Here is a 57,671-nt window from a genome sequence, read left to right on the forward strand (position 1 = left end):
ATCGTTTTCATCTCCTTGGTTAGGGTAGTAATATTGGAAGTTCTGTGATAGGTACTTCCATTTTACAATGAAAACGGTGGCCTTTTTCTATTTATTTGACCTATTTACTATACTAGGCGCAATCCGAATATAGGATAGTTCCTAGCATCATTCAAGTTGTGGAAATTAGAAAGAGCAGTACGAATTTATGTTAAATCGACTGCTTAAATTATTGCTTAACCTCTTCACAGAGTTCAAAAAGAGGAAAATTTATTTCACTTTATTTTACACATAGTCAATCATTGCCTTTAAATATTTCATCAAACGCAGCAGATACTTTATCGCACTGATCGTCGATTTCGAAAGCTGAAAAAGTCTGCCTCTCCATCTACTTTTAAAAAGGTTAGAGTTAACTCTAAAACTAAACGTGATTTAGGTTTTAGTATATTTTTTTCTATTCTATCAAATGAAAACTTCTTCGTTTAAGATGCAATTTCTTTTTTATGAAATAGCCCCATAACCTCTATCGTTTGAGTAATATTCACAAATGCAGTGGGGTCGACTTCATGAATAAGGTTTTTTATTTCTGTTAATTCATAACGAGTAACAACCGTCATGAGGATATGACTTTTTTCGTTAGAGTAACCTCCGACTGAATCAATCATAGTGACGCCTCTATATACATTGGACAACAATTGTTGCCTCATTTCTTCGCCTTTTTTTGTAATAATCATGAGGGTTATTTTTACATGATGGGTATGAATAGAATCAATGACCTTCCCCGTTACAAAAATAGATACTAATGTATTTAGTGATGCATCCCAGCTAATTAAGAAACCTGATATAAGAATAACAAAACCATTCATTCCAAATAACAAAGTCCCCATTGGAAAATCTTTATGGCGAGTTAGTAACATACCAATAATATCAAATCCACCAGATGAACCAGATGAGCGAAAAATAATGCCAATTCCTAATCCTACCAATGCTCCACCAAAGACGGATGATAAAATGGAATTGGTAGCAATCTCATGAATAGGTATGAAATATAAACTAACTGAAATGCTAATAACGGATAGAATAGTATTGATGATAAAGGTTCTTCCTAATTTCATATATCCTATGATTAATAAAGGAAAGTTTAATAGAAGGTTATAAATTCCTGCATTAAAAGGGGTAAACATACCTAGGATAATGGATAATCCACTAATACCACTACTCATAATCTCATGTGGAATGAGAAATAAGTTAAAAGCAATTGCAACAAGAATGGACCCAGTTAAAATTCCTAATATCTTCAAAGCCGATCCCTCCTAGTATTTCATATTGATTACACATTATTATAATAGTGAAAATGGATAATTGAATTTATAAGATAATTTAAACTTTAATAGACTAAAGCAGTAAAATAATTCTTATTAAATAATCTAAGAAATCAATATATTTCTCTTTAGTTATAATATAAAATTTCTATAATGTTTTTATTAGAAGGGAAGTATAATCGTGGATATAAGAGAAGCTACTATTCTTGATTTACCGGCAATGCTAGATATATATAATTATGCAATTCGTCATTTAACAGCGACATTCGATATAGAAGTTCAAACATTGGATAAACGTAAAATTTGGTTTGACTCTCATGATGAAAAGTATCCATTAATTGTAGCTGAGCGAAATGGAGAAGTTGTGGGATATTGTTGTTTAAGTTCCTTCAGGGCTAAACCGGCGTATTCCAAAACGACAGAAATATCGATTTACATATCTCAAACACAGCAAGGCTATGGTATTGGTAGCGCACTTATGAAAGAGATCATAAGACGAGCAATTGATCTTGGTTATCACACGATTATTGCAGGAATTACTGGTGGTAATGAGGGAAGCGTGAAGCTTCACAAGAAATTTGGTTTTGAATTTGTTGGCTGCTTTAAAGAGGTTGGGTTTAAATTCGGGGAGTGGCAGGATGTGGATTTTTACCAGTTAATGATTAATAATCGTACATAAAGACTGGAATAAAAAATGTACTACGGTCTTTGCAAACAAGCAATATTAAAGGAGAGTGTGAAGTCATTTATTTCGGAACTCTGAAAGGAATAAGTGAAGTGTTTAGAATAACTCTGACCGGTTACCTCTTCTTTTGGTTGGATTTTTGTCGTTTCTATGAACTTTATGCATATTGAAGTTATTACGCAATTTCAGCCAATAACCTGTTTGCATATAGCCAAATTAATATTATATAGATTCATAATCCTAATTGGTTGAACCATTATATGAGTCAGCAGATGTCATTAGGATTCTTTTTCTTAATTGATTTATAAACGAGAAAAATACTTAGTACTAATGTTGCGCTAATCAATCTATTAACAGGATTAGTGTGGTACATTCATAATTATTAGGTTTTGTTAAAATTTATTGTCGATTTTTAAACCGTTGATTGGAGTGGAAATGACTTGACCCTGCTTAGATTAGCGGGACAGGTGAGACCCCACAGACACAGGGTAGCCAGCGCCCGCCCCGCGGAAAGCAAGCGACTGCAGCGGAAATCAACACTCTAGTTAAAAGAGATAAAAAAAATCAGGTAAAGCTTACCTTTAAAAAGGAGATTAAATGAGTTCTCATTTTGTTCATCATATATGTATTCAGACAAACCATTATGAAGAATCCTTACATTTTTATAAGGAACTTCTTGGTTTTGAATTAGTTTCAGAATGTCCCAATTTTCATAATCGCCATTTTAACTCTTGGTTAAGATTAGGAGATTTTTATATTGAATTACAAACTGGAAAAGTAGGAGAAAACCTTAGTAATATAAATCCAAATACGCAGGGAATCGTTCATCTTTGTCTTTGGGTAGAGGATTTAGTTGAGGAGGTCAAAAAATTGAAGGAATGGGGCGTTGACTTTATATTAAAAGATGGTCAAGAAATTTATCATGTCGAGAATGGGAGTTTGTGTAAAATAATTGCTCCTGAAGCCACTATTATTGAATTACGAGATAATAAAGGAATATAACGATTGCGTTATTAAATGAATTTTATACAAAATAGTTTTTATGGACTGAATAGGATGATAAGTAAGGAGTGAAAAAAATGAATTTTACATACGAAATTATTCCAGTAGAAAAAGCTGAATACTGTCGAGAATTATGTAATGAACTGATGGTCTTTCAAAAGTCGAAAGCATACATGAAACCAGAGCTATTTGAAAATATGAATTTTGACACAAGGATGATCCCTTCGATAAAAAGTGCAATACACAATTATATTGTGGTAGTTAAAGATGATGAAAAAATAGTAGGTTATGTGTATTCCAATATTTCACCTAAAGAAACCTATTCAAATGAATTTGCCACTTTTTTTGACCTTTCTTCTGTTAATAGAAAAAATGTAGGTTGTTTATCCCAATTTTATATTAAAGAAGAATACAGACAATATGGGATTGGTTCTAAACTTTTCAATATGTCCATAGAGTGGCTGAAGCAATTTGAAGATATTGAAGATTATTTTATCTATGTCTCAAATGGCAATCATGATGCCTTGGAATTTTATAAACGTAAAGGATTTTCTGTTAGTCATGAAATTTTGGATGGATTTATAACTGTATTACGAACCCAATTTGGTCGGGACTAATTAGCTTTATATAGGACTTACTGTTAGACAATTCTGCTTGGTAGATTATTGATTTAGAAACTATATTTTGTAGTACTTCTACAATTTCAAAGGAGTACGTTTATGAAACGTCAATTTATTTTTCGGATAGTTCTTTTTCTTGCCCATATATTCGTTAATGGCCATTTACATTAGCTGGAATGGTTGGGTTTGGCTTCACACAGTTTTCGGTTTAGAGGGAAAATGGTTATATGGAATCCTTGTAGGTCTTTTGTTTAATTCTTATTTAATTGGTCGAGTAATCAAGAGTTTGACCTTCATCAGGATAATAGGTTCCTATTGGTTTGCTGTATTGCAGTATGCACTTCTATTGTTGCCCATTACGAATCTTATAGTTTGGATATTAAGTATTGTGGGATTCCCTAAGGAAACGATTATTACTTGGGTTGGTGTTTCTTTCCTAGTGATATTCTTATTTATTATTATATATGGGACATACAATGCTTATAGCCCAATCGTTCGATCTTATTCGGTTGTCATTTCGAAAAAAGAACATCCATGCACAAAGCTAACGATTGCTATGGCTTCAGATATGCATTTCGGCAGCTTGTCAGGATTAGCTCATCTCCGACGACTTGTAAAGGGAATAAATGAGTTGAATCCAGATATCATCTTGTTCCCTGGTGATATTATCGATGACGACCCGGAGCCATTTATTCAAAAAAATATGGGGAATGTGATGAAAGAACTGTCAGCTCCTTTAGGTGTTTTTGGAGTTTTAGGCAACCATGAATACTACGGGAGAGCCATTCCGGAGTTTGTAAAAGAAATGAATCGTATTGGGGTCTCTATTTTACAAGATGAAATCATAAAGGTAGGGTGAATCCTTTTATCTTGTTGGTCGTAAGGATAAAATAGACTCAAATCGTCAAGTAATCGAAAAGTTGCTTCATGATGTGGATCAAACCTTTCCAATTGTGATGATGGACCATCAACCTACAGAAATTATACATGCCGAAAAGAGTGGTGTGGATTTACTCTTGTCGAGCCATACCCATCGGGGGCAAATGGCACCTAACCATTTTATTACTCAAAGAATGTATGAATTAGATTGGGGATATCGTCAATTTAATCAGCTCCATGCTATTGTTTCATCTGGATTTGGCTTTTGGGGACCACCTATCCGAATTGGTAGTCGATCAGAGATTGTTAGGATTGAAGTAACTTTTCAGTAATAAAATGGAAAACTGATAAATAAAAAAATTAGTCACATCAACACTTTTTAACTCTTCATACAATCGGGACAGTCGCTACTGGGAGGGTTACGTAGTTGTAATACTATTTTATTAATATTTATTAGGTAAATAATATAGTGATAGAAACGAATGTTTGTAAATAGTGACAGTTACCATCGTTTATTACGGTTTATTTTAACTTATTTGGGCTATTCCTTTTTGCGTTCACTTTCAATGGATAGAAACGGTATAATAAATTGGCAGAATCAGACACTAATAAGAGCTGGCTTGGTTTAGAAAGTTGATACTAAAATGCCACTGATTTTTATAAAAAACTAATATCCAAAAGAAGAGAAGGAGATACGATGACTAAGAATAATGAAATTGGATGGAACTTAGACAATAGTTATGCTCGTCTGCCTAAATCATTTTTTTCTAGCCTCAGCCCAACTCCTGTACGTTCACCAAAGCTAATTATTTTTAATAATCCTTTGGCAACATCGCTTGGTTTAAACGTTCATACGTTGCAAAGCGAAGAAGGTGTAGCTGAGCTTGCTGGCAACCAAATACCTGAAGGTGCTTCTCCTCTTGCTCAAGCTTATGCGGGGCATCAGTTCGGGTATTTTAACATGTTAGGGGATGGCCGAGCTCTGCTGCTTGGTGAGCAAATCACACCACAAGGTGAGCGCGTTGATATTCAGCTTAAGGGTTCAGGTAGAACGCCCTACTCCAGAGGGGGCGATGGACGTGCCGCACTTGGACCGATGCTGCGCGAATACATCATCAGTGAAGCTATGCATGCACTAGGTATTCCAACGACGCGAAGTCTAGCGGTTGTAATAACTGGAGAGTCGATCATCCGTGAAACCAACCTTCCTGGTGCGATTTTGACTCGTGTGGCTTCCAGTCACATACGCGTTGCTACTTTTCAATACGTTGCAAAATGGGGCACAGTTGAGGAGCTTCGGGACCTGGCTGATTACACATTAAAGCGTCATTTTTCAAACATTGAAGTTGATGATAGTCGCTATCTTTCACTACTTCAGGAAGTAATTAAGCGCCAGGCAGAGCTAATTGCGAAATGGCAATTGGTGGGCTTTATTCACGGGGTGATGAACACGGACAACATGGCGATCAGTGGTGAAACCATTGATTATGGTCCTTGTGCATTCATGGATGTTTACGACCCAGCAACAGTATTCAGTTCGATTGATAGAGAAGGAAGATATGCCTATGGCAATCAGCCATATATTGGTGTTTGGAATCTCGCCAGATTTGCCGAAACACTATTGCCGCTATTGCATGACGATCAAGAGCAGGCAGTCAAGTTAGCTGAGGATGCCCTTTCAGATTTTAGTAAATTATATCAATCTAGATGGCTTTCAGGGATGAGAGCAAAACTAGGCATCTTTAATGAAGAGGAGCAGGATGAATCACTTATAAAGGAACTCCTCACTATGATGCAGAAGTATCGTGCAGACTATACAAATACTTTCCTTGCATTAACATTTGAAAAGCTAGATGAAACACTTCTATTTGAAACACCAGAATTTGCTGGGTGGCATGAAATGTGGCAGAAGAGATTAGGTAGACAGCAGGAATCAAAGGATTCCTCACAACAATTGATGAGAAACAATAATCCAGCAGTTATTCCTCGGAACCACCGAGTTGAAGAAGCCCTAGAGGCTGCAGTGAGTCAAGGGGATTATAGTGTAATGAGGCGACTGCTTGATGTTCTTTCAAATCCTTGCGCTCACACTGCTGAACAGGCTGAATACTCAACACTACCTATACCTACAAATCGTCCTTACCAAACTTTTTGTGGCACATAAATCTTATTTGGATCGTTTCTTCAAAACCGATGCCTGCCTCCCCATCCAATAGATTGGGAGGCAGGTACTTTTTTACAGTACATATAGTAAGCTTTTTGGGAACGGAGAGAGGTAATGAAATATTATAATTTTTTAGACAAACCATTTAAAGCAATACAATTAATGGAATTATACAATGATGCGGGCTGGTGGGCAGAACGAACAGAGCAAGAGATCGAGGAAATGCTAAAATCAGTAATTGCCATCGGTGTTTGGGATGATGATAGACTTGTTGGATTTGCAAGAGCGATCACTGACGGGAAATTTCGTGCGTACATTGAAGATGTTGTTGTTCATAGCGAATTTCAAAAGTCTGGTATTGGAAAACAGCTTATTTCGAAAATCATGAGTGAACTTACACATATAGATGTTGTCAGTTTGTTTTGCGAGGAGCACCTTGTTCCTTTTTACCAAAGTAACTCGTTTAAGCGGAGTAAATCGCAATTTGTGTTACATAGAAAAAAATAGGTTCCATATTGAAGGGAATTTGTTTGACCAAGAAAAATTAAATCTACGGGGGGAGTACAAATTGTCACAGGGACTGATTCATCACATCGAAATATACGTTTCTAATTTAAAGAACACAATTGATTTTTGGGGTTGGTTTTTAGAGGAATTAGGGTATCATGTTTTTCAAGAATGGGATGGTGGTCAGAGCTGGAAAATGGGTGAAACCTATATTGTTTTCGTCCAGGCTGAGGAGAGATTTCTTGATATCCCGTATCATAGATGTCGAGTAGGTCTTAATCATTTGGCCTTTCACGCAAGTTCCCGCAAGCAAGTTGATGATATGACAATTAAGTTAAAAGAAAATGGCGTACACATTCTTTATACAAATAAGCATCCTTTTGCCGGAGGAAATAACCACTATGCTGTATACTTTGAAGATCCAGATAGAATGAAAGTTGAATTAGTAGCGCCTAATTTATAATCTTCACTTTTTAAACTGACAATTTCTATATTAATCTATAAACTGTAATACTCACTTGATATACTAGAAAAAAGAGTAATAGGATAAGGGGGGTTCCAGTGACAAGAAACATTTTAATTGTAGATGACCAGCCAGAAATCACAGAATTATTAAAGCTATATCTTGAGAAAGATGGTTATCATATAATGGAAGCGCATGATGGAAGCAAGGCTATTGAGTTTATTAACCTTCATAAAATAGATTTAATTTTAGTCGATCTGATGATGCCAATCATAGATGGATACCAGCTTATTAAAAAAGTAAGAGAAACCATGGCTATACCGATCATTATTATTTCAGCGAAAAACGAGGATCATGACAAAATATTAGGACTCGGTTTGGGAGCAGACGATTTTATTCAAAAGCCTTTTAATCCGTTGGAGGTTGTGGCAAGAGTTCAAGCCCTTTTAAGACGAACCTATAGCTATTCAAATGAAGCTTCACAAAAAAATGAAACACACAAAAAAATGGTTGGAGATCTTACCTTAGATGAAGCTACATTTTCGATTATTCGAAATGGGATTAGTATTCCATTAACGAAAATAGAATATCGAATTCTAGAATTGTTAATGGACTCACCTGGAAGAGTGTATACAAAACAACAAATTTTCGAAAAAGCATGGGATGATTATTATATAGATGGAGATGGGGACAACACGATTAATGTCCACATTTCTAAAATAAGGGAAAAAATTGAAGAAAACCCGAAAAAACCAGTCTATATAAAAACGGTAAGAGGTTTAGGTTATAAATTAGAAAAAAAATAGATATTTCATACAATTGATCTATTTTCTTAAAGAGTAGGGATGAATTTGCATCATATCGGAAAAAAAATATTTCCACCAAATGAAGGATGGCATCCATATATTTATCTTGTAAATATGTTTATACCATTCTACTTTATGCTCCAGGAGCCATCTTATAAACAGTACCTCGGTCTTTTGTTATTGATTATTTTTGTAATGATTTACAGACAAGTCTTTTGGAGTGCGCGCTTTGCTAAGTTACTCATTGCTACTGAAGTCATCCTAACTTTAGGATTCGGGTTCTTATATAATCCGATGTATTTATATCTTATTTTTGTTTTTGCATTTCAAATCGTCCGTTTGCCTTTGAAGTGGATGTACTTGTTATGTGGGAGCTTTACTGTAACCAGTCTATATCTAATTTATCAAACCGTGTTTTTTAATGGACTTTATTTATTGATCAGCCTCATTCCTCCACTGTTTGGTGGAAGTATCCTACCCTTTATTATGAAAACTTCATTAAGGTATAAAGAATTGAACGAAAATCTTCAACGTGTGGCAGAAGAGCTTGAAAAAAAGAATCAAGAAAAGACTTTACTTGAAGAAAGTAAAAAAAGAATGCTTGCCGATATCTCTCATGACCTTAAAACACCAATGACAACGATTCAAGGATACTCGAAGGCTTTATACGAAGGAATGATTGAGGATGAGGATCAAAAGAAAAAGTTTCTGAAATACATACATGATAAGTCAATACGGGTGAATGCATTAATTGATGAGTTATTTATGTTTTCAAAATTAGATAGCCCAGATTTCCCGATAAATAAAGAAGAAAAAGATTTATGTGAGTTTTTTAGAGAAATCATTGTTGAATACTATGAATTGTTTGAAGCGAAGGAAATGGAACTCGATATCGATATCCCAAGTAACCCCAATTTGTATCGATTTGACCAAAAGCTTCTATATAGAGCCATATCTAATATTCTGGAAAATATTATTAAATATAACACAGAGAAAACGATGGTTTATATTCGGTTGAGTAAATGCAATGACTCCATGACAATGGAAATTGGAGATAATGGTGTAGGAATAGATGAAGAGCTCGCTCATTCACTTTTCGATCCTTTTGTAAGAGGCGATAAAAGCAGAATGAATGATGGCGGTTCAGGTTTAGGCCTAGCCATTACGAGAAAAATTATTGAAAAGCACAATGGCAAAGTAGATGTGGATGTAAATCCTAAAAGAGGTAAAACAAATTTTATCATTGAACTGCCGATATAAGACAGAAAAAGGTATAGTGCTTGCACTATACCTTTTTCTTATATTCCGAAAGTATGGTGCAATCTTAATAGTAAAATATGGTTGAATTAAGATTAAATTAAGATTCCGCTTGTATGATAAGCATAAATAAGGAAAGGCAGATAAGTAAGAATGAAAGGGGATCTTTTAATGCAAAAGAATGTCATTGAATTAGAAAATATATATAAAAGCTATGGAAATGTAAAAGCGGTTGACGGTATATCTTTAAAGATCAAAAAAGGAGAGGTGCTTGGCATAATTGGAGCAAATGGGGCTGGAAAATCTACGACATTAGAAATCATGATGGGGTTACGTAAATCAGATTCTGGATCGGTTAAGATTCTTGGGATGGACATTCAGGAAGCCTCGAACGAGATTAAGCAAAAAATTGGAATCCAACTTCAACAAACAGCTCTTTACGATCGGATAAAAGTAAAAGAGGCGTTGGAATTATTCAGTTCCTATTATGAAAAGAGAAGAGACTTGCAGGAAATTATCGAAACGCTTGGGCTGCGACATTATCTAAATAAATATGTGAAAAATCTCTCAGGTGGCTGGCAGCAGCGTACGTCATTAGCTTTAGCATTAGTGAATGATCCGGAGATTATATTTTTAGATGAACCGACAACAGGCTTAGATCCACAAGCTCGATTGGAATTATGGGGTTGTATTAATCGATACCGAGCGGAAGGGAAAACGATTATTCTTTCGACACATTATATGGATGAAGCGCAGAGACATTGTGATCGTATCGCGATCATCAAAAAAGGACGCCTTGTTGCTTGTGATCAACCTAAAAATTTAATTGACACCCTAATCGATGGAGAAGGAACAATGGAAGATGTTTATTTACGACATGCGGTCGTTTCTTAAGATAGGAGGAGAACTTATGCAGTCAGTATTAGCACACACGAAAATGGAACTGAAATTATTTTTTCGAGAAACATTGGCGTTATTATTTACGTTCATTGTACCAGCCATAAGCTTTATCGTTTTTGGAATGATGTTTAAAACGAATTCGTATGATGGTTTGGATTATTTCCAAGCGTATATACCAAGCATGATTGCGATTATTATTTTTACAACAGCCTTTTTTTCCATGGGGCTTCAAGTTGTCATCGACCGGGAAAAAGGGGTTTACAAACGATTAAAAGGAACTCCGCTAAACCAGAATGCGATTTTTACTGCCACGATTATTAAAGGATTTTTCGCCATTTATGTAGGTGCAATCGAAATTTTACTCATTGCAAAGTTTGGCTTTGAATCTCGATTAACGGAACACCCACTTCAATTCTTTATCGCCTTAACCTTTTGTTCGGTCACGTTTTTTTCGATTGGATTTATTGTTTCCAGTCTTGCCAAACGGATGCAAACGGCTTTAGGGATTGCTATGATAGCCATGTATCCAATGATGTTTTTGTCAGGAGCGACGATTCCGTTAGAAACCTTACCGGATATTTTGCAAAAAACTGCCGTGATCGTTCCGCTAACCTATGTAGTCAATGTCTTGAGGGATGGTTGGAATGGAACTCTATTCACATCAGGTGCTGTCATTGACGTCGTTGTAATAGCTGGAATACTAGTTATTTCAACTCTGATTGGAACGAAATTTTTTCGCTGGACGGACTAATTGGAAAATGAGGTGATTCTTTTGGAGAAGAATCATAAATTTAATCTTTTGTATTTGACTCCGTCAACAGTACCGATGTTCTTCTTAGGCTATCTCAATAAAAGTGTAGCGTTAATGATTGTTGGATTCTTATTGCTGGCATTCTATATCATTGTAGGATGCATGCAATTACTCAAACGTAAAAAAGGGATTGAATGATATTTATCGACATAGGACCAAAGCCTCCATTCCAACCACATTGGAGGTTTTTTCCTATGAATTTGTTCTGGAATGTTCAGAATCTATCGGGAAATAAAAATATTGTCAAATTTTCGCTAATCAGACTACTCAAATGGAAGTTCAATAGAATATAATCATGAAAAAGGAAATAAAACCAGGAGATAGACATCATGAAGAGAAAGTTAGTAATCGTGTTTATATTTTTATTAATAGTAATGTTCTATAGTAAAAATTGCTTTGCAACCACACCCTTCGTTTTAACGAATAAAACAACTGAAATTAAACCTAATCAAGTATTGTTCCTAGAAGATAAGAACGGCACATTTACACTTGATGAAGTTGTGTCGAAATATAAGGATAAGTTTCATGCTACAACTACTAATGTCCCTAGTTTTGGCTATACTTCCTCCGTTTATTGGCTCTCTTTTACTGTGAGAAATCAATCAACAAAAAAAGATTGGATGCTTGAAATTGATTCGCCTCCACTCGACTATTTATCTCTGTATCTACCAAATGATAATGGTGAATTCACAGAAATCAAATCTGGCGATCTTTATCCTTTTTCACAAAGAGAAGTTCAAGCCCGAAGCTTTGTTTTTGATTTACATGTGAATCAAGGTGAAGAAAAAACATACTTCATTAGAGCAGAAACAGAAGGAGCTATGAAAATACCAATTTCAGTATGGGATGAACATGCATTTTTTTCGCATAACGAAAAGCAAACAGCCATTCATTTTGTTTATTATGGCATTGTCCTAGTCATGGCCATCTATAACTTTTTTCTATTCATTTTTTTACGGAATAAAAGTTATGTCTATTATTCGTTGTTTTCATTTTCCTTTATGTTTATTCCAATGACCAATCTTGGAGATGCTTATCAGTGGTTATGGCCGAATCAGCCGTGGTGGAATAATAGGTCTATTGTTTTTTTCTTGGCTTTATCAGCACTACTGTCTTGTGTCTTCGTAATGAAGTTTTTAAGCACGAAAGAAATGTTGCCACGAATTCATAAGATTTTAAAAGTATTTATTGTGGTCCAATTAATTACGATAGCAATTTTGCTTCTTTGGAGTTATCCGATTGCATTGAATATTGTTTTTGTAACGAGCGTACTTCATGGACCATTATTTTTATTTATAGGAATTGCTTCGTGGAGAAGAAAATACTTTTTAGCAAAGTATTTTTTACTGGCTTGGGTTGTATTCCTTATTGCGAATTCAATATCAATGTTAAATGATGCTGGGGTTATCCCTGATTCATTTTTAACAGAGTATATTCTATTTCTAGGATCTTCCTCTGAGTTAATATTATTTTCACTAGGATTATCCTCTCAGGTTGATCGAATTAGAAGGGAAAAAGAACAGTTAAACTTAGAAATGGAAGATACACAGCGAGAAATTGTTTTTACAATGGGGGAGGTAATTGAAGCTCGCTCAAAGGAAACTTCTAACCATGTGAAGAGGGTGGCGGAATACTCGGCAATCATTGCTGAAGCCATTGGAATTTCTAGGGAAGAAGTTGAAAAACTAAAGGTTGCTTCGCCGATGCATGATATTGGAAAGGTAGGTATTCCAGATTCAATACTCCATAAGCCGGGAAAATTATCTTTGGAGGAGTTTGCTGTCATTAAATCGCATACAACAATTGGTTATGATATGCTTAAGCACTCCACAAGAGATATTCTTAAACTAGCGGCAATTATCGCTCACCAACATCATGAAAAATTTAATGGAACAGGTTACCCTCAAGGATTAAAAGGTGAAGAAATAAATATTTATGCTAGAATTACAGCCATTGCGGATGTATTTGATGCACTTGGTAGTAGTCGCTCATATAAGAATGCTTGGGATCTTAATGCCATTCTCTCTCTTTTTGACGAAGAGAAGGGAAAACATTTTGATCCAGTTCTAATTGATACTTTTTTAGAAAACTTGGATAAAATTTTAGCGGTGAAAGAACAATTTCCAGATTAAAAGTGTATTTGGGTATCAGCGGTATCACTCGTGGGCAGACAGTTTTATTTTTCCACGAGTGGTACCTAACACTATTTTAGGCTTCTACTCGTCTAAGTTTAGGAGTGAGAAAAAATTGAAAGATCGAAGGTATAAGAAGGCAATCCTAGCCGGTATTATTTCTGGATGTTTTCTTGGCTTTTTTTTGAAGGTTATTGAAACGATAACAAGTTTAAAAGTGTATACGCTATTACTAAATGTTGATTATATCCCATGGATTAATCGCTTTAGATTATCTGAAAGTATTGAATTTGGGTTCCATCTAATTGTTTCTATTTTATTGAGCCTATTCTTAGTGAAGTTTCTCACAACAAAGGAATGGGAAAGTAAGCGGAAAATTACTCTTGTTGTGGTCGTATGTATCACTATAGCTCTCTTACTTTTTCCAATTACAGCTCTTTCCACCAGAACTCCTGCTTTAAATAATTATTCCGCACTATTTTATTGGTTACTTGGACATGCATTGTATGGCTTATTACTAGGCTACCTATTAAATAATAGATTGGTTAAAACTTGGAATCATCATATTAAATGAGATATATAGTAATATGATCATGTAATTATGCTGATAAGGGAGGTTGTTGAAGTGAATTTTAAGTTTAATGAGGCTATAGAAATTCTTGAAAGAACACCTCGCGCATTAAGTAATCTACTTTCAGGTTTATCAAGTGAATGGATTTTTTCAAATGAAGGTGAAGGTACTTGGAGTCCCTTTGATGTAGTAGGGCATCTTATTGAGGCTGAAAAGTATTTATGGATTCCAAGAGTCGAGATGATTTTATCTAAGGGGGAGTCTGAATCCTTCCCACCCTTCGACCGTTGGAGTCAGCTTCTTTTAAACTCTGAGAAAACAATGGATCCATTGCTAAGTGAGTTTGAAGAGTTGCGACAAAAGAACCTCGAAAAAATAAAAATGACTTATCATCCACATATCAATCTAGAACAAACAGGGAAACATCCTGAGTTTGGAGTAGTAAAACTTCGTGAATTGTTAGCAACATGGTCTGCCCATGATCTCAGTCATACTGCACAAATTATAAGAGTGTTGGCAAATCGCTACAAAGAGGATGTTGGACCATGGAAGGCTAATCTTCGTATTATGAATGGTTAATTTTATTCAGTTTGTGAAGATTGCTTATCAAATAAAGATGCGTAACTCCATATTAAATGTGGGGTTACGCACCTATTAGAGTATTCTAAAGTTCGACTACCCTAAAAACTTCTCCAACGGTTTCCAATAGTTTTCTCCCCAACCTGTATCCAGATGTGCGATCTGATCTTCAGGAACACCCGTATGATCAAAGATGAGTAAGGTCCCTTCATGGTGCTCTTTAAGCTCAAACTTAACGATAGAAAATAATCCTTCTTCCCAATTTGCTGGTCGCCAGGCTTGTACAATTCGTTTACTTGGAACTAATTCAATATGTCGACCTTCGATATATCCCCCGAATAGTTTGAAGCTTCCACCTACTTCTTGACTAATCTCAGTCGGAGCACCTCCGGTAACGGCACTAAACTGCTGTGAATTTGTTAATGTTTCGTACAATTTTGAAGGGCTTGTTTTAAACAATACTTCATGATGAATAGTAGTAGTCATGATTTTTATTCCTCCTTATTTAATGTATTTATTAAAAATTAATGCATGCCCTTTTCGGACCAAGGATCGACACCAGGATCTCCGCCTTCGGCTACTATTTGTATTCGGTCCATGTAATGAGTCCAACCTTGCAAGTGGGAAGCGATTTCTTCAACTGGTAGATCGTAGTGTGTCAAGGTTAATAAGGTTCCATTGTCTTTAGGAGTGAGTTTGAATTCAACTTTACTTGAACCTGGAGGAACAATTTTTGATTTTTCCCAGCCCCATGTCATGACAAGTTTCTCATTAGGAACGAGTTCGATATATTCACCCATAGCAATATCTGATCCGTTTACATCAATCCGATATTTTCCACCTATTTTTGGCTCAAGCAGTATATGTCTTCCCATCCAACGAACCATTTTTTCTGGATCAGTAAAGAATGAGAATAAAGTATCAGGTTGGCATTCAATAAAGATTTCTTTCATAATGATTTCACTTTGATTTTGAGTCATTTTTCATCCGTTCCTCCTTTTCAGCTGCTTCTTTTAAACGTAATAAGCTATCATCCCAAAAACGGTCGATGTACAGTTTCAATTCGGCAAAACCTTCCCTCCTAATGCGATAGTACCGTTTTGTTCCTTCTTTTCGAACAACGACTAGTCCGGATTCTTCTAAAACCTTGAGATGCTGTGATACGGCTGGAGCAGAAATTTCAAAATGTGAGGCAATTGCGCTGGAAGTCATTTCTCCATCGCGCACGAGAGACAATATTTCTCTACGTCGTGGTTCAGTTATGGCTTGTATCACTTTTTCAATCATGTTTTTATTTTAGTTTATACTTAATTAAGTGTCAACTTAAGTTTATGGTTTCAAGAGTGGAACTTACTTCCATTGGAGAAGCTATAATGTTAGCGCAAATTTGAAGCTAGGCAGAGTTGAGAATGGAAAAACACCGATTTATCGCTTTACGGAAAATCGGTGTTTTTTAAGTGAAGATTTGGTGAAAAATAAGATTGCAAGTCAATTAGTAAATCCAGTACATAAAAAAAACGGAGGAAAAACTTATGTATACTTCAATTCAAGAATTTATCGAAGAGTGGAATCAAGAAGCATCCTCCACTCAAAAAGTTTTGGATGCTCTTACCGACCAATCGTTAGGACAAAAGGTTTCGCCTGAGGATCGTACTTTAGGTGCCATTGCCTGGCATATCGTATCAAGTACACCAGGAATGCTTATTGAATTTGGCATCACTGTTGAAGAGGTGAAAGACTCAAACACTATCCCAACTTCAGCCCTTGAAATTTCTGAAACCTTTAGAAGAGTAACTGCAGACACTAGTGATGCCGTGAAAAAACAGTGGACAGACCAGTCCTTAAGTGAAATGAAAAATGTGTTTGGAATGGATATGCCAAAAGCAGTAACACTTTCTCTTCTCATCAAGCATATTATTCACCATCGTGGTCAAATGACCGTGCTAATGCGCCAAGCTGGCTTAAATGTTCCAGGTGTGTATGGTCCTTCAAGGGAAGAGTGGAGTCATATGGGGATGGAAGCCCCGATAATCTAGATAGCCAAAGTTCATACTGATTCATAAAGTTCCAGGCATCACTGAAGGATTTTTTTAGATGTGCCTGGAACTTGCTTTTACAATGAATATTACTAGCCTTCTAATAAATCCAGAACGTCCATCGTTTCAATTACTGTTGCGAATTCCTCATGCAAACTGACGAGAGCCAAGTTATGTATTTCTTCAGCACTGTACAACTTCCCATCAAAACTCATTCGTTCAAAGGTAGCGGTAGCATCAGATACAATGAATGGAGTGAAGCCAAGATTCTTTGCCATTCTTGTTGTCGTAGAAACACAATGATCCGTTGTTAATCCAACTATAACTAGGGTTTCAATGCTAGCTTCCTTTAAATAACTTTCAAGGTTAGTACCAATAAAGGCGCTATTTACATTTTTTATCATCACAGGCTCTCCATGAAGCGGGGCGACCATGTCTTTTATATCTCGCCCAGGATGATGTGGTAGGGAAGGATTACTAATATGTTGAATATGGATAACTGGGCGATTTGTTTCTCTCCACCTGTTTAATAATATTGCCATATTTTCTTCGGCATTTGGATTATTTCTCTTCCCATTTTCCGGATTATCGAAGTAATTTTGAACATCAATCAATAGTAAAGCTGTGTTTGTGGATATTTTCATGAAAAAATTCCTCCTATGTGTTATGTGCTTTTTAGTTTGTTTGTATTTAATACAATTTCAGGTTCTTACTAGAATTGTATGTTACAATTAATTATTAGTAAAATTGAAATAACTAAATAATATATTTAGAATTTCTAATGATAAAGCCAGAGAAAGGAGGAAATAAAATGGAGATTCGTCAACTTCAATCTTTTAAAGCAGTAGTTGAATTAAATAGCTTTACAAAGGCTGCTCACACATTACAGTACTCACAGGCATCGATCACTTCTCATATTCAGCAACTTGAGGATGAGCTTGGATTTTCCTTATTTGATCGATTGGGCAAACAAATTCAATTAACAAAAATGGGAAAGGATTTGTATCAGTACTCAGTAGAATTACTAACGGTGTATTCAAAGATCAAACATATTTCATCAGACGATCATACAATGAAGGGTGAAATCCGTGTTGGTGCAGCCGAAACGTTGACTGTTTACAAGCTAGGATCAGTGATATCAAAGTATAAAAAGGCTTATCCGGAAGTTACTTTTTCTCTCATTAATGATCATTGTAGTCTTCTGCGTGAGAGACTACATTCAGGAGAATTAGATATGGCGATCACATTAGAACCAAAGGTCAATGACCCTCATTTGATTACAGAAATCTGGTCAGAGGAGCCATTAGTATTTGTTGGGGATAGCAACCATTCTGTAAAGTCTATAGAGGAAGCAGATGGGGAATGTTTTATTTTTAGTGCAAATAATTGTGAGTTAAGACAATTTTTCGAAGGATATTTGATTGCGAATGGAATCAATACTTATAGTCATTTGGAGTTTACTAGTATGGAAGCCATAAAACAATGTGTTGTAAGTGGATTAGGGATTAGCTTGATGCCATACATAAGTATAGAAGCTCTGTTACGAGATGAAAAAATGAAAGTCATTGTGTCGTCTGATGAAAATCCTATGTTTTATGCACAAATCTCCTATCACAAAAACAAATGGTTGTCGAAAGCTCACGAGAAGTTTATTGAGATGGTTTTGGGAGGCTAGACGGGAAAATATGTATTAGGAATTCCCAAATATCATCAAGTATCCATTACTCGGGTGGACTCAACAATAGTCAATTCTTACTCAAATTTACCATTCTGTTGAAGAAGTTCATCATGATAATGGTAAAATGATAAAGTTAATAATAGAAAACTGTCTAGAAAGGAAATGAGCCAGTGAACGAAAAAAACGCACAGTATTGGATTAATAATCTAGATTTAATTCCCCATCCTGAAGGTGGATTTTATAAAAGTACATACAGTTCCGAGTCCATCATTTCAGACAAAAGTGTAGTAAGCAACGGAAACAAACGTAAACTATACACGAGCATTTATTTCCTGCTAAGATCAGGTGACATCTCGCATTTACATAGGCTCAAATCAGATGAGCTTTGGTATTTTCATGGGGGAAGTCCACTAACCGTTCATGTGATTGATGAGAGTGGTGAATATCATGAAATGAAATTAGGCTTGGATCTTGAAAATGGGGAAGTACCTCAAGTATTAGTACCGAAAAATTCAATCTTTGGATCATCCGTAATGGAGGAGGGGACTTTCTCATTAGTTGGCTGTATGGTTTCCCCAGGGTTTGATTTTGAAGATTTCGAACTGTTTAATCAGGATGATTTATTGAAGATATATCCTGAACATGAGGAAATCATAAGAAAAATGGCATATAAGACTAAATAAGAAAAGGAAAGGGCACATCCATTAATAATGGATAGTGCCTTTACTGTTTGATGATTAAATATAAACCTGTTCTTCTTTTTCCATTTCTAATGCCGTTACAATATAGGCAAACCCATTCAGTAACAAATAAACAACATTGGATTGAACACGTTCAACTTCTCCTAAATACGTATTTAATATAATAAAAATTGAAAATAAAACAACAAAGAATAAAGCGATTTTATTAAAAATGTTCATTCCAATCAGCCCCTTCTTTAAGAATCTTATTTTAATCATATTTATGTAAAGCTAGTCCTATGCAGTCAATAAAACAAACTCCCTTTAGTAATTTAAAGCAGTGGGGGACTGTCCCCCGCTGCTTTAAATTACTAAAGTCAAAAAACGCTCAGAGTTATTCTGAGCGGGATGAAAACTTATTATTTAAGAAAAGAAAATATTTCCGGGACTCTTTCTCTGAAAAACATGTAGCTATGTTCGCCGCCGTTAATGAAATTGGATTTAATATGAGGTATCTTTTCTTTTAAAATATTAAATATTGATTGGTTGGAAAATAAAAATTCTCTATTTATCATCTCTCCTTTTCCCTCTTTATCTCCCCAATCCATATAAAAACTTTCAATAGGCGACATATCTGAATTTTTTAGTAGTTTTTCCATTTCTTCTTGGTTACGCCAGAATGCAGAAGATAGAGCCACTATATTTTTGAAGATATGAGGATAACGACACGCAGCAAAAACGGAAATAAGTCCGCCTAAAGAAATTCCCCCCATTGCCGTATAATCAATTAACGTACGATATTTTTGATCAATCAGAGGCTTTAACTCGTGGGTTATGAAGTCAACATACGCCATTCCTTTACCACCTTGATCACAATAATAACCTAAGATTTTCTCGCTATATTTACCGTGTATCCAGGGACAATACTCATTTATTCGCTCTTCGCTATTTTGGTCAATACCAACGACGATAACTTCCAATGAATTTTCATTTAAATAGTTTTCAAGTGATAAAGAGATACCACCAATCGCATCACAATCACGAAATACGTTTTGACCATCATGCATATATAATACGGGATAGCGCTTATTTTCTTTCTGGTAATCTTTTGGTGTGTATACTCTGATCTTTCTGTCTTGATTAAATGTGCTTATATGTACGGAGAATATTTCTAACATGTTATACACCTTCTATTAATGTAAAGATTATCAATCTTTAAGTTCTTAATACCTTTATTCTCTTCGAAATCGGTGACCCATGACAATATAAATTTCAAAGCAATTTATTCCTCTAATTCTCCAATAGTAGTCCATTTTTTTACGACTGTCACGTCTTATGAATACCGCAAATAGAAGCTAGGGTTATGATAAAATAAAATAATCATGTTCATGAACGAATCAGTCAAGCCTATTAATTGTAAGGAGAACATTAAAAGGAGTAACCAATGAAAGAAACGATCCAAAACCTTTTACAAAAAGTAAAAAAAGAGTGTAAGTCTTTCTGCCATTTAATCAGCATTGCACCATTTGCTTCAGGAGTTGAAAATTGTGTATTTAAAGCCTATACAGAAGAATGGAAAGAGGTAGTCATCAGGGTACCGTGGCAAAGGAGATACATAGACGAGCAAAATGAATATGTGGACACGAGAATCAGTCTTGAAAAAGAGAGGAAACTAAATCAACATTGTTATGATTATGGAATTCCTGTCCCTAAGATTCATTACACGCATTTATCAGATTCAATTGATTTTATCATTGAGGAATTTGTTGCAGGAAATGATAAAGATATACCCTTTCTTGAAATGGGGAAGCTTACACATCAGCTGCATCATATCGAATTTCTCCCTACTATATTAGATCCTAATCATTTTACTTATTATCTTTCGAACCGAATTGTAGAGCGTATGAAAATGGTTGAACCGGTTCTTAAGCAACAGTTCTACCTTCCGGAACCTAAAGAAATACAATCAATTCTTGAATCTTATCCTTTTCAACTACGGCTTTTACATATGGACATACGTCCAGAAAATTTGATATTTCATAATTCGAAAATTAAAGCCGTGTTCGACTGGACCAATGCCTTAATCGGTGACCCAGTACTAGAATTGATGAGAATAAAAGATTATGGCTATCTCAATGAGGATTTTATGGAGGGATATGAGAATGGTGAGGCTGAGTTAGCACGTGTCCCGGATCTAGTTAAATGGTTTTATCAAATAGACACCTCTGCTATGCTGACGAATCTATTTATTACCGGACTAAATGATTTCAAACAGGGTGAAAAAGCGAAGTTCCGTTTACTTTCTCTTTATGAAAGGATTCAAAAAGCTTTGTAGGTTTTTACATAAATAATGTTTTGAATTTCTTTTTATTAGATACGAAATACCTTAAATTAGGTGCCATCGTCCTTTTTAGTAGTGGATGTAGAAAACTTGGAATTTGGCACCTATTTAGTAACACATCATATTTCAATAATAATTGGCAGAATCATTGGTTTTCTTCTTGTATGTGTAAATAGATATTGGCCAACTGACTTTTTTATACCTTGTTTCATCACATTCCATTGGCGTATATTTTCATCTTGAAATTCATTAATTGTTTTTTTAACAAGGCGATTTATATCTCTTAGAAGATTTTCAGAATCCTTAACATATACGAATCCTCGAGTAATAGTGTCAGGTCCTGAAATAATCTTTCGTTCCGTTTTACTTATCGTTAAAACGATAACAAGCATCCCATCTTCAGAAAGTTGTTTTCGATCCCGTAACACAATCTCACCGACATCACCAACACTCACCCCATCTACATAAGTATCCCCTGCTGAAATGTTTCGAGTCTGACGTGCAAGTGAGTTTTCAATATCAACAACTTCACCATTTTTAATGATAAAAGTGTTTCCTTTTTCAACTCCTACGGATTCAGCTAACAAACGGTGATGATATAGCATTCTATATTCACCGTGAATCGGAATAAAATAGGTTGGCTTCATTAATGTTAACATAAGCTTTAAGTCTTCCTGATAACCATGTCCAGAAACATGCATTCCGGTTGTGCTTCCAGATCCATAAATGACTTTTGCACCTAGTTGAAATAAATTATCGATAATTCTAGAAACATCCCGTTCATTCCCAGGTATTGGGGATGCTGCTAAAATAACGGTGTCTCCAGGATAAATGGCTACATCTCGGAAGTTTGCACTTGCCAAGCGGGCTAGAGCCGCCAACGGTTCGCCTTGACTTCCTGTACATAGAATAGCTACCTTTTCAGGTGACATACCTTCAATTTCATGTGCTTCAATCAGCATTCCTTCAGGAACCTGCAAATAGCCACGTTCGATAGCGACATCCACAACATTTACCATGCTTCGACCAAGTAAGGCGAGCTTTCGATTTGTTTTAATGGCAGCATTCACTACTTGCTGAACACGATTTACATTCGATGCAAAGGTAGAGACAATGACTTTTCCTTGTGCTTTCAGGAACGCCTCATCCATATGACTAGCTACCATACGCTCCGATGGTGTTAGTCCAGTTCGTTCAGCATTCGTACTTTCAGATAATAAGACTAAGACACCTTGTTTACCAATTTCGGCCATTTTATGAATATCCGAATATTGATTATTTGCAGGTGTAAGATCGAATTTAAAGTCGCCAGTATGAACGACATTTCCTCCCGGTGTATGAAATACGATACCTAAACAATCAGGAATGCTATGGCTTACTTTAAAAAAAGTTACATTTATCTCCTCGAACTCGAGTTTAGCATCCGAGTCAACTGGAATAAGTTGTGTATCTCCTAATAGTCGATGCTCATTTAATTTTAATTCAATTAATCCAAGCGTAAAACGTGTAGCATAAATAGGGACGTTTATTTTTTTCAGAAAGTAAGGAATACCACCGATATGATCCTCGTGTCCATGAGTTACAATTAAAGCTCGGATTTTATCTTTATTTTCTTCCAAATAAGTAATATCAGGAATAATTAAATCAATTCCTAATAAACTTTCATCTGGAAACTTACCGCCACAATCAATGATAATCATTTCATTTGCATATTGGACCACATACATGTTTTTTCCTATTTCATTGATGCCACCTAAAGCGAAAATGGATAATGTATTATTTGTATCCAAAATGATTTCCTCCCACTTTTAATCAGATACATTTATTATTTCCAGATTCACTCCTATTATTTGGAATCATAATTTTCACACTGGATTCATGTACCTCTAAAAGAAGATTACTTTGGAATATACATCTATAAAATTTGATCACTGAGCTACTACATCAACTGGAAAACCGGTGCATTCCTATTAAATCATTAAAATCTCCCGAATATCCTCTTCTGTCAGCGTGTATGAGTTTTTTTCCTTAGGATCAATGATTTCTTCCACAAGGTGTCTTTTTTTCTCCTGCAATTCATTCATCTTTTCTTCTATTGTGCCTCGAGAAACAAGTTTGATGACTTGAACGACCTTCGTTTGTCCAATACGATGGGCTCGGTCAGCGGCTTGATCTTCAACGGCAGGGTTCCACCATAAATCATAGAGAATAACAGTATCGGCACCTGTTAAGTTTAGTCCTGTCCCCCCAGCTTTTAAGGAAATGAGAAATAGATCTCGTTCGCCTTCATTAAACCGATGACAAATCTGAACCCGTTCCTCTGATGCTGTTTGACCATCTAGGTAGAAAAAGGGCATGCTTTGATTCGTTAATTCTCTCCCAATTAGGGCCAACATTTTCGTGAATTGTGAGAAGATCAGTACTCTTCTACCGGAAATCCTTGATTCCTCAATTATCTGCATAAGCTGTTTAAATTTTGCTGAGCTGCCTTTATAACCGTCTACGAACAATGCTGGGTGGCAACAAATTTGTCGTAAACGGGTTAGACCGGCAAGAATTTTGATTTTGTTCTTCCGAAAGGTATTCTTGTCTAAATGTTTTAAAGTGTCTTCTCGAAGCTTTGCTAAATAAGCGGCATATAGTTTCTTCTGGTCTGGAAGCAATTCCACTGTGTCTATTGTCTCCATTTTTTGAGGAAGCTCTGAAAGTACATCCTCCTTCAGCCTGCGGAGCAGAAAAGGACGAACTCTTCGGGAAACCTTTTCCTTTGTAAGCTGACTAAATTCCTTTAATCCAAGGAACAGTTCAGGAAAGACTACGTGAAAAATAGACCATAGCTCCTCTACGGAATTCTCTACAGGAGTTCCTGTTAGGGCGAAGCGATATTCAGCCTTTATCCTTTTCACAGCCCGTGCTGTTTGGGTCAATGGATTTTTAAAAGCCTGGGCCTCATCATAAAACACGGTATGAAAATCATTTTCTTCAAACCATTTGATATCTCTTCTTAACAACGGATATGAGGTGATGATCACATCAAGATCCATTACTTCCTTTTGAAGTTTCTGTCTTACCTCTTTAGCACCGTCGACGACAATGGCTTGGATTTCAGGAGCAAATTTCATTAGTTCATTCAACCAGTTATAGGTTAACGAAGAAGGGCATACAATTAAGACGGGCTGCTTCTTTTTTCGAATGACAGAAAGTTCAGAGACGATGAATGTAATGCTTTGGAGTGTTTTGCCGAGACCCATATCATCAGCGAGTATACCTCCGAAGCCATAACTTGCCAATGTTTTTAACCATTTGAACCCACGTTTTTGATAATCCCTTAAAATAGGGGTTAGACTCTTTGGTACCTCAAACATTAACCGTTCTGGATGGTAAAAATTATCTAGAAACGCGCGAAACGATTGTTCAAATTGAAAAGTTTCTGGGTGATCGACCGTATCAAGAAGCTGAAGCCCCCTAACAATTGGAACATTTAAGCCACTTTCCAGATCCTCATGCTGGATCGGAACTGCATGAAGGAAGCGCTGAATCTCTTCAAATTCTCTTGATTCTAATGAAAGTAATGACCCATTCATTAATCGATAATATTTCCGTTTTTCCTCAAGTGCCTCAAGGATTTCACGGATGTGTTTTTCGAAAATACCATCCATCTCAAATTTAAATTCAAGCCAATTGGTCCGTTCCTTTTGGACTTTTACTCGAATTTTGGGCCGAGCATTTTCTCTAAATATCCGATTTCTCACAGCTGTTGTCGCATAAATTTGGACTAGCTTTTGAAGCTTCGGAACGGTATGATACAAGAACTCATACTCAAGTTCTTCATTATGTAAAAAATAACCGCCATCCGTCTTTGCGAATTGACTGTCTTCCATTAACTGCAGAATCTCGCTCTCTTTTTCTAAATCTCTTATGATGACGGAGCGTGAAGACTGTTCTCGTTCCTCTAAAGGATGGATCACCGAGTTTTCATAATGAAACTCTAGACCGGCAAGCAATCGATTTTTTACTCTGTCTAAATAAAGCTTAGCAATAAGAGGGGTCTTATCAAATTTACTTGCTACAGCTTTTGCTATTTGAACGTGACCAATTTTTTTTAATCCTGGAAGCACTTTTTCTAAAAATAGTTCGATTTGCACTTCTGGTATTGGAATATCGCATGTTTCAGATGCCTTTAGCATTTGTTTAAGCTCCAAAAGACGTTCACAGTCATTCTGATTCATATGGATTAACCTATCATTATATAAAACGAGACTATAGGCATGGAAAACTATAAGTGGATCCAGACCTGTTATTCTTAGTTGATAGCTAGAGTCCTCAGCCTCTCTAAGTTCAAAGTGTAAAGGAACCTTTTCGTCCGAAAAGTGAATTTTTTTAAACACTTCTTCGGCATACTCTAGCTTTATTAATGGTAGCTTAGTAAGGAGAGGCTCCAGCTGATCCCAGGAAGAAGGGGGAATAAGTAACAAATGGTCAGCACTAGGATTGATAGATGTTTCTATAAATATTTTCTCATCGTCGATGACACGAATTAACTGCTTTATAACAGCGTCAACATCTTTAGAAAAGCAATACATGCTTGGATTATATGTAAATGAACGTGAAAGGATTCTTGGCATTCCTTCCTTCACATGTTCAAGAAAGTCTCGAATAGTTTCTACCTTAAATGAGCCAATTCTCAACTCTACTCCAAAGAGATACTGATCATTTTCAATTAATACAGGTTGAAAAATAAACTCGACATCAAGAACTTCTCTATTTTCAAAATGAAGTTGATGGCTACTGGATCGTTTTTGTTTATCACTAAAGAGATTTAGCAATCCATCTGCAAGTGTTTGATTATTTATTTTCAAACCATTTGGAACCGTTCCTTGACGTTGATGTTCATAAATGGCAATTAAAACAGCGGCAATATGTTGACATTCCTTTTGAAAGGACGCAAGCCTTGGGCAACTGCATGTCGTTAGAAGATTTCTGTTCTCATCTTTTTCAATTGTGACTTGGAAATCTTCTGCAGCAATAACCGTTGCCTCACAACGATCAGGACTATAATGGTTGAAAAGAACCTTATTCGTTCGATAAAAAGAGTCTCCTCTTTTGAAGGAGACTGTACCACACAAATCTTGAATGATCTTATGATTTAATTTGATATTCAGTTTGATTGCTCCTTCCAAAGAACTTTCCTTAAATTATAAAGGTTCTAACAAGAATAGCAAAGTTCTAAGATTGAAAAAAGGTCCCTTCAACCAAATGGATGCAGGAACCTTGAAATGATTTAGTTATAATTTTTCGGGTTTGGACCGTATTCATTAGCTCCTGGATCGCTATCCAAGAACATAAAAATAATGATAATGATCCATCCGACAAAAGGAATTAAAGAAATAAGGAGCCACCAACCACTTCGCCCTGTATCATGCAGCCTTCGAACACCAACGGCAAGAGAAGGAAGCAATACAGCTAAAGAATACAGGCCGCTTAGTAAAGGAGGCCAATCGAGCATTCCTTCTAGAAATCCAAGAATAAAGGAAATGATCAGGTTAAATAATACAAACATCCAGTATTCCATACGTCTTGCTCTTCCACTAAAGCCAACATAGTTCTTCAGTACTTTTAAATACCAGTGCATAGATATCACCCCTTGTAATTGATTAATTACACTTGTAGCGAGTATTATCTCCTAATATTTACACCTCATGCATATAATTTATGCGAGATAAATTTACTTTCCTTATAAAGTCCTAGGATATATAGTTATAGTAATCATTAATTTAACTGAAAGGATTTTCATCATGAACAAAGTTATCAAAGTCCCGCTTTTAACGTATGTAAGAATTTTTTGTATAGTGGCTGCATATGGAATCGCATTCGGGTTACTGACCCATAATTTTTTACCTGAGGTTCAACTAAGTGTCATCCTCATATTAGTTGTTGGATTTTTTGCCTTTAAAATAATTAACTATTTAGTAGTTTCGCTTGAAGTGAATGAAAATTCGCTAGTTTTTAATGGTTTTTTCAAAAGGGGAATCCAAATTCCATTTAATCAATTGAAGGAAGTTGATTTGGAAGGTCCATCTCAATTTAATAGTAATTACAGATTAGCCTTTTTTGGGAACGGGAGCCAAAATCGACAAGTATTTGCAAAAATTCCTCTATATTGGTTCCGAAGAAGTGAAATGACAGAACTATTGATTGAAATTCAACAAATGAACCCTACAGTTCAATATGAGAAGCAAGTTAGTCTTTATATGATCGGTGATGATAAGAAAAAACTTCTTGTTAATTATTTACTCCAGAACATTATATTGTTTGGGTTGCTTATTTTTCTGATTATAAAATACCGCTAGAGTAATAGAACCACGTGAATGGTGTTAAAGATCTTTCTGGTAGAAACTAAATTTATGAACAAGTCCAATAGAATTGTGAACTTGTCCGATAGAACACTTAAACTGTTCGATATCCGGCTGTAATCGTCCGATAGATGGCGCAATTTGTCCAATAGGAACTAAAACTTCCCTGTTAGAACTAAAAAACTATGCAATAAATCCAAAATTGTCCACTAAATCCATGTAAGGCTCAAAAAATAAAAAAAGCTTGCGCAAATTAGTGCAAGCTTTTCCCAATCTTTAAATTCCTAGAATTTCAGCGATCTTTTCTTGATCAAATCCTAGAATAACCTCTTCACTTTGATCGTCTTTAATTATTGTTGCTGGTGTTGCAGAGGCACCTAATGCAATGAGCTCGTGCATATATTGATCATTTTTGCGAATATCTCGATCCTCAAATTCGATGCCATTTTCTTTTAACCACAATTTTTCCGCATGGCACGGGGGACATGTTTCTTGAGTGTAAATAATGACTTTTTTCATCTTCATTCCTCCTGTTACTTTTTTTAGATAATTGTACCACTAACACAACTGTTTTTTCCAAGAATCCGTTTTAAGATCGTATTATTTTCAAAAGTGCTTTTCAAAATTAAGTATGATATCCGTTTTAAAGCAAGCAATAAAATTTGATGGGAAGATATTAGTTTGATGATATAGAATAGCTGAAAAGGATATGAAAATTTATCGAATTGGCTTTAGTGAATCGCTAAAGAGCCTTCACATTCTTTTAAAAAAGCAAGTGCCAGCTGCACTTGTTTTTTCCGCCTCATCATTAAATATTAGCAAGCTGATAAATCGCCCTTGCGTAAATGGCGGTTGCTCTATACAAATCTTCTAATTCCACATATTCATTGATTTGATGTGCTGTATTTTCTTTCCCAGGGAAGACAGCTCCATAAGCGACACCATTTTCAATGAATTGAGCATAGGTAGCTCCACCTGTCGTTAATAGATGCGCTTGTTCACCAGTTTCTTGCTCGTACGCCTCTTGAAGTACACGAATGATAGGCTGATCTGATTCAACATAATGTGGTTTCTTTTCTCTTACTTCATCGATTTCAAAACCATATTCCTTCACTACTTCACCTAATTTTTCAATCGTTCTTAAATATGGTGTTTCAACTGGACAGCGAATATTTAACGTTAAGTAGGCGTCTTCGTTCGAAACATAGCGAAATACTCCTGCGTTTACGGTAAGTGGACCTGTAATATCATCAGAAAATGCGATGTTCAACTTTTCCCCAAATGGATCTTCTGCAATTCGATCTGAAATGAATTGTACATACGAATTCCCTGATACTTCTCCTACTAAAAATGTGGCAAGCTTTGCTCCTGCATTGATTCCTTTATAAGGCTCCATTCCATGGGCAGACCTACCTTTTAAGGTTAAACGTAAGCCATTTTCTGTTTGTTTCGTGGAATAAGCAAAGTTTTCCTCTTTACAATAGGAAGAAAATTTCTCTTCTAATTGGTTAAGGCCATTTCCACGGAGTAAGCATTCTGCATGGTCAGGTACCATATTTCCTTTTTCCCCAGAATAGAAAGATACTAGTTCATAATTTCCGCTTGAATGGTATTCCTTTTTTAATCGAACGACCGCATTGATTTGTCCTTTTTCAGCATGAATAATAGGAAACTCAGCATCTGGAGCAAATCCTGTAAAAGGTTTGGGCTCGACTTGAACGTATTTCTTCATGCAGGTCATGCCGCTCTCTTCATCGGTGCCAAAGATAATTCTTACACGATGCTTTAGCGATAATTCGTTTTCTTTAATAATTTTAAGAGCGTAGTAAGCGGCAATCGTTGGACCTTTATCATCAATGGCTCCACGTGCGAATAATTTGCCGTCTCTGACTGTTGGTGTAAAAGGTTCGGATTCCCATTCACCAGTTACAGGAACGACATCTAAATGACAAAGCACGGAAATATAATGTGGTGCATCAAGCGGACCAATTTCCGCAAATCCTACATAGCCTTCAATATTCCTTGTTCGAAACCCATCCTTTTCTGCGGTGTGAAGCATAAAATCTAAAGCTTCTTTAATATTTACTCCCATAGGAGCCGATTCCGACATTGATGATAAATCTTTCACACTTTTAATCGAAAGTAAATGTGACAGATCCTCTAGTAACTTTTGCTTTCTTATTTGAACTTCTTCCTTCCAATTCAAAATAATTCCTCCTTAAGTTTTTAGATTTCATTTCTTGCAAGATGTATATCAACATATTTACTATAATTTACTAGATTTGAAAAGTTAATTGGTTAACTAATTAACTAGTGATTAACCTAATTAAAACAAGTTAAATTATTCCTTAAAATGGTATGTATTCAACTGAAAAAGCCAATACCGTTCGTAACCTACTTTATTCAATTCAACTTGAGGAAGGACCTTATGAGTGAAGCAAATATTCGAAAAGTTCTTCAATTAGGTGATGATCCGGAAGTGTTAGCGAATGTGATTATAAATAATGGCTCTGAACCGACTAATGATCGTAATTGCAATGAAGGTGGCATGTGTGGATGGGATATCCTTTAGAGATCTTCAAAATGAAATGATTAAGCCAGAAATTTAAAGAAGCGAACAGTTTAGCCTGTTCGCTTCTTTAAATCGGATATGATCTAACTTTCCTACTACAATCAATTCGTCACGGCGATGATGCCTTCTTCATCATCCAATACGAGGTTAATCCCCACATAAGGGTCTCTGTTCAAATATTCATCCAACCATAAACGTAGTGCTTCAATAATATTTGCTGTAATGAGTACCTGTTTTCGGTCGTCTACATAAACCTCCGCAGAAAATCCATAATCATCGTCATACATAAGTTCTACTTCGACTTCTTCAGGCTTTATTTGCTTTTTGCGAGCAATATACACGCAAATGGCGTTAATAATATCCTGTTCAGGTAGAATTATCTTCTCCATTGGTTATTTTCCTCTGTTCTCTTTTTAAACATATATAAGTTAAATATTTTACGAATAACAGCGATTAAAATAATAATCCCGATCACATTAATCATGAAGCCAAGTATGGACCCTAGGAATCCCATGTTTGCAAACATACTACCAAACAATAATCCAGCTAGTCCACCGACCATCATACCTTTCATAAAGCCGCCTGAACGTTTTTTATAAGTAGTAGCTGACTTGTTGGTAGTCGTGTTGTTTTGCTTCTTTTGGAAAAACGAATTTGTATTAGTGTTAGAACGATTAGTGTTAAAACTTTTTTTACCTGACTTATATCCTTTAGCCTCTACGCTGTATGTGTGGTCTTGAAACACAATATTTCCAACTGGTGAGAAGAGTAAAGAAGTCGTAAGTAAGGCTGCGATTATTTTTTTCATTTTATTTCCTCCATATTTTAGTGTTATTTTTAAAGATTAATGTTTCATTTTCTCTAACTTTGATGGAATCTGCAAATGATTAGATTGCTGTGCCCCTCCCTTATAAATCAAAAAAACCTTTACCATAAATGGTAAAGGTTAAATAAATACTATCATCCCTTCACCATATTGGCAAAGGTCTCGCAAACAACATCAAGTTGCCAGTTAAGCCGGTGATGTACTCATCACGTATTGACGACATAACTGTTAGCTACTCCCCTTTGGAGTATTAAGTTTATAAATCATCGTTTATCATTTTATCAACGATAGGTATATTCTAATATAATTTACGTCTAATTTCAACTTTTAAAAAACGATCAAGTAACTCTTTTACCTAAATTTGCTAGGTTGACAGATTCCAATGGATGATGTAGTCTGAACATATAATTTAATAGACCTCACTTTTGCGGTGAGGTAGAGGCGCGATATTTAATAGTCTTTAGTGGAGTTCCGAGAAACGATGATGCTATAGAGAAGGAAATGTCGCCGAAGTTAGTAATATTCTCGAGTATTACTTGCTGGGTCTGCAGTTAAGAACTGCAGGACTGTCTCAGGTAAACCCCCAGTTTACTTGAGTTGTGCTATCTCATTATGGGAAAGAAGAGGACTTTAGGGCAACTATAAATGTAGCGACCTGAGTTTATCTCAGGTCGTTTTTTGTTTATTTAAAAAATTACTAGAGGAGAGACAAAAATGAGAAAGATATCATCATTAATAACTATTTTAGTACTATCAGTTATCGTTTTATTAGCTGGATGTGGGACAAGTGGGAGTTCCAAGTCGTCATCAGGATCATCATCGGAAAAAGAAACTTTTAAAGTAGGTCTTGAAGCGGGCTATGCTCCATTTAACTGGACGCAAATGGATGATTCCAATGGTGGAGTGAAAATTGATGGCAATGCGGAATATGCTGGCGGTTACGATGTAGAAATCGCTAAAAAGATTGCTGATGGTTTAGGAAAAGAATTAGTGATCGTGAAAACAGAATGGGATGGTCTTGTACCAGCATTAACTTCTGGTAAAATCGATGCCATTATAGCAGGGATGTCACCGACAGCAGAACGTAAAAAGACAATTGATTTTTCTGACAACTATTATAAATCTAATCTAGTTATGGTAGTGAAAAAGGGTGGCGCGTATGAAGGAGCTACTTCGATTCAAGATTTCAAAGGGGCTAAAATAACAGCTCAATTAAATACATTCCACTACTCAGTAATTGAACAAATTGAAGGTGTAAAACAACAGCCGGCAATGGATAATTTCCCAGCAATGCGAGTAGCACTTGAATCAGGAATTATTGATGGCTACGTAACAGAACGTCCGGAAGCGGTGAGTGCTTCAGCAGCAAATGGCAACTTCGCTATGGTTGAATTTACAGATGGATTTAGCACATCAGAAGATGATACAGCCATTGCTGTAGGTCTTAAAAAGGATAGTGAACTAACTGAAAAAATTAATGAAATTTTAGCAAACATCACAGAGGAAGACCGTACAAGTATTATGGATACGGCTATCAAAAATCAGCCAGCAGCAGAATAATAAAATGATACCGGCTGCTTCTTTTGCAGTCGGTTATTAATTTTAAAGGGAGGATTAGTATGAGCATCGATTATATTGTATCAATGATTTCAAGCAACTGGCCGATGTTCCTTCGTGGAGCAGGGATGACACTTTTTATCTCTATCATTGCTACGATTATTGGCGCACTGATAGGATTAGTTGCAGGGGTGATTCGTACCATTCCCGTGCCCGAGCGAAAGGCTAAGAGAATATTTCTAAAAGTGATCAATATCATTCTTACGATGTATATCGAATTTTTCCGAGGAACACCAATGATTGTTCAGGCTATGGTTATTTTTTATGGTTCTGCATTAGCTTTTGGTTTAGATATGGACCGAACCTTGGCAGCGATCATCATCGTTTCGATCAATACTGGTGCTTATATGGCTGAAATTGTGCGAGGTGGAGTCATCTCCATTGATAAAGGACAATTTGAAGCGGCTCAGGCGATCGGTATGAATCATATTCAAACGATGCTTCATGTTGTATTGCCACAAGTAGTCCGCAATATATTACCGGCGACAGGAAATCAATTTATCATCAATATTAAAGACACGTCCGTACTTAATGTCATTGGGGTGACGGAACTTTATTTTCAAACAAAAACAGTGGCAGGAATCAGTTTCAAGTATTTTGAGCCATTCTTTGTTGCGTGTGTATTGTATTTCATTATGACGTTTACAGTAACAATAATTCTACGTTATTTTGAAAGAAAACTGGATGGACCAGAAAGTTATAGCATGATTGGAAGTCATGGGCAAGTAACGCCAACTAAAGAATAAATTGCGAAGGAGGAACACATTTGGAAAAAGTCATTGATATTCAACATTTGAACAAATCCTATGGAACGCATGAAGTATTAAAAGACATTGATTTTTCAGTCAATAAGGGAGAAGTTGTCTGTATCATTGGTTCCTCTGGATCTGGTAAATCGACTCTCCTTCGTTGTATTAATCTTTTAGAAAAACCAAGTGGCGGTCAAATTATTTATCATGGTGAAAATATTTTGGATGATAAGCACGATATTCACGCTTATCGTACGAACTTAGGGATGGTTTTCCAACAATTTAACTTATTTAACAATCACAATGTCTTAAACAATTGTGTCGTTGGGCAAGTAAAAGTGTTAAAGCGATCCAAAGAAGAAGCAGAAAAAGTAGCGATGAAATATTTGAAAGTCGTTGGGATGGATCAATATATAAACGCCAAGCCAAAACAATTATCGGGCGGTCAAAAACAACGAGTAGCCATTGCCCGAGCCCTTTCAATGGAACCAGATGTCATGTTATTTGATGAACCAACATCGGCTCTTGATCCTGAAATGGTTGGAGAAGTTTTGAAAGTGATGAAGGAACTAGCTGAAACGGGTTTAACGATGTTAATTGTTACGCATGAAATGGAATTTGCAAGAGAAGTATCGGATCGTGTGGTCTTTATGGATAAGGGAGTCATCGCAGAAGAAGGAAGTGCCGAGCAAATTTTTAACCATCCAACACAAGAGCGAACGAAGGAATTTTTAAAGCGTACGTTAAAATAACATCTTTGTAACAAGGGTTGTCAATCTAAGAATACTATGACAGTATATAAGCATAAAAGAAAAGAAAGCATAATATTTTCGAACTTCGAAAAATGTCCAGCTCCAGCGCCTAGCCCCTCGAGGTCAAATGTTCGCCAGCCAAAAAGTCAAAGAACGACTTTCCGGCTGGCGAAGCATTTGCTTGTCGGGGCTAATCAAGGCGCTTCCGCTTTTCTTATAGAATGGAGGAAAAATGAAAATGTCTCAACTACCTAATTGCCCAAAATGTCAGTCAGAATATACATATGAAGATGGAAGTCTTTTTGTCTGTCCAGAATGTGCCCACGAATGGAATCTAGAATCTGTGACAGAAAATCAAGAAGATCAAAAGATCATTAAAGATGCCAATGGAAATGTCTTAAATGATGGTGATACAGTAACCGTAATCAAAGACCTTAAAGTTAAAGGCAGTTCTGATGTTTTAAAAATAGGTACAAAAGTAAAAAATATCCGCTTGGTTGATGGAGACCATGACATAGATTGCAAAATTGATGGTTTTGGAGCCATGAAATTGAAGTCTGAATTTGTAAAAAAAGTATAAAAAATGGAAGACATTCGTTATGGGAATTTCTGTGATAAATGTCTTTCTTTTTATTTTTAAACGTTTACAAGGTTCACTTTTGGTAAAAAATCAGTTTTAAGGAAGTTGACAGTTGATAAACTTCGTGGTAAATTTATCTCGAATTAAAGATATTCAATTTAGAGATAAAAAATTTATATGCGTTGTTTACTCGTATTTTTGGAAAAATAGAAGTAACTCTAATAGAATTTTTAAAAAGCGGAGGAATATTAATGAATGGATTAAAAGGAATACATCATGTGACGGCCATAACAAGTAGCGCAGAAAAAAATTATGAATTTTTCACTTATGTTTTAGGTATGAGATTAGTGAAGAAAACCGTGAACCAGGATGATATTAAAACATATCACTTATTTTTCGCAGATGATACAGGGAGTGCAGGCACGGATATGACGTTCTTTGATTTCCCTGGGATTCCAAAAGGTGTACACGGAACAAATGAAATTTCCAAAACATCATTTCGTGTCCCGAATGATACAGCCATCGATTATTGGGCAAAACGATTTGATCGCTTAGAAGTGAAACATACAGGAATAATCGAGCAATTTGGTAAAAAGACAATTTCGTTTGTAGATTTTGATGATCAACAGTATCAATTAATTTCAGATGAAAATAATAAAGGGGTTGCTTCAGGTACACCATGGCAAAAGGGGCCAATTCCTTTAGAATATGCGATTACCGGTTTAGGACCAATTTTTGTTCGTGTAGCCAATTTTGATTATTTTAAAGAAATGATGGAAAAAGTCTTATTATTTAAAGAAATTGCTCAAGAAGGAGATTTCCATCTATTTGAGGTTGGTGAAGGAGGAAATGGGGCGCAAGTCGTTGTCGAATATAATGCAAGCCTACCACAATCAAGACAAGGCTTTGGAACTGTTCACCATGCTGCATTCCGCGTAGAAGATCGTACTGTTATTGATGAATGGGATAAACATTTGCGAAACTTCGGTTTCCAAACATCAGGTTTTGTGGACCGCTTCTTTTTCGGATCATTATATTCAAGAGTAGCTCCACATATTTTATTTGAGTTTGCAACAGATGGCCCTGGATTTATGGGCGATGAACCATATGAAACACTTGGAGAAAAATTATCTTTACCGCCATTTTTGGAACCAAAGCGGGAGCAAATTGAAAAATTAGTTCGCCCGATTGAAACTGTAAGAAGTACGAAAGAACTTATCAAAGAATAAGCTCCGAGTGAAAACACTTGAAATTTGTTTCAAGTGTTTTTTAGCTTTTTTAAAAACAGAAGCTATAAAAAACATGGAAACAAAGGAGTTATTAATAAATTTAGAAACTTACAAAAAATATCGGAATAGGGTATTAGTGGACTAAAATCTTTTACAAGGAAGGAGAATATCGATGGAAAGGGATGAAAAATATTTAAGGGCAAAAAAAAGGGTTCAAAACTTAAAAGCCTTCTACATTCATTTAACCGTTTATGTTTTAGTAAATATTATGCTTTTTGTTATAAACTTGAGCTCAGATGCTGGGAATTGGTGGTTCATTTATCCACTTGGAGGTTGGGGAATTGGACTTTTAGTGCATGCTGTAACCACGTTTGCCTTTGGTAATTTCGGTTCCGATTGGGAAGAAAGAAAAATAAAAGAATACACGGATAAAGATAGATAATGGTTATGATAATCGATAGAACAACTCGGGAGGTATCCTTTGAACGTTCTATCGATTTGTAATTTATGCTTCTTTCACTGAAGTTTTCCCTAGCACAAAGTAATATAACAAAATGGAAAGGAAAACAGAAAATGCAGCTGTATAATAAATGCTTGGATAACCAAATAAATAGGCAACTTGCCCGAAAATAATCGCGCCAACACCAATTCCTAAATCAAAGAAAGAGAAAAAGGTTGCTGTAGCCATTCCTCTTCGGTTGGGTGGGGAAGCTTGCACAGACCATGCTTGTAATCCGGGCTGGATCATTCCGAATCCTAGTCCATAGAGAATACCTGCTAAATAAAGACTCAAACTATTGGGCAGCCATCCTAGTAATAGCATTGCAATTACAATGAGAAGTGCACCAGGTGGGAAAACCGCCTTATGCCCCTTTACGTCATAAATCTTTCCAGCAAATGTTCTTGTTACCATCAGTGCTAATGCATACAATAGAAAATACCACTGTATTCCATATATTCCTTTCTGACTCGTATATATTGGAAGGAAGGCAGCAATACCACCAAAGGTGAATGTAATAAAGAAGAGCAAGAGGGATGGACGTATCGCTGTTTTCTCAAAAACATCCCACTTTTTAGAACTACTTTTAACTTTAACTGTTTCGGCTTTTTTAAATTGAATTCTAGATGACAAGATTAAAGCAATCAATCCAAGGGTAGCGCAGATTAGAAATATTTGTGTAAATGAAATTTTCCCCACTAAAGCTAGACCTAAAGTAGGACCAAAGGCAAGCGCCAAATTCCCGAATAACCCATAGTACCCCATACCTTCACCACGTCGATTAGCAGGAATAATATCTGTAGCAATGGTGCCAGATGCCGTTGTAGAAAAGCCCCAACCAATCCCTTGAACAGTCCGCATAAAAAATAGGAAGAAAAGACTTCCGGCGATTCCATAAGAACCTACTGAAATAACAAAAATAGCAAGTCCAAGCAAGTAAACCTTGCGCCTTCCCCATGACTCTAATGCATGGCCTGCAAAGGGTCTGATCAATAGTGCTGAAAAAGTAAATATTCCAACAACAATTCCAATTAGCTGATCATTGCCGCCTAATTTTTCGACAAATAGAGGAATGGTTGGCAATGTAATTTGGAATCCAATGAAAATAAAAAAGTTTGAGAAACAAATTAAGGTAAAATCCCGAGTCCAAATTTTTTCTTTCGCTATTGGTGCTGATGATTCTTTTATCAAAGGCGTACCCATATGTATCTTCCCTCCTCCTTAGTTCAATATATTAATTCGATTATCTAAATAATATCTTTATTGTATAGAAATTGGATTAGAAATAAAATCCTTTTTAAGAAAGAATATTTTTTCGTTATAATTGAAAAATACGAATCCATGGAGGTTTACTAAACAATGAACTTTTTAGTAAAAATAGAGCCCTTTTTACTTAGTGATGATCTATTTGCACAGAAATTTATCTTACATATTTTAGATGACTTTACATTTGTCCCAGCTGAATGGACAGAAATGCTATTAAATGAAGCGTTACATTCTTCAAAGAAAGAATCGCTCATTTTAGGACATTTAAACAAACTTCCTTTAAGCGAACGAGCGGTACAAATGATTATCGAAGGATTACAAAAACGAGATCAAACGAATAAATATTTATATGCGGACCTTTTACAAAATTTAGAACCAGAGATGGCATTGAAGTATCGTAACGAAATTGAGCCATATATCAAGAAGGAAGGGATCGACTTTTATCATTTTTTGCAAAATGGAACGGAAGAAGAAATTTGGGACAAATATGGGGAAATACTAGCGCAACTTGAAAATGAAGTTAAATTTAACCACACATTATACAGTCGTGCGAAACTTTTAGCGAGAACACTTTTGAAGAACGGTAGTATCGCTGAAAATGAAATCGATCTAAATCTTCAGGAACAGCTGGAAAGTGAATACTTTGGTTTTGATGGTATATTAATTATCTATTTAATAGGATTAATGAAGTTGCCAAAATACATTCCATTATTGGCAAGCCTTCTTGACCGTGATGAAGATATTTTATTAGAAGAAATAGCGGATACGTTAATTTCATTCCAAAGTGACGAAGTGGTGGAGTATGTTTTACCTTACGCAAAGAAAGAAGAATCATCTGTTTTTGCTCTATCTATATTAAGTGGTACGAAAACTCCATTAGCAACGAAAGTATTGAAGGAATTAATGAACGAGGTGGAAAATGAAGATGATCTAAGCCTTGTGTTTGAAGGTTTATGTCAGCAGCTTTCAACAGAAGCTCTACCCGAAATTGAACAATATCTAAAAAATGACCCAGAGTCCTATATGATTGAAATTGAAGAGACTGCGTATGGATTCTATAAAGTCATGGGATTGAAGCATCGAAATCTAAAATTATGGAAACAAATTGCCGAAGAAAATGAATATCAGTTCCGCAAACATATTGAAAAGGATAAAAAATTATCTACTGGCAAACCAGTATTAAACAATGACAAAGTTGGCCGAAATGAACCATGTCCTTGTGGAAGTGGAAAGAAATTCAAGAAATGCTGTGGAGCATAAAAACTCCGAAAGCCTTACTGCGTCAGTGGTCTGGCTTTTTTTCAATTTCTTACATGACATTTATCATACTATGTGCATGACATCTGCTACTACAATGAATTTTTCCTTTCTATATAATTAAAATATAAAGTGGAAGAAAGGGGAGTTTTACAGAAATGACCTTAGAAAATACAAAAAACTTAAGAAAACAGGTAGCCCCTTATGAAAAGTCGACGATAAGAGAAAGCATTTGGCAGATCATCAACACGATCGTACCATTTTTTATCTTTTGGTATGTGGCCTTTATTAGCCTATCTGTTTCCTATTGGTTAGCGCTCGTTCCTATTATAATAGCTGCTGGCTTCTTAATTAGAACGTTTATCATTTTTCATGATTGCACCCATCACTCCTTTTTTAAAAGCCGTCGAGCAAATAGAATTATTGGAACGTTTACTGGTGTGTTAACAATGTTTCCATTTGATCAATGGGGACATGATCATTCAGTACATCATGCTACAAGTGGTAACTTAGATAAGCGAGGTACTGGTGATATTTGGACTCTTACGGTCGATGAGTATTTAGCAGCACCTTTGAAGCTCCGTATTGCGTATCGTTTATATCGAAATCCAATTGTGATGTTTGGTTTAGGTCCTATTTATCAATTTTTGATTATTAATCGTTTTAATCGAAAAGGAGCTAAAAGGAAGGAACGTCTAAATACGTATTTGACAAATATACTAATCGTTGCAGCTGTTACTTTACTTTGCTGGACGATCGGGTGGCAGACTTTTCTGATCATCCAAGGCTCTATTTTCATGATCTCGGGAGCTGCGGGTATTTGGTTGTTTTATGTTCAGCATACTTTTGAAGATTCTTATTTTGAAGAAGATAAAGATTGGGAATACGTGAAAGCAGCTGTAGAGGGAAGTTCCTTTTACAAACTTCCAAAGCTTATGCAGTGGCTGACAGGTAATATCGGCTTTCATCATGTTCATCATTTAAGTCCTAGAGTACCAAACTATAAGCTGGAAGAAGTTCACAATAACACACTTCCTTTGCAGAATGTCCCAACAATCACACTAGCAACGAGCTTACGTTCATTACGTTTCCGTTTATGGGATGAAGATAGAAAGAATTTTATCAGCTTTAAAGAAGTAAAGTCTGTTGCTGAAAAGAACGTTTCAGTTCGGGTAAAACCAGAAGTATAGCATAGTTTAAAAACTCCCCTTATTACTCCATTCTAAGGGGAGTCTTTCATCAAATTGTCCAGTTACAGCGCCTAGCCCTGACGTACAGGATGTACTAGTGTCGACAATGCGACAGGACGCCCGAGCTTTTGTCGACCTCGAGGTCAAATGTTCGACATCCAAAAAGTCAAAGAACGACTTTCCGGATGGGCAAGCTTTGCTTGGCAAACCAAAGAACGGTTTGCATAAGTGCGACTAGGTCTCTGGCTTCGCTACTCTCGCCAGTCGACCAGTCTTCTTTATCGGGGCTGATCAAGGCGCTTCCGCTTTCACATAAGGAGGAACTTACATGATTCGTATTGTTATTGCAGAGAAACAGCAAATGTTGCTAGGTACGATTGGTTCCTTGCTTAATTTGGAAGAAGATATGGAAGTGGTCGGGCAGGTTAGTAATAGAATGGAGGTTATTCATCTTGTTCACCAATTACAACCCAATATTTGTATCCTTGATATAGACTTGGATGGGGAAAGTGGACTCGAATTGGCTGAAGAATTGAAGGAATTAGGTTGTAAAATAATTGTTATGACAACCTTTGCACGGAATGGATATGATAAGCGAGCATTACAAGTAGGTGTAAATGGTTATTTATTAAAGGACAGCCCGAGTGAGGTACTTGCTTGTTCTATTCGTTCCGTAATGGCAGGAAAACAAGTCTATGAACCAGAGTTGATGGAAAAAGCTAATGAGGATGAAATAGTAATTGATGAGAAAGTTCATGAGCATAATCATGCAATTGGAACCGTCAAAGCTTATTTTTCAACGATCATGGATAAAATGAAGCTGCCGACGGGGTAGTAACATATAAAATCAAGATACTTTTGATTAATTTCAAAATGTGTCTTGGTTTTTTTGTTTTTAACTTTCTTATAAAGCCTTTATGAAGTCCGTTTTCTAAAATTGTTAAAGAACAGTCACCATGAAGCCCATTAATTCTAAAATAGTCAAGAAACGGTCACCATGAATCCTGCTTTTACCATTATCTATCCTATCACTTCATTAACAGCACCTACATAAAACCTCTAATCTTAAGAAATTCTTAAGAATTATTCTAAATGAATGTTAAGATTTTCCGTTTAAGATTATGATATTGATAGATTGCAAGAAAGTAGGGTGAAAATGGATCAATATTTTGTGTTAGTCGTAGATGATGAAAAAGAAATTAGGGACGCCATAGAAATTTACTTAAAAAATGAAGGGGTTACTGTGCTAAAGGCAAAAGACGGTATCGAAGCACTGGAATTAGTAAATGAACACCCCATTCATCTGATTATATTAGATATTATGATGCCAAAGCTTGACGGGATATCTGCTACTTATAAAATTCGTGAGAAGAAAAACATTCCGATTATTATATTAAGTGCAAAAAGTGAAGATACCGATAAGATTTTAGGACTTCAAGTAGGTGCGGATGACTATGTAACAAAGCCATTTAATCCGATGGAGCTAGTGGCTAGAGTGAAGTCTCAACTCAGAAGGTATGTGCAGTTCGGTACATATGAAGGGATCAAAAAGGTAATAGATCTAAATGGTCTAACCCTTGATCAATCAGCAAAAGAAGTGACAGTCCAGGGCGAGCCTGTGAAACTAACACCGATTGAATATAAAATTGTTGAGCTACTTATGACGAACGCTGGTCGTGTATTTTCTATCAATGAGATTTACGAACGAGTATGGAAAGAGCCTTGCTATAATGCGGAAAATACTGTAGCGGTTCACATCCGAAAAATTCGCGAAAAAATTGAAATAGACGCTAAAAATCCAAGATACTTAAAGGTGGTGTGGGGAATTGGTTACAAAATCGAAAAATAAAATCATCACTTCTATCTGGGCTTTTCTATTTACAATCGGTTTAAGCGGTCTTTTGGCGCTGTACACTTATGGCAGCGAGTACATACATCGGGATTATTCTAAGTCATATGTGTTTCAAGATTCTATTTATCAATTCGTTGGATATTTAAGTATGTTTGAGCTGGACAGCCCTACTCTTGATGAAGTGAAAAAAACGTTAACCGTATCAGAAAGTGAAATTAATGAGCATCGTTATCGATATGGAACTCTGCCGGAGCAAATAGCCAATATACAGAGCCAATATGAAGAACGAATTCAGGGGGCATTGGATACAGAAAACAAAGAAGCCGCGAAAGCCTTCACTACAGAACGAGATACTAAAATTGAGGATATTACAAAAAACTTCCAAAGTGATGACCATGTTAGACCAAAAGTAATGAAAGAAAAAGAACAGAGACTAGAAGAATACTATCAAGCTAGAGAAAATTACAATTACGATTTTAAAAGATACAAAGATGCATTTAGTTACTATTTAAAAGATAGTGCAACGGGAAAAGTATTTACCAACTTAAAACTACCAGAAGCTGAATCAGCAGAAGCCATTGAGAACCAAAATAACATGTTATTTATTACAAATTACTCTATAACAAAAGATAATTTCCTCCATTTCGGCCCCACTGGGTATGAAGATTTATTCGAACCTTTTATGCAAAAAAAAGATGGGGCATTTGAAGGGAAAATAGCACTTGCAAAAGAGGTATCATCATCAAACTGGATCATGACGGAGTACAAAAACTATAAGCAAAAGCAGATCATTTTAATCGTATATTCAATTTCGAGTATTATTGCTTTATTATTATGTTTCTTTTTAGCTCGAAAGTCGAAAGCGATTTCCGCTGTAGTGGAGGAATGGCGGCCACATTATAACAAACTTCCTGTTGATTCTAGAGTTGTATTCTTCATCATAACAGGTATCGCAGCTATTCTTATTCTTTTTTTTGTAAATACCCAAATACTTGATGTACTTTATATACCTTTTGATGCTGTGGAAAGCCTATTCTTTTTAGTTATTGGATCGTTTTTCTTGGCTCTTACCGTTGCACAGTGGAAGTATCTCGTTCCAGAATTAAAGAATTGGCAATATGTCAAAGAAGAATGGGAAAAGGGTATCTTGTATAAAGCAGGTAAGAGTACGAAGGTGCTCTTTACAAAAGTACTTCTGGCATTAAAAGAAGCATTCTTAAATCAGAGCACAGGTACTCAGGTGTTTATGATATTAACCATCGTATTCAGTTTAGGATTCGCAGCAATCATGGTTACGGTAGACCCTTTTTTTCTACTCTTTTATTTAATTCTACTTGGTGTAATTGGGATTCCAATCATGATGGTTCTAATTAAGAAGGTAGGATATTTTAACCGAATAGTCCAGAAAACGAATGAGCTGGTGGTTGGTAATTTAGGGGAAGACTTACAGGTATCAGGCGACTCTGTACTCGCAACGCTTGCAAGCAATATTAATTTGTTAAAGCAAGGGGTAAAAACATCACAGAATGAACAGGCAAAGAGTGAGCGTTTGAAAACAGAATTAATTACAAATGTAAGCCATGACCTTAGGACACCACTTACTTCGATTATTACTTATACGGAGTTGTTAAAGTCAGAAGACCTTTCAAGGGAAGACCGATCTGCCTACCTTGAAATCATTGACCGGAAATCACAACGGTTAAAAGTGTTAATTGAAGATTTATTTGAGGTATCAAAAATGGCTAGTGGAAATATGGAATTGACAAAGGAGAAAGTTGACCTTGTTCAGCTTTTACAACAGGCACTTGCTGAGCATGATAACACAATAACCTCATCTACTCTACAATTCCGAGTAACAACTGATGAGAAGCCGATATATGTTATGGTTGATGGTCAAAAGCTATGGCGTGTCTTTGATAACTTAATAGGAAACATCCTTAATTATTCATTGGAGAACTCACGGGTTTATATTTCAGTTTCAGTATCAAATGACAAAGCATTAATCTATTTTAAAAATGTTTCGAAATATGAACTAAACGATCAAAGTGAAGAATTATTTGAAAGATTTAAACGCGGAGATACGTCACGTCATACGGAAGGCTCTGGCCTTGGACTCGCCATTGCGAAATCAATTGTCGATCTTCATGAGGGAAGTCTAGATATTGAAACAGATGGCGATTTATTTAAAGTATGTATTTCTTTGAGAATAGAAGGCTAATTAAAGATATTTTAGGAGAGGATTTAGTTGAGCAAAATAGACATTACAGAAGTCTATAGCTTATATTATAGGCTGATTTATAAAATAAGTTTTAATATTACTAGAGATATACATTTGGCAGAAGATGTCGTTCATGAAACTTTTATTAAGGCAATGAACAAGGCTGAAACGCTCGAGGACGATGGCAAAGTGGCTAGTTGGTTATCCGTCATTGCCGCAAGAACAGCAATCGACCTTGTCCGCAAAGAAAAAAAGAAAAAGTGGATTCCGATAGAGCAAGAGATGCTCGAGAACTTAGGAGAAGAAATTTCGCAAGACATCGAGTCGGGAATGGAGACGGATCATTTGTGCAATCATCTTAATTGTGCCTTGAGGAAACTGACTTACGAATATCAGGCTGTGCTGCGGCTTAAGCTTGGTAAAGGTTTAAAGGAACAAGAAATCGCAGATGTGCTGCACTTGAATCCAAGTACAGTAAAGACAAGACTTTATCGTGCAAGGAAACAACTAAAACGACTATTTATTGAACAGATGAGTGCATAATCATAGTTTAAGTAAATAAATTTTAAAAAGTGGGAAAGGAGTAAATGGCTCCTTTCCTATTTTTTTATTGTTTAGGAAATTATAAAATACTCGGATTTGGATAACTTCATAACTTGTATAATCCACGTCCAGCGCAAGCGTCCTAGCCCCGACGTACAGGATGTACTAGTGTCGACAATCCGGCAGGATGTCGCGCCTTTGTCGACCTCGAGTTCAAATGGCGCCCAAAAGATGAGGTTAAAGAGCAAACCTCCTCTTTGGGACGGCATTTGCTTGTCAGGGCTGATCAAGGCGCTTGGCTTTTTTTATTTAGGCTTTGTTAAAGAACAGTGTTGTTTATTTGCACTGTTGATTGGAGCGGAAATCAACAATCTACTTTAACAGAGCTTTTATTTAAGTAACTTGGAAAATAATTCTTGCAAGCTTTGATGACGTCCGTTATAATAACTAACGAACGTTAGTAAATATAAATAATTATTACATAAAATGAATTTTAGATAAACGGATGTGGAATAAATGTTGAAATGGTTATTTGGTGGGTATATAAAACCAGTTACAGATCAAAATGGTAAAGTTATACCCAATAGTGTTGCCGAGTTGGAAAAAATAAAGATCGGCGGAGTTGACCAATGGATCACGATCAAAGGTAAAAGTAAAGATATGCCTATACTTCTATTTTTGCACGGTGGACCTGGAAGCCCTCAAACAGGTGCTCAACGAAAATACAATGCCGAACTAGAGGAACATTACATTGTCGTTAATTGGGACCAGCGAGGTTCTGGAAAGTCATTTTCTAAAGAAATTTCACCCGAAAGTATGAATGTGAATCAAATATTATCGGATGCAAACGAACTAGTTCATTACTTACTTCGAAGATTTGGCCAAAAGAAACTATTCATAATGGGGCAGTCAGTCGGCGCCGCATACGGTTTATTATTTACATCAAGACATCCTGAACTCATTCATGCGTTCATTGGAATTAATCAGCCTGTCCTACGTAAAGAGGAAGAAATAAGATCATATCAATTCACATTGGAAACGGCTAGAAAGAATCAAAATCAGAAGGCAATTCGTCAATTAGAGGCTATTCACCTCCCTGAAAATGGAATTTATCGAGACGTTAACCACCTCGTTACACAGAGAACCTGGTTAACAAAGTTCAATGGTGTTACGTATGAAAAGAATGCAGCGTCCATTAATGTTAACTATCTCTTAAGCTCTCATCTTACGTTAAAAGAAAAGATTAAATTTATGAAGGGGTTCCAATTCTCTTCAACGCATCTATGGAATGAAATTACTTCACTGAACTTTTTTGAACTAGTTCCTGAAGTGAAAGTACCTGTTTATTTCATTGCTGGAAAACATGATCGAATTGTATTTATGGACTTAGTTCAAGAATACTATCGGTTTTTAAAAGCACCAAAGAAGGAATTAATTGTTTTTGATAAATCTGGTCATTTAGCTTGTTTTGAAGAAAATGTAGCATTTAATCTTTTAATGGTAAAAGTAAAGATTGAAAATTACCCATTAGATAGGAGGGAATCCATTGCAGCAAATGAATGAACTATCCAAATTAAATACGAAAGACAGAATTCTAAATGCCTCCATCGATCTAATTTCACAAAAAGGCTTTAGTGGGGTTTCCATTCGTGAGATCACAAGAGCGGTAGGGATTAAGGAAAGTTCTCTATACAATCATTTCAAAACGAAAGATGAAATTTTAGATGTAATCTTTATTCAATTTATTGAAGAGTTTTCCAAGACGGTTCCCCCTGTTGAAATGTTAGATGCGATACTAGAAAATTTAGGCTTGGAGCAGTTTTTCGAAAAAGGATTTGAGAATTTTAAAAAACATATCGACCAGCCGTTAAATGAAAAATACTGGCGAATTCTCTATATTGAGCATTATCGCTGTAAAAAAATTAGAGATATTTTCTTACAAGATATTATAAAGTTTACTTTGGATTTTCTAGAGATTGTCTTTGAAAAACTTATAGCAAAAAAGATGATTAAACCACTTGAGGCACGTTTTCTTGCTTCTGAATATCAGTACCCAATGTTTTCGATGCTTGCTGAATATAACATGCTCCGTTTTGATCAATTGGACACGAGTGAAATCGAAAACTTAATGAAGAAACATATGCGGTTTTTTATTGATAATGTGAGGTTATAACAGGGAAGCTGATTTTTCAACTTTCCTTTCTAAATATTTTATTAAAGGAGTCTAAATTATTATGTTTCTTATAGAGATGTCTATTATTTGGCCCCTTAGTAATATTTTTTCTGGAAATAGATTAGTAGAAAATGAGGTTTTTCTACCAATTATTTTTATTGTTTTTTTCATTATCTTTGCCTTGCTGTTAAGAGGGGGGAAGGAAGATAAAAAGAATATTTTTTGGAAATCGTTGATTCTTTGGACTTCTTGTCTAATTCTTTTTAGTTTTATTATTCTATTTATGTCTGATTTTCCAGTGGGATCAGCCTTACCGATAAACGAACATTCATTATGATTTTTTGGAGGAAGTTGTATGGCTACTATATTAATAAACGGAATTCATCTTAATTATGAAGAAGAGGGAACTGGAGTACCACTAATTTTACTACATGGATTAGCTGGAAACATAATGATGTTTCAACATGAAATCGAAGTATTGAAAAAGAATTTTCGAGTCATTGCATTAGATTCGCGTGGCCATGGTAAATCGGAAAAGCCATCGACATATACACTTGAAGATCATGTAAATGATGTCATTTCATTTATGGATTACTTTGGAATTGAAAAAGCAAGTATCCTTGGTATTTCGATGGGAAGTTATATTGCCCAAGGTGTTGCAATTAAGGTGCCTGAGCGTATCAATCAATTAGTACTTGTTTCTTCAAAATCGAATGGAGAAACTTCATCTATGATGAGATTACTATCCGAGTATGCCGAGGAAATGGTAAATCTTAATCAACAAGAAAAATTAATGTATGTATCTAAATATATTTTCCATAATCTTCCTGCATTAGCAAAATCAATGAAGGAGACTACGGAATATTCTTCGCTGACTCCAGAACAAAATGTGGCAGCAAATAAAGCACTTGAAGGATTTGATTTTCGATCATCCTTGCATAAAATTAAAGCTACTACTCTAGTAATTAATGGGAAATATGATGGGTTGAATCCCCCTGTGCAAGGAAAAGAAATAGCTGCACTTATTCCGCATGCAGTCTATATTGAGTTTGAGAATTCAGGGCATGCCCCGAATAAAGAGGAACAAGAAAAATTTATGGCAGTGATTCAAGACTTTTTAATAGAATCATAGAATTTACAAGAGGAGTTGGGTGAATTTGACAGTGAAAATGGCAATTATTGGCCTAGGTAATTTTGGTAAGAAGATTATTCATCCGATCGGACACTTTTATCAAAATAATGAAATTAAAATAACAGCTGTATGCGATATATGCGAAGATGAGGTAAAAAGTGTTGCCGATCAATTGAGTACCGCCGGATATACTAATTACAAAGATTGTATCGATAAGGCTCCTATTGATTTTGTTTATATTGCTGCACCACCCGCTTTACATAAGGAAATAGCAACCTATGCTTTACAGGCAGGAAAACATGTATTATGCGAAAAACCGTTAGCCCATAATTTAGAAGATGCTAGTAAACTCGTAGAAGTGGCTAGTTCGTTAAGTCTCATAAATGCTATGCATTTTGGGCAAGATTATTCTCCAGTTTTCAGTTCCTTTCGAAAGCATGTTCAAGAAGGTTACTTAGGAAATTTAGAAGGCATAGAATTGAAAATGCATTATCCTTCCTGGCCACCTACTTGGCAGCAAACTGAGTGGATTATGACAAGAGAGCAAGGCGGTTTTCTATTAGAGCAAGGAATCCACCTTATTCATTTTGTACGAAAATTATTTGGAGAAATCAGTGTTGTCTCTTCAGAAATAACATATGGAAATGAAGGAATGGGATGCGAAACAGATGTGAATGCAGAAATGGATATTGCTGGAGGTATTCCATTTACCCTTCTTGGAAAATGGCCATCAGATGGAGAGGAAATAGTTTCCTTAACTGCTAGAGGGTCAGAAGGGACACTTATGATTGAAAATTGGCGAACGCTAAAAAGCGCAAAAAAAGGAAACGAATTATTAGAACAGGAAGTTGACATGCCAGAAACTTGGATTATCGACGAAGTTCTAAAAGCGATCCACGGAGAAGAGGCTAACTTGACCAATTTTCAGGATGGGTTTGAAGCACTTAAAGTGATTGATTCGATTCGTATTGGGATAGTAGATAAGAAATCTATAACAAAAGGATAGAATGTGTAGCCCCATTGTTTTGATGGGGTTATTTTTTTGTTAAAGTTAATAAAATTTTAAGAAAATAAATAAGAAATAGGGAAAACAAATTAATAGAAGAATGGGAAGAAAAGGTATAAAATTAAAAACAACTTACAATTAAGCTAGAAATGAGGTTGAACACAAATGACAATTAAAGCAATATTTTTAGATTTTTACGGAACGGTAGTGCAGGAGGATGAGGAATCTTTAATTAAAATCTGCCATAAAATTAAAGAACACTCAATTACTGAAAGCTCGGCAATTGAAATTGGCCATTATTGGATGGGTAAATTTACCCATTTAATCAATAGTTGCCAAGGTGAAAAATTTTCTCCCCAAAGAGAGATCAGTGCCAACTCATTAAAAGACACCCTTCTTCATTTTAATTCGACTGCCAATGAAGATGAATTACTTGAAATCATGTTTACACCATGGAAGAATCCGGCTATCTTTACGGATGCTATCGAATTTTTTGAAAAAAATACTCTTCCCATTTATATCCTGTCAAATGTGGATCAATCAGATATTTCGGAAGCCATTAATTTATTACACTTGAAAGTGGATGGGGTTATCACTAGTGAGGATGTTAGAGCGTATAAACCACATAGTGAAATGTTCGAATATGCGTTAAAGCTGAGTGGATTATCCCCAGAGGAAGTATTACATGTGGGAGATTCTTTAACAGGTGATGTGCTTGGCGCAAACCAAGTTGGGATCCAAAGTTGTTGGTTAAACAGAAGTCAAAAATCGATCCAAGAAGAATCAAAACCGACGTTTGTAATCGAAAATCTAAATGAGATCTTTGCTTTACTAAATTAATGATATTAAAGGAGTATTCTCATGACAACTTATACTTCCAGGTCTGAAGTGCCTGTAATGGAAAAATGGAACTTAGAAGATATTTATACAGATGTGAGCAAATGGGAAGCAGATTTTCAGCAAATTGAAGAAATGGCTGGAAAGCTGAAGAAATTTGATGGAATAATACGTGATGGTCAAAGCTTGTATCAATTCTTGAAACTTCAAGAAGAGCTATCTTATAAGTTTAATCATGTTTATGCTTACTGCATGTTGAAAGTTGATGAGGATACGAGAGAAACGGGTGCCCAATCTTTGTTGGATCGTGCGAAGGGGCTTAGTGTAAAGGTAAGCTCTGCGACTTCTTTTTTCATGCCCTTCTTATTAAGCTTGGATGAAGAAAAATTAAAAGAATACATAGCAGAAGAAAAGGGTTTAAACTATTTTGAAGAAGATTTAATGGAATCTTTCCGATATAAAGCCCATGTATTAAGTAAAGAGCAAGAAGAAATCCTATCTCAGCTAGGCGAAGCCCTTGCGGCACCAAGCCACACATTTGGAATGATTAATAATGCCGATATCAAGTTTGGTGAAGTGACCTCCGACAATGGTAAAAAGGTTGAACTAACTAGGGGCATGTATTCTAAATTAATCGAAGATGAAGACCGTGAAAAACGTCGGGAAGCCTATAAGGCGTATTATAAACCATATGTCGAATCTAAGAACACTATTGCTTCTACGCTCTCAGCGGCGATAAAAAATAATGTCACTATGGCCAAAATCCGTAAGTATCCATCAGCACTAGAAAAAGCGTTATTCGGCGATAATGTACCAAAAGAAGTATATGAAAATCTAATATCTGCAACTAAAGAAAATATTGCACCGCTTCACCGTTACTCACAGATTCGAAAAGATAAATTAAAGCTGGATGAACTCCGCCAATATGATATGAATGTTCCACTTGTTAAAGGGGTTAAGCAAGTGATTCCCTATGAGGAAGCCTATGAAACGATGCTTAAGGGGCTAGCGCCACTTGGAGAAGAATATCTTCATATGTTAAAAGAATTTAAAGAGGCACGATATATTGACGTAAGAGAAACCCCTGGAAAGCGTTCGGGTGCTTACAATCTAGGAATATACGGTGTACATCCATATATTCTATTAAACCACCGCGATAATTTAGATAGTCTATTTACGTTGGTTCATGAGTGTGGTCATGGTGTTCACAGTAAACTTAGCTCCCAGCACCAACCGCAAATAACGGCACGTTATAGTATTTTCGTTGCCGAAGTGGCATCCACAGTCAATGAAGTATTACTTATAAATTATTTATTAAACAATGAAAAAGATCCAAATGTACGTAAGCATCTGATTAATCATTTCATCGACCAATTTAAGGGTACATTCTTTACCCAAATAATGTTTGCAGAATTTGAAAAGAAAACACATGAAATGGCTGAACAAGGATTGCCTTTGAATGTAGAGGTATTTAATCAAACCTATGAAACCTTGTTTAGAGAATATAATGGGAATGAAATCGTATTTGATGACGAAGTAAAATTTGGCTGGTCCAGAATTCCTCATTTCTATCGACCTTTTTATGTTTATAAGTACGCAACTGGTTTTGCTTCAGCCATCCATATCGCTACGAAAATTTTAGATGGAGATAAAAAAATACTGGAATCATATTTAGAATTCTTAAAAAGTGGTAGTTCAGACTATCCGCTAGAATTGCTTAAAAAAACAGGCGTAGATTTGACAACGCCATTACCAATAGAGAATACGCTTAAGCGATTTAATGAGTTGGTAGAGGAGTTTTCAAAGTTATAAATTATCTTTTTTAATAATGACATAGTTATGACATATTTATCCGCTATTATGAGGATGTAAATAAAATCTCATTGATAAAGGAGGATAGTCAAAATGAAAAAGGCATTCGCCGCATCAATATTAGTGGGAAGCTTACTATTTGGCGGCATTTCTGTTGGAGCACAAGAAAACATCAGTGAAAAGAAACAAACCATAAGAAAGTCTATTTCTTATGAAGAACTAAAGATAGTAAATGAACAATTGAAAACTCAAACTGAGTTAAACAAACAACTCCTTCAGACATATAAGTTAACTATACCTAAAGATGTTAAAGACCGTGTAAAACAAGTGCTAGAAGAAGTGAAGCCTCTGCGAATAAAAAATAAAGAATTAGGCGCACAATTAAAAGCAGCAAAGACAAATAAAGATAAAGATAAAGTGCAACAACTTAAAATACAACTTACAGAAAATCAAAAAGAGATAGAAAAGAAAATGACCTTAATCCAACCTGATATATATAAAATAAAACAGTATCAATCTGAATTGAAAAAACTAAAAGAACAAATGAAATCAATTACTAAAGCATTAAAAGCCAAACAGGAGACTGTCCACCAATTGAAGCAAAAACTAGATACGATTATTCAACATGCAAAACAAAGCAAAAAGCAAGGAAATAAAGAACAAGTTCATGCCTATTTAGTAGAAGCCGATGGACTTGCTGAGCAGATTACGATTCTAAAAAAAGAAATACTTGCTCAAAAAACCGTAATCGGAGATATTTTACAGCAAAAGTAATTTCCAGCTTTGATAGAAATATGAAAAGCCTTAAACCATTTCTTTATGGATAAGGCTTTTTTAGTTTATTTTTAATGTAAATGATAAACAAGGATGAACAAAATACAAGTATAATTTAAAGATAGCTATACACTGAGGTGAACTGATAAATGACTCAGAAAATATTAATGATAGATGATGATCGAAATATTTGTAAGGTAACTGGCGCTTATTTACAAAGGGCGGGATTTGATGTCGAGTTTGCCTATGATGGAGAGGAAGCACTTCAATTATTTCATCAAAAAAAGGTGGACGTAGTTCTCTTAGATTTAATGCTACCAAAAATAGATGGATTGGTCGTTTGTCAAAAAATCAGAAAAGAATCTAATGTCCCAATTATTATGGTGACAGCTAAGGGACAAACTGTAGATAAAATAGATGGATTGCAAATAGGTGCTGATGATTATATTGTGAAGCCATTTGATCCTAATGAACTAGTCGCACGTATACATGCTATACTCAGAAGGACAAATCGAATAATAGATGAAAATAAATGTGTTATCCGTTTAGGTGAATTAGAAATTAATACGTCTACCTACTCAATCTCGGTAAACGGGGCGAATATAAAACTTCCTAGAAAAGAATACGAACTACTTGTCTTCCTAGTTAAATACCCTAATCGTGTCTTTACTAGAGAAGAACTGATAGATAAAATTTGGGGTTGGGATTTTGTAGGGGAAGATCGAGTAATTGATTTATATATAAAACGCCTGCGATCAAAATTGCTCGTAGAGAAAGATTTATCTTTTTCGATAGAAACAATTTGGGGCGTAGGGTATAAACTTGAGGTCGCTACTAGATGATAAATTCTATCTTTAAAAAAATGCTCCTTCTTTCTTTATCAATCAGTGTGGGAAGTTTATTTTGTCTTTCCTTATTAATAGGCTTCCTACTTGAAAAACAAATATATGATCGAACACGGACAACATTAGAATCAGAAGCGATGAACTTGAATGATGATGTGATAAAGTTCCTTGATGGGGAAATGGAAATAGAGCAATTAAAAGAAACGATACTTAAGTTAAAAAAACAAGAGAATATCCAAGTCAGTATCGTGACAGAACAACGAAAATCACTTTTTGCTAATGGAGATTCAAAAGTTCAAAAATGGATAGATGATGTTTTAGAAAAGAAATCAGGAATTGAGGAACTCACTTTTCATCGAAATGAACAAAGTAAAATGTTTATTGTTGGAATCCCAATTCTTCTTCATCATGAAAACAAAGGAGCCATATTTTTATATACTCCCATGCAGGAAGCTGAAGGACTCGTTCATGAAATAAATAACATTATTTTATTATCGGTACTATTACTAATCATACCGATTGTCATCGTATCGTTCATACTCGCAAAACGAATGGTAGCCCCAATCGTGACGATGAGTGAAACGGTTAAGCATATCTCTGAAGGTCATTTTGAAGAGCAAATCGTTTTAAAGGGTAGGGATGAGCTTGTTACACTTGGAGATTCCATTAACCATATGGCAAATAAACTAGCTAAAATAGAGCAGAGTAGAAGAAGATTTATAGGAGAAATATCGCATGAATTACGTACACCATTAACAACTATTCGTACAACTATGCAGGGGATAACAGATCAAATTTTTAGTGAAGTGGAAGAAATAGAGTTTTTGAACCTCTCTATTCAAGAAATAAAACGGATAAGTAAGTTACTGGATGATTTGATTGATCTTTCTGCTCTTGAGGAGAAGGCAGTCGTTCTACATAAAGATTCCATATTAATAACTGAATTGTTGGAAAATAGTATATTACAGTTAAGTTTGCAAGCAAAAGATAAGGAAATTGTATTTATAAAGGATATGGAAAAAGACGTCTATGCACTCGTCGATATTGATCGAATGAAACAGGTTTTTATTAATTTACTTGATAACGCTATTAAATATTCTTACCGAGGATCGCATATAGAGATCAAGGTAATAAAAATTGGTCACAAAATTAGAATTACCATCATCAATAGGGGAAATATCATCCCTTCCAATCAACTTCCTTATTTATTTGACCGATTTTACAAAACGGATAAAAGTCGAAATGAAAAAGGGAATGGATTGGGTTTAACGATTTGTAAGCAAATTGTTGATTTACATAAAGGGAGTATTTCTGTTATTCCACTAGAGGATAAGGTTTGTTTTATAGTAGAGCTTTTCGCAAAATGAAGGAATGTGAGGGGAATATATGGATGAAAGTCCGTTTAAGTATAGTGCTATCCATAATACTATCTTTTGTTCTTATTTCAGGCAGTATAGAAGTTAAGACATTACCTCTAAAACCGAGAATAATAGAAGAAATCATCATCCATTCAGATAAACAGAATAAACCGGATATAGTCGTTCTTCCAAGTATTAAAGTTAAACATAAAACTAATCAGCAAATGAAACCTTCAGAAGTTGAAAAAGAAATCATCGAGGCAGATAATCAACAATTAATTGATTACAAAGAAAGACCGGTAGACACTTCTTCTAATGAAGAAGAATTAGAAAATGAGATAACAAAAGTAGAGGAACTTGAGAAAGAGGTTAATGAACTTCTTGAAGAAGTGGATGAATTAGATGAAAATATTCAAGAATTAGAAGCAATAATAAATGAACTTGATGAAATGGAAAGAATAGAGGAAGAGTTGAAGGTTTTAGAAAGTATTAGGGAAGAATAGGTATAAAAATATTTACCATATTATGATACAATTTTTCTAGAAATGGTTAAGAGGAAGGTGCTAAATGATAAGTGACTTAGTAGTGAATATATCGATTTTAATGTCTTTTACATTTATTTGGCACCAGCTTTTTCGAAACAATCGTCTTACGTTAACCTCACCTTTGAAAGTGAAAGTTCTTGACGGAACGATAGCGGGAATATTAGGGATAATATTAATGCATTATAGTATCCAAGTAAGTGATATAACAATTTTGGATTTGAGACATATTCCAGTCATTTTAGTTGCGTTTTATGGTGGAATCTTACCAACCTTTATTGCTGCAATCGTGATTTCTGTGGGGCGTTTTTTAATTGCTTTTAATTTCTCCTCGATTGTTTCCTTATTTATGATGATTGCAATGGCTATTGGGGCTAGTTCGATTTCACTTTATTTAAAAATTTCTTCTTGGAAAAAATGGTTATTGCTATTGATATACACCCAAACGATTTATTCTATTGCTCTTTATATCGTATCTGAAGATTTCACTAAGGTTCTAAATGCGGCATTTTTTCATATTATTAGTACATTTGTAGGCGGAATATTAACGTTTTCTTTCGTTCGATACATTCGAAGAAATAGCGAATTATATAATTATTATAAACAAAGCTCACAACGAGATGCTTTAACTGGACTTTATAATGTTCGTTCTTTTGATTATTTTTATCATTCGATGCTGCTGAAAACAGCTGAGGAAAAGGGTGACTGTGCCATTTGCCTTGTAGATGTGGATCACTTCAAGTTAATAAATGATACTTATGGTCATAAAGCAGGTGATGAGGTTCTCATGAAACTAGCGAACCTATTAACAAGTTTAACTAGAGATGGAGATATCGTGTCAAGGAACGGTGGGGAAGAGTTTTCGATTCTTTTACCAAACTGTACGAAAGAACAAGCCGTCTTTATCGCCGAACGAATTAGGAAGACAGTAGAGGAGCAGCGGTTTGAAATTTCAGACGAAAAGTCGATTAAGCTAACTGTCTCTGTTGGTATTGCTACCTATTATGAAGGGATGGAACTTTCTAATCAACTCTTTCAAGAGGCAGATGAAGCGCTTTATAAAGCAAAACAAAACGGACGCAATCTTGTATGTTATCTTTTTTAGATGCAAGCTCCAAAAGTGGGAGCTTGCATCGTTTATTTCATCAACCAATCCATATATTCATCTTTTAAAACACTCATTCTCAATCGATCAATAAATTCGCCTTTTCTTAACCGATCTTGTCTTAAAATTCCTTCTTCGACATAGCCCATCCGTTTATAAGATTTAATAGCCTTGTGGTTATCCACTTCTACCCGCAGCCAGATTTTATTTAAATCTAACTGAGTAAAACCGAAACTCAGCATTTCCTTCATGGCAGCTAAGCCATACCCTCTACCCCAATAGTTTTTATTTCCGATAGCAATACCTAATTCAGCATGTTTATTTAATTTATCGATATTTTTTAAATCAACCCAACCAATATGTATGTTTTCATCGTTTAAAATGGCTTTTTGCTCATAGCCATTTGTTTTATTGATACACATCTCAATCCAATTTTTTGTTTCCTCTTTGCTAAAAGGAGGGTATTTTTCTGGCATATTAAGATGTTTTGTTACTTCTTCATCAAGACACCAGAGATAACGATCTTCTACATCATCTAGTAATAGATCCCTTAACATTACCTTAGGTAAATGATTGATCATCTATATCTCCCCTATCATTTTTCTATTTAATTATTTTACTATAAAATTCCATTTCGGTGTATGGAAAGTTAGCATTAACTAATTCATTGACAAATGCTGTAAGTATCCATTATTGTATTATTTGTACTATATAATATAGTACAAATAATACAATTAGAGGTGTTACTGTGAATCCGGTTTTGGAAGTACAGGATATAGTGAAACAATATGGCGCAGGGGAAACAAAAGTAATGGCACTTAATGGAGTAAGTTTAACTTTAAATAAAGGTGAATTTGTTGTGGTTATGGGGGCAAGTGGTTCGGGTAAATCCACCTTTTTACAAATTGTAGGTGGGTTAGAGGCTCCTACTTCTGGGAAACTACTTATTAACGGAAAATGGATGGAGAATTTCTTTAAGGAACCTTTCTCTACTAAATACCGTCAAGAAAATATTGGATTTGTGTTTCAATTTTTTAATTTACTATCATCCTTAACTGCCGAAGAAAATATTGCTCTACCGTTACTCTTAGGAAATGAAAGCAAACAAGAAATGAAATCAAAAACATATAAGATGCTAGATATGGTTGGTTTAACTGAACGGGCGAAACATC

The 57,671-nt window shown here is 35.5% G+C and carries 60 protein-coding genes, 1 pseudogene and 1 riboswitch (1 of these 62 running past the window's edge); of the genes and pseudogenes, 45 read left to right on the top strand and 16 right to left on the bottom strand.

Annotated features, from left to right (window positions below):
* Window positions 1-461: 461 nt before the first annotated feature.
* Entirely contained in the window at window positions 462-1,280 is an 819-nt protein-coding gene (locus ACFSO7_RS14990; protein WP_377878142.1) for a YitT family protein, read from the bottom strand.
* 199 nt (window positions 1,281-1,479) lie between these two features.
* On the opposite strand from ACFSO7_RS14990, the gene ACFSO7_RS14995 reads away from it, so the two are divergent.
* From ACFSO7_RS14995 to ACFSO7_RS15065, 15 genes and pseudogenes are all read left to right on the top strand, one after another.
* On the top strand, window positions 1,480-1,980 hold the full coding sequence (locus ACFSO7_RS14995; protein WP_377878309.1) for a GNAT family N-acetyltransferase: 501 nt from the start codon (window positions 1,480-1,482) through the stop codon (window positions 1,978-1,980).
* Between the two features lie 603 nt (window positions 1,981-2,583).
* Window positions 2,584-2,988 carry a VOC family protein gene (locus ACFSO7_RS15000; RefSeq protein WP_377878143.1) on the top strand — a complete coding sequence of 135 codons (405 nt, stop codon included), beginning with the start codon at window positions 2,584-2,586 and terminating at the stop codon, window positions 2,986-2,988.
* 77 nt (window positions 2,989-3,065) lie between these two features.
* A complete protein-coding gene (locus ACFSO7_RS15005; RefSeq protein WP_377878144.1) occupies window positions 3,066-3,605 on the top strand; it encodes a GNAT family N-acetyltransferase in 540 nt (179 codons plus the stop codon).
* Window positions 3,606-3,762: 157 nt separating this feature from the next.
* A pseudogene (locus ACFSO7_RS15010) lies at window positions 3,763-4,819 on the top strand (metallophosphoesterase).
* Between the two features lie 365 nt (window positions 4,820-5,184).
* Window positions 5,185-6,651: a protein adenylyltransferase SelO gene (locus tag ACFSO7_RS15015; protein ID WP_377878145.1), complete on the top strand. Its 1,467-nt coding sequence runs from the start codon at window positions 5,185-5,187 to the stop codon at window positions 6,649-6,651.
* Window positions 6,652-6,765: 114 nt separating this feature from the next.
* The gene (locus ACFSO7_RS15020; protein WP_377878146.1) at window positions 6,766-7,158 is read left to right on the top strand and encodes a GNAT family N-acetyltransferase; all 393 of its coding nucleotides are present in this window, start codon (window positions 6,766-6,768) and stop codon (window positions 7,156-7,158) included.
* Window positions 7,159-7,219: 61 nt separating this feature from the next.
* On the top strand, window positions 7,220-7,621 hold the full coding sequence (locus ACFSO7_RS15025; protein WP_377878147.1) for a VOC family protein: 402 nt from the start codon (window positions 7,220-7,222) through the stop codon (window positions 7,619-7,621).
* Between the two features lie 98 nt (window positions 7,622-7,719).
* Entirely contained in the window at window positions 7,720-8,427 is a 708-nt protein-coding gene (locus ACFSO7_RS15030; RefSeq protein ID WP_377878148.1) for a response regulator transcription factor, read from the top strand.
* A gap of 45 nt (window positions 8,428-8,472) precedes the next feature.
* Window positions 8,473-9,687, top strand: a complete 1,215-nt coding sequence (locus tag ACFSO7_RS15035) for a sensor histidine kinase (protein WP_377878149.1) — start codon at window positions 8,473-8,475, stop codon at window positions 9,685-9,687.
* A gap of 168 nt (window positions 9,688-9,855) precedes the next feature.
* Window positions 9,856-10,578 carry an ABC transporter ATP-binding protein gene (locus tag ACFSO7_RS15040; protein WP_377878150.1) on the top strand — a complete coding sequence of 241 codons (723 nt, stop codon included), beginning with the start codon at window positions 9,856-9,858 and terminating at the stop codon, window positions 10,576-10,578.
* 16 nt (window positions 10,579-10,594) lie between these two features.
* Window positions 10,595-11,335 (top strand): ABC transporter permease, encoded by a 741-nt coding sequence (locus tag ACFSO7_RS15045; protein WP_377878151.1) that lies wholly within the window; start codon window positions 10,595-10,597, stop codon window positions 11,333-11,335.
* Between the two features lie 21 nt (window positions 11,336-11,356).
* Window positions 11,357-11,533 (top strand): hypothetical protein, encoded by a 177-nt coding sequence (locus tag ACFSO7_RS15050; protein WP_377878152.1) that lies wholly within the window; start codon window positions 11,357-11,359, stop codon window positions 11,531-11,533.
* A 191-nt stretch (window positions 11,534-11,724) separates the two neighbouring features.
* Window positions 11,725-13,527, top strand: coding sequence for a 7TM diverse intracellular signaling domain-containing protein (locus ACFSO7_RS15055; protein ID WP_377878153.1), 1,803 nt, complete (start codon window positions 11,725-11,727; stop codon window positions 13,525-13,527).
* A 115-nt stretch (window positions 13,528-13,642) separates the two neighbouring features.
* On the top strand, window positions 13,643-14,101 hold the full coding sequence (locus tag ACFSO7_RS15060) for a hypothetical protein (RefSeq protein ID WP_377878154.1): 459 nt from the start codon (window positions 13,643-13,645) through the stop codon (window positions 14,099-14,101).
* Window positions 14,102-14,152: 51 nt separating this feature from the next.
* Entirely contained in the window at window positions 14,153-14,677 is a 525-nt protein-coding gene (locus ACFSO7_RS15065; RefSeq protein WP_377878155.1) for a DinB family protein, read from the top strand.
* A gap of 96 nt (window positions 14,678-14,773) precedes the next feature.
* Here the strand turns inward: ACFSO7_RS15065 and ACFSO7_RS15070 are convergent, their stop codons facing one another.
* From ACFSO7_RS15070 to ACFSO7_RS15080, 3 genes are read right to left on the bottom strand one after another with little or no spacing between them, the layout of a single operon-like run.
* Window positions 14,774-15,163, bottom strand: a complete 390-nt coding sequence (locus ACFSO7_RS15070; protein ID WP_377878156.1) for an SRPBCC domain-containing protein — start codon at window positions 15,161-15,163, stop codon at window positions 14,774-14,776.
* Window positions 15,164-15,201: 38 nt separating this feature from the next.
* Window positions 15,202-15,657 (bottom strand): SRPBCC family protein, encoded by a 456-nt coding sequence (locus tag ACFSO7_RS15075; protein ID WP_377878157.1) that lies wholly within the window; start codon window positions 15,655-15,657, stop codon window positions 15,202-15,204.
* Complete coding sequence (locus ACFSO7_RS15080; protein WP_377878158.1) at window positions 15,638-15,952, bottom strand: ArsR/SmtB family transcription factor; 315 nt, start codon at window positions 15,950-15,952, stop codon at window positions 15,638-15,640. The genes ACFSO7_RS15075 and ACFSO7_RS15080 overlap by 20 nt, the downstream gene beginning before the upstream one ends.
* A 257-nt stretch (window positions 15,953-16,209) precedes the next feature.
* Here ACFSO7_RS15080 and ACFSO7_RS15085 point away from each other — a divergent pair, with 257 nt between their 5' ends.
* Window positions 16,210-16,713, top strand: coding sequence for a DinB family protein (locus ACFSO7_RS15085; RefSeq protein WP_377878159.1), 504 nt, complete (start codon window positions 16,210-16,212; stop codon window positions 16,711-16,713).
* Window positions 16,714-16,805: 92 nt separating this feature from the next.
* Here the strand turns inward: ACFSO7_RS15085 and ACFSO7_RS15090 are convergent, their stop codons facing one another.
* Window positions 16,806-17,351 carry a cysteine hydrolase family protein gene (locus ACFSO7_RS15090; RefSeq protein WP_377878310.1) on the bottom strand — a complete coding sequence of 182 codons (546 nt, stop codon included), beginning with the start codon at window positions 17,349-17,351 and terminating at the stop codon, window positions 16,806-16,808.
* 173 nt (window positions 17,352-17,524) lie between these two features.
* Between ACFSO7_RS15090 and ACFSO7_RS15095 the strand changes: the two genes are divergently transcribed.
* The gene (locus tag ACFSO7_RS15095; RefSeq protein ID WP_377878160.1) at window positions 17,525-18,388 is read left to right on the top strand and encodes a LysR family transcriptional regulator; all 864 of its coding nucleotides are present in this window, start codon (window positions 17,525-17,527) and stop codon (window positions 18,386-18,388) included.
* A 173-nt stretch (window positions 18,389-18,561) separates the two neighbouring features.
* Window positions 18,562-19,074 (top strand): cupin domain-containing protein, encoded by a 513-nt coding sequence (locus tag ACFSO7_RS15100; protein WP_377878161.1) that lies wholly within the window; start codon window positions 18,562-18,564, stop codon window positions 19,072-19,074.
* Window positions 19,075-19,128: 54 nt separating this feature from the next.
* Here ACFSO7_RS15100 and ACFSO7_RS15105 read toward each other — a convergent pair whose 3' ends face one another.
* Together ACFSO7_RS15105 and ACFSO7_RS15110 are read right to left on the bottom strand one after the other, a co-directional pair.
* A complete protein-coding gene (locus ACFSO7_RS15105) occupies window positions 19,129-19,311 on the bottom strand; it encodes a hypothetical protein (protein WP_377878162.1) in 183 nt (60 codons plus the stop codon).
* Between the two features lie 179 nt (window positions 19,312-19,490).
* Window positions 19,491-20,249, bottom strand: coding sequence for an alpha/beta hydrolase (locus tag ACFSO7_RS15110; RefSeq protein ID WP_377878163.1), 759 nt, complete (start codon window positions 20,247-20,249; stop codon window positions 19,491-19,493).
* A gap of 266 nt (window positions 20,250-20,515) precedes the next feature.
* Here ACFSO7_RS15110 and ACFSO7_RS15115 point away from each other — a divergent pair, with 266 nt between their 5' ends.
* Window positions 20,516-21,406 (top strand): phosphotransferase family protein, encoded by an 891-nt coding sequence (locus ACFSO7_RS15115; RefSeq protein WP_377878164.1) that lies wholly within the window; start codon window positions 20,516-20,518, stop codon window positions 21,404-21,406.
* A 125-nt stretch (window positions 21,407-21,531) separates the two neighbouring features.
* Here ACFSO7_RS15115 and ACFSO7_RS15120 read toward each other — a convergent pair whose 3' ends face one another.
* The 3 genes from ACFSO7_RS15120 to ACFSO7_RS15130 form a co-directional block, all read right to left on the bottom strand.
* Complete coding sequence (locus ACFSO7_RS15120) at window positions 21,532-23,205, bottom strand: ribonuclease J (protein WP_377878311.1); 1,674 nt, start codon at window positions 23,203-23,205, stop codon at window positions 21,532-21,534.
* A 177-nt stretch (window positions 23,206-23,382) separates the two neighbouring features.
* Window positions 23,383-26,574, bottom strand: a complete 3,192-nt coding sequence (locus tag ACFSO7_RS15125) for a DEAD/DEAH box helicase (protein ID WP_377878312.1) — start codon at window positions 26,572-26,574, stop codon at window positions 23,383-23,385.
* Window positions 26,575-26,693: 119 nt separating this feature from the next.
* Complete coding sequence (locus ACFSO7_RS15130; RefSeq protein ID WP_377878165.1) at window positions 26,694-27,044, bottom strand: DUF805 domain-containing protein; 351 nt, start codon at window positions 27,042-27,044, stop codon at window positions 26,694-26,696.
* 163 nt (window positions 27,045-27,207) lie between these two features.
* Here ACFSO7_RS15130 and ACFSO7_RS15135 point away from each other — a divergent pair, with 163 nt between their 5' ends.
* Window positions 27,208-27,762, top strand: coding sequence for a hypothetical protein (locus ACFSO7_RS15135; protein WP_377878166.1), 555 nt, complete (start codon window positions 27,208-27,210; stop codon window positions 27,760-27,762).
* 279 nt (window positions 27,763-28,041) lie between these two features.
* Here ACFSO7_RS15135 and ACFSO7_RS15140 read toward each other — a convergent pair whose 3' ends face one another.
* On the bottom strand, window positions 28,042-28,284 hold the full coding sequence (locus ACFSO7_RS15140; protein WP_377878167.1) for a glutaredoxin family protein: 243 nt from the start codon (window positions 28,282-28,284) through the stop codon (window positions 28,042-28,044).
* A 289-nt stretch (window positions 28,285-28,573) separates the two neighbouring features.
* Entirely contained in the window at window positions 28,574-29,971 is a 1,398-nt protein-coding gene (pepV, locus tag ACFSO7_RS15145; protein ID WP_377878168.1) for a dipeptidase PepV, read from the bottom strand.
* A gap of 222 nt (window positions 29,972-30,193) precedes the next feature.
* Here pepV and ACFSO7_RS15150 point away from each other — a divergent pair, with 222 nt between their 5' ends.
* Window positions 30,194-30,337, top strand: coding sequence for a hypothetical protein (locus ACFSO7_RS15150; RefSeq protein ID WP_377878169.1), 144 nt, complete (start codon window positions 30,194-30,196; stop codon window positions 30,335-30,337).
* A gap of 101 nt (window positions 30,338-30,438) precedes the next feature.
* On the opposite strand, the gene ACFSO7_RS15155 is transcribed toward ACFSO7_RS15150, so the two are convergent.
* Together ACFSO7_RS15155 and ACFSO7_RS15160 are read right to left on the bottom strand one after the other, a co-directional pair.
* Window positions 30,439-30,726 (bottom strand): YxcD family protein, encoded by a 288-nt coding sequence (locus ACFSO7_RS15155; protein ID WP_377878170.1) that lies wholly within the window; start codon window positions 30,724-30,726, stop codon window positions 30,439-30,441.
* Complete coding sequence (locus ACFSO7_RS15160) at window positions 30,714-31,145, bottom strand: hypothetical protein (protein ID WP_377878171.1); 432 nt, start codon at window positions 31,143-31,145, stop codon at window positions 30,714-30,716. The genes ACFSO7_RS15155 and ACFSO7_RS15160 overlap by 13 nt, the downstream gene beginning before the upstream one ends.
* A gap of 446 nt (window positions 31,146-31,591) precedes the next feature.
* A riboswitch (Lysine riboswitch) is annotated at window positions 31,592-31,776 on the top strand.
* A gap of 101 nt (window positions 31,777-31,877) precedes the next feature.
* On the opposite strand from ACFSO7_RS15160, the gene ACFSO7_RS15165 reads away from it, so the two are divergent.
* The 6 genes from ACFSO7_RS15165 to ACFSO7_RS15190 all read left to right on the top strand — a co-directional run bounded on the left by ACFSO7_RS15165 (window position 31,878) and on the right by ACFSO7_RS15190 (window position 36,532).
* Window positions 31,878-32,723, top strand: a complete 846-nt coding sequence (locus ACFSO7_RS15165) for a transporter substrate-binding domain-containing protein (protein ID WP_377878172.1) — start codon at window positions 31,878-31,880, stop codon at window positions 32,721-32,723.
* Between the two features lie 59 nt (window positions 32,724-32,782).
* Window positions 32,783-33,526: an amino acid ABC transporter permease gene (locus tag ACFSO7_RS15170; protein WP_377878173.1), complete on the top strand. Its 744-nt coding sequence runs from the start codon at window positions 32,783-32,785 to the stop codon at window positions 33,524-33,526.
* 20 nt (window positions 33,527-33,546) lie between these two features.
* A complete protein-coding gene (locus ACFSO7_RS15175; protein WP_377878174.1) occupies window positions 33,547-34,281 on the top strand; it encodes an amino acid ABC transporter ATP-binding protein in 735 nt (244 codons plus the stop codon).
* Between the two features lie 238 nt (window positions 34,282-34,519).
* Window positions 34,520-34,861: a zinc ribbon domain-containing protein YjdM gene (locus ACFSO7_RS15180; protein ID WP_377878175.1), complete on the top strand. Its 342-nt coding sequence runs from the start codon at window positions 34,520-34,522 to the stop codon at window positions 34,859-34,861.
* 251 nt (window positions 34,862-35,112) lie between these two features.
* Window positions 35,113-36,090: a ring-cleaving dioxygenase gene (locus ACFSO7_RS15185; RefSeq protein ID WP_377878176.1), complete on the top strand. Its 978-nt coding sequence runs from the start codon at window positions 35,113-35,115 to the stop codon at window positions 36,088-36,090.
* A gap of 172 nt (window positions 36,091-36,262) precedes the next feature.
* On the top strand, window positions 36,263-36,532 hold the full coding sequence (locus ACFSO7_RS15190; protein ID WP_377878177.1) for a 2TM domain-containing protein: 270 nt from the start codon (window positions 36,263-36,265) through the stop codon (window positions 36,530-36,532).
* A 63-nt stretch (window positions 36,533-36,595) separates the two neighbouring features.
* On the opposite strand, the gene ACFSO7_RS15195 is transcribed toward ACFSO7_RS15190, so the two are convergent.
* Entirely contained in the window at window positions 36,596-37,792 is a 1,197-nt protein-coding gene (locus tag ACFSO7_RS15195; RefSeq protein ID WP_377878178.1) for an MFS transporter, read from the bottom strand.
* 156 nt (window positions 37,793-37,948) lie between these two features.
* On the opposite strand from ACFSO7_RS15195, the gene ACFSO7_RS15200 reads away from it, so the two are divergent.
* The 17 genes from ACFSO7_RS15200 to ACFSO7_RS15280 all read left to right on the top strand — a co-directional run bounded on the left by ACFSO7_RS15200 (window position 37,949) and on the right by ACFSO7_RS15280 (window position 56,499).
* Window positions 37,949-39,115, top strand: a complete 1,167-nt coding sequence (locus ACFSO7_RS15200; RefSeq protein WP_377878179.1) for an SEC-C metal-binding domain-containing protein — start codon at window positions 37,949-37,951, stop codon at window positions 39,113-39,115.
* 155 nt (window positions 39,116-39,270) lie between these two features.
* Window positions 39,271-40,302 (top strand): Delta(5) desaturase DesA, encoded by a 1,032-nt coding sequence (desA, locus tag ACFSO7_RS15205; RefSeq protein ID WP_377878180.1) that lies wholly within the window; start codon window positions 39,271-39,273, stop codon window positions 40,300-40,302.
* 328 nt (window positions 40,303-40,630) lie between these two features.
* Window positions 40,631-41,137: a response regulator gene (locus ACFSO7_RS15210; protein ID WP_377878181.1), complete on the top strand. Its 507-nt coding sequence runs from the start codon at window positions 40,631-40,633 to the stop codon at window positions 41,135-41,137.
* Window positions 41,138-41,458: 321 nt separating this feature from the next.
* Entirely contained in the window at window positions 41,459-42,151 is a 693-nt protein-coding gene (locus ACFSO7_RS15215; RefSeq protein WP_377878182.1) for a response regulator transcription factor, read from the top strand.
* Entirely contained in the window at window positions 42,129-44,372 is a 2,244-nt protein-coding gene (locus tag ACFSO7_RS15220; RefSeq protein WP_377878183.1) for a sensor histidine kinase, read from the top strand. The genes ACFSO7_RS15215 and ACFSO7_RS15220 overlap by 23 nt, the downstream gene beginning before the upstream one ends.
* A 27-nt stretch (window positions 44,373-44,399) precedes the next feature.
* Complete coding sequence (locus tag ACFSO7_RS15225; RefSeq protein WP_377878184.1) at window positions 44,400-44,915, top strand: RNA polymerase sigma factor; 516 nt, start codon at window positions 44,400-44,402, stop codon at window positions 44,913-44,915.
* A gap of 516 nt (window positions 44,916-45,431) precedes the next feature.
* A complete protein-coding gene (locus tag ACFSO7_RS15230; RefSeq protein ID WP_377878185.1) occupies window positions 45,432-46,478 on the top strand; it encodes an alpha/beta fold hydrolase in 1,047 nt (348 codons plus the stop codon).
* Complete coding sequence (locus tag ACFSO7_RS15235; protein WP_377878313.1) at window positions 46,471-47,088, top strand: TetR/AcrR family transcriptional regulator; 618 nt, start codon at window positions 46,471-46,473, stop codon at window positions 47,086-47,088. The genes ACFSO7_RS15230 and ACFSO7_RS15235 overlap by 8 nt, the downstream gene beginning before the upstream one ends.
* A gap of 355 nt (window positions 47,089-47,443) precedes the next feature.
* Complete coding sequence (locus tag ACFSO7_RS15240) at window positions 47,444-48,220, top strand: alpha/beta fold hydrolase (protein ID WP_377878186.1); 777 nt, start codon at window positions 47,444-47,446, stop codon at window positions 48,218-48,220.
* 31 nt (window positions 48,221-48,251) lie between these two features.
* Window positions 48,252-49,226, top strand: coding sequence for a Gfo/Idh/MocA family protein (locus tag ACFSO7_RS15245; protein ID WP_377878314.1), 975 nt, complete (start codon window positions 48,252-48,254; stop codon window positions 49,224-49,226).
* Between the two features lie 165 nt (window positions 49,227-49,391).
* Entirely contained in the window at window positions 49,392-50,066 is a 675-nt protein-coding gene (locus ACFSO7_RS15250; protein WP_377878187.1) for an HAD family hydrolase, read from the top strand.
* A gap of 21 nt (window positions 50,067-50,087) precedes the next feature.
* Window positions 50,088-51,875: an oligoendopeptidase F gene (pepF, locus tag ACFSO7_RS15255; protein ID WP_377878188.1), complete on the top strand. Its 1,788-nt coding sequence runs from the start codon at window positions 50,088-50,090 to the stop codon at window positions 51,873-51,875.
* Between the two features lie 93 nt (window positions 51,876-51,968).
* Window positions 51,969-52,649, top strand: coding sequence for a hypothetical protein (locus ACFSO7_RS15260; protein WP_377878189.1), 681 nt, complete (start codon window positions 51,969-51,971; stop codon window positions 52,647-52,649).
* Between the two features lie 149 nt (window positions 52,650-52,798).
* On the top strand, window positions 52,799-53,491 hold the full coding sequence (locus ACFSO7_RS15265) for a response regulator transcription factor (protein WP_377878190.1): 693 nt from the start codon (window positions 52,799-52,801) through the stop codon (window positions 53,489-53,491).
* Complete coding sequence (locus ACFSO7_RS15270) at window positions 53,488-54,861, top strand: ATP-binding protein (protein ID WP_377878191.1); 1,374 nt, start codon at window positions 53,488-53,490, stop codon at window positions 54,859-54,861. The genes ACFSO7_RS15265 and ACFSO7_RS15270 overlap by 4 nt, the downstream gene beginning before the upstream one ends.
* A gap of 23 nt (window positions 54,862-54,884) precedes the next feature.
* Window positions 54,885-55,355: a hypothetical protein gene (locus ACFSO7_RS15275; protein WP_377878192.1), complete on the top strand. Its 471-nt coding sequence runs from the start codon at window positions 54,885-54,887 to the stop codon at window positions 55,353-55,355.
* Between the two features lie 64 nt (window positions 55,356-55,419).
* Entirely contained in the window at window positions 55,420-56,499 is a 1,080-nt protein-coding gene (locus ACFSO7_RS15280) for a GGDEF domain-containing protein (protein WP_377878193.1), read from the top strand.
* A gap of 32 nt (window positions 56,500-56,531) precedes the next feature.
* Here ACFSO7_RS15280 and ACFSO7_RS15285 read toward each other — a convergent pair whose 3' ends face one another.
* Window positions 56,532-57,080, bottom strand: a complete 549-nt coding sequence (locus ACFSO7_RS15285; protein WP_377878194.1) for a GNAT family N-acetyltransferase — start codon at window positions 57,078-57,080, stop codon at window positions 56,532-56,534.
* Between the two features lie 167 nt (window positions 57,081-57,247).
* On the opposite strand from ACFSO7_RS15285, the gene ACFSO7_RS15290 reads away from it, so the two are divergent.
* A protein-coding gene (locus tag ACFSO7_RS15290) for an ABC transporter ATP-binding protein (RefSeq protein WP_377878195.1) crosses the window boundary here: on the top strand, window positions 57,248-57,671 show its 5' portion. 350 nt of this gene lie beyond the right edge of the window; only the first 424 of its 774 coding nucleotides appear in the window; the start codon lies at window positions 57,248-57,250; the stop codon falls past the right edge of the window.

This window comes from Bacillus sp. CGMCC 1.16607, from assembly GCF_042683745.1.
Lineage (GTDB): Bacteria > Bacillota > Bacilli > Bacillales > Cytobacillaceae > Pseudoneobacillus.

Coding starts and splice junctions, on each gene's coding strand:
- ACFSO7_RS15155 (WP_377878170.1), bottom strand. CDS start 30,726: ATGGAGAAGATAATTCTACCTGAACAGGATATTATTAACGCCATTTGC.
- ACFSO7_RS15170 (WP_377878173.1), top strand. CDS start 32,783: ATGAGCATCGATTATATTGTATCAATGATTTCAAGCAACTGGCCGATG.
- ACFSO7_RS15270 (WP_377878191.1), top strand. CDS start 53,488: ATGATAAATTCTATCTTTAAAAAAATGCTCCTTCTTTCTTTATCAATC.
- desA (WP_377878180.1), top strand. CDS start 39,271: ATGACCTTAGAAAATACAAAAAACTTAAGAAAACAGGTAGCCCCTTAT.
- ACFSO7_RS15180 (WP_377878175.1), top strand. CDS start 34,520: ATGTCTCAACTACCTAATTGCCCAAAATGTCAGTCAGAATATACATAT.
- ACFSO7_RS15045 (WP_377878151.1), top strand. CDS start 10,595: ATGCAGTCAGTATTAGCACACACGAAAATGGAACTGAAATTATTTTTT.
- ACFSO7_RS15260 (WP_377878189.1), top strand. CDS start 51,969: ATGAAAAAGGCATTCGCCGCATCAATATTAGTGGGAAGCTTACTATTT.
- ACFSO7_RS15230 (WP_377878185.1), top strand. CDS start 45,432: ATGTTGAAATGGTTATTTGGTGGGTATATAAAACCAGTTACAGATCAA.
- ACFSO7_RS15070 (WP_377878156.1), bottom strand. CDS start 15,163: ATGACTACTACTATTCATCATGAAGTATTGTTTAAAACAAGCCCTTCA.
- ACFSO7_RS15055 (WP_377878153.1), top strand. CDS start 11,725: ATGAAGAGAAAGTTAGTAATCGTGTTTATATTTTTATTAATAGTAATG.
- pepF (WP_377878188.1), top strand. CDS start 50,088: ATGACAACTTATACTTCCAGGTCTGAAGTGCCTGTAATGGAAAAATGG.
- ACFSO7_RS15000 (WP_377878143.1), top strand. CDS start 2,584: ATGAGTTCTCATTTTGTTCATCATATATGTATTCAGACAAACCATTAT.
- ACFSO7_RS15275 (WP_377878192.1), top strand. CDS start 54,885: ATGAAAGTCCGTTTAAGTATAGTGCTATCCATAATACTATCTTTTGTT.
- ACFSO7_RS15095 (WP_377878160.1), top strand. CDS start 17,525: ATGGAGATTCGTCAACTTCAATCTTTTAAAGCAGTAGTTGAATTAAAT.
- ACFSO7_RS15160 (WP_377878171.1), bottom strand. CDS start 31,145: ATGAAAAAAATAATCGCAGCCTTACTTACGACTTCTTTACTCTTCTCA.
- ACFSO7_RS15280 (WP_377878193.1), top strand. CDS start 55,420: ATGATAAGTGACTTAGTAGTGAATATATCGATTTTAATGTCTTTTACA.
- ACFSO7_RS15240 (WP_377878186.1), top strand. CDS start 47,444: ATGGCTACTATATTAATAAACGGAATTCATCTTAATTATGAAGAAGAG.
- ACFSO7_RS15040 (WP_377878150.1), top strand. CDS start 9,856: ATGCAAAAGAATGTCATTGAATTAGAAAATATATATAAAAGCTATGGA.
- ACFSO7_RS15215 (WP_377878182.1), top strand. CDS start 41,459: ATGGATCAATATTTTGTGTTAGTCGTAGATGATGAAAAAGAAATTAGG.
- ACFSO7_RS15200 (WP_377878179.1), top strand. CDS start 37,949: ATGAACTTTTTAGTAAAAATAGAGCCCTTTTTACTTAGTGATGATCTA.
- ACFSO7_RS15265 (WP_377878190.1), top strand. CDS start 52,799: ATGACTCAGAAAATATTAATGATAGATGATGATCGAAATATTTGTAAG.
- ACFSO7_RS15105 (WP_377878162.1), bottom strand. CDS start 19,311: ATGAACATTTTTAATAAAATCGCTTTATTCTTTGTTGTTTTATTTTCA.
- ACFSO7_RS15130 (WP_377878165.1), bottom strand. CDS start 27,044: ATGCACTGGTATTTAAAAGTACTGAAGAACTATGTTGGCTTTAGTGGA.
- ACFSO7_RS15150 (WP_377878169.1), top strand. CDS start 30,194: ATGAGTGAAGCAAATATTCGAAAAGTTCTTCAATTAGGTGATGATCCG.
- ACFSO7_RS15140 (WP_377878167.1), bottom strand. CDS start 28,284: ATGAAAAAAGTCATTATTTACACTCAAGAAACATGTCCCCCGTGCCAT.
- ACFSO7_RS15165 (WP_377878172.1), top strand. CDS start 31,878: ATGAGAAAGATATCATCATTAATAACTATTTTAGTACTATCAGTTATC.
- ACFSO7_RS15110 (WP_377878163.1), bottom strand. CDS start 20,249: ATGTTAGAAATATTCTCCGTACATATAAGCACATTTAATCAAGACAGA.
- ACFSO7_RS15085 (WP_377878159.1), top strand. CDS start 16,210: ATGTATACTTCAATTCAAGAATTTATCGAAGAGTGGAATCAAGAAGCA.
- ACFSO7_RS15190 (WP_377878177.1), top strand. CDS start 36,263: ATGGAAAGGGATGAAAAATATTTAAGGGCAAAAAAAAGGGTTCAAAAC.
- ACFSO7_RS15075 (WP_377878157.1), bottom strand. CDS start 15,657: ATGACTCAAAATCAAAGTGAAATCATTATGAAAGAAATCTTTATTGAA.
- ACFSO7_RS15210 (WP_377878181.1), top strand. CDS start 40,631: ATGATTCGTATTGTTATTGCAGAGAAACAGCAAATGTTGCTAGGTACG.
- ACFSO7_RS15250 (WP_377878187.1), top strand. CDS start 49,392: ATGACAATTAAAGCAATATTTTTAGATTTTTACGGAACGGTAGTGCAG.
- ACFSO7_RS15185 (WP_377878176.1), top strand. CDS start 35,113: ATGAATGGATTAAAAGGAATACATCATGTGACGGCCATAACAAGTAGC.
- ACFSO7_RS15115 (WP_377878164.1), top strand. CDS start 20,516: ATGAAAGAAACGATCCAAAACCTTTTACAAAAAGTAAAAAAAGAGTGT.
- ACFSO7_RS15005 (WP_377878144.1), top strand. CDS start 3,066: ATGAATTTTACATACGAAATTATTCCAGTAGAAAAAGCTGAATACTGT.
- ACFSO7_RS15285 (WP_377878194.1), bottom strand. CDS start 57,080: ATGATCAATCATTTACCTAAGGTAATGTTAAGGGATCTATTACTAGAT.
- ACFSO7_RS15135 (WP_377878166.1), top strand. CDS start 27,208: ATGAACAAAGTTATCAAAGTCCCGCTTTTAACGTATGTAAGAATTTTT.
- ACFSO7_RS15020 (WP_377878146.1), top strand. CDS start 6,766: ATGAAATATTATAATTTTTTAGACAAACCATTTAAAGCAATACAATTA.
- ACFSO7_RS15015 (WP_377878145.1), top strand. CDS start 5,185: ATGACTAAGAATAATGAAATTGGATGGAACTTAGACAATAGTTATGCT.
- ACFSO7_RS15235 (WP_377878313.1), top strand. CDS start 46,471: ATGAATGAACTATCCAAATTAAATACGAAAGACAGAATTCTAAATGCC.
- ACFSO7_RS15195 (WP_377878178.1), bottom strand. CDS start 37,792: ATGGGTACGCCTTTGATAAAAGAATCATCAGCACCAATAGCGAAAGAA.